General features: G+C 62.7%; 56 protein-coding genes (2 of these 56 only partly in view). 19 read left to right on the top strand and 37 right to left on the bottom strand.

From position 1 onward, the window contains the following. Both ehuC and ehuB read right to left on the bottom strand, forming a co-directional pair. Window positions 1-420 carry the 5' portion of an ectoine/hydroxyectoine ABC transporter permease subunit EhuC gene (gene ehuC / locus NKH49_RS02520; RefSeq protein WP_352612531.1) on the bottom strand. The gene continues 309 nt to the left of window position 1, outside the view, so only the first 420 of its 729 coding nucleotides appear in the window; it begins with the start codon at window positions 418-420; the stop codon falls past the left edge of the window. Between the two features lie 54 nt (window positions 421-474). After that, window positions 475-1344, bottom strand: coding sequence for an ectoine/hydroxyectoine ABC transporter substrate-binding protein EhuB (gene ehuB, locus NKH49_RS02515; protein WP_352470567.1), 870 nt, complete (start codon window positions 1342-1344; stop codon window positions 475-477). A gap of 242 nt (window positions 1345-1586) precedes the next feature. Here ehuB and NKH49_RS02510 point away from each other — a divergent pair, with 242 nt between their 5' ends. From NKH49_RS02510 to NKH49_RS02485, 6 genes are all read left to right on the top strand, one after another. Next, the gene (locus NKH49_RS02510; RefSeq protein WP_352470568.1) at window positions 1587-2777 is read left to right on the top strand and encodes a M24 family metallopeptidase; all 1191 of its coding nucleotides are present in this window, start codon (window positions 1587-1589) and stop codon (window positions 2775-2777) included. A 74-nt stretch (window positions 2778-2851) separates the two neighbouring features. Beyond that, entirely contained in the window at window positions 2852-4000 is a 1149-nt protein-coding gene (locus tag NKH49_RS02505) for a M24 family metallopeptidase (RefSeq protein ID WP_352612529.1), read from the top strand. A 10-nt stretch (window positions 4001-4010) separates the two neighbouring features. Next, window positions 4011-5267 (top strand): sarcosine oxidase subunit beta family protein, encoded by a 1257-nt coding sequence (locus NKH49_RS02500; RefSeq protein ID WP_352470570.1) that lies wholly within the window; start codon window positions 4011-4013, stop codon window positions 5265-5267. A 13-nt stretch (window positions 5268-5280) separates the two neighbouring features. Further along, window positions 5281-5562 carry a sarcosine oxidase subunit delta gene (locus tag NKH49_RS02495; protein WP_352470571.1) on the top strand — a complete coding sequence of 94 codons (282 nt, stop codon included), beginning with the start codon at window positions 5281-5283 and terminating at the stop codon, window positions 5560-5562. Continuing rightward, entirely contained in the window at window positions 5559-8513 is a 2955-nt protein-coding gene (locus NKH49_RS02490) for a sarcosine oxidase subunit alpha family protein (RefSeq protein ID WP_352612526.1), read from the top strand. The genes NKH49_RS02495 and NKH49_RS02490 overlap by 4 nt, the downstream gene beginning before the upstream one ends. Then, complete coding sequence (locus NKH49_RS02485) at window positions 8506-9009, top strand: sarcosine oxidase subunit gamma (RefSeq protein ID WP_352612524.1); 504 nt, start codon at window positions 8506-8508, stop codon at window positions 9007-9009. Before NKH49_RS02490 ends, NKH49_RS02485 begins: the two co-directional genes overlap by 8 nt. A gap of 65 nt (window positions 9010-9074) precedes the next feature. Here NKH49_RS02485 and NKH49_RS02480 read toward each other — a convergent pair whose 3' ends face one another. From NKH49_RS02480 to NKH49_RS02380, 21 genes are all read right to left on the bottom strand, one after another. Beyond that, the gene (locus NKH49_RS02480) at window positions 9075-9539 is read right to left on the bottom strand and encodes a cupin domain-containing protein (protein ID WP_352612522.1); all 465 of its coding nucleotides are present in this window, start codon (window positions 9537-9539) and stop codon (window positions 9075-9077) included. Between the two features lie 203 nt (window positions 9540-9742). Further along, window positions 9743-10618, bottom strand: a complete 876-nt coding sequence (locus NKH49_RS02475) for an aldose 1-epimerase (RefSeq protein WP_352612520.1) — start codon at window positions 10616-10618, stop codon at window positions 9743-9745. Between the two features lie 5 nt (window positions 10619-10623). Continuing rightward, window positions 10624-11424 (bottom strand): FadR/GntR family transcriptional regulator, encoded by an 801-nt coding sequence (locus NKH49_RS02470; RefSeq protein WP_352470576.1) that lies wholly within the window; start codon window positions 11422-11424, stop codon window positions 10624-10626. Between the two features lie 2 nt (window positions 11425-11426). Continuing rightward, window positions 11427-12371, bottom strand: coding sequence for an ABC transporter permease (locus tag NKH49_RS02465; RefSeq protein WP_352612518.1), 945 nt, complete (start codon window positions 12369-12371; stop codon window positions 11427-11429). Window positions 12372-12424: 53 nt separating this feature from the next. Continuing rightward, window positions 12425-13948, bottom strand: coding sequence for a sugar ABC transporter ATP-binding protein (locus NKH49_RS02460; protein ID WP_352612516.1), 1524 nt, complete (start codon window positions 13946-13948; stop codon window positions 12425-12427). Window positions 13949-14042: 94 nt separating this feature from the next. Further along, window positions 14043-15026: a substrate-binding domain-containing protein gene (locus NKH49_RS02455; protein ID WP_352612514.1), complete on the bottom strand. Its 984-nt coding sequence runs from the start codon at window positions 15024-15026 to the stop codon at window positions 14043-14045. A gap of 30 nt (window positions 15027-15056) precedes the next feature. Beyond that, window positions 15057-15833: an SDR family oxidoreductase gene (locus NKH49_RS02450; RefSeq protein WP_352470580.1), complete on the bottom strand. Its 777-nt coding sequence runs from the start codon at window positions 15831-15833 to the stop codon at window positions 15057-15059. Between the two features lie 5 nt (window positions 15834-15838). Next, the gene (gene dgoD, locus NKH49_RS02445; RefSeq protein WP_352470581.1) at window positions 15839-17011 is read right to left on the bottom strand and encodes a galactonate dehydratase; all 1173 of its coding nucleotides are present in this window, start codon (window positions 17009-17011) and stop codon (window positions 15839-15841) included. 208 nt (window positions 17012-17219) lie between these two features. Further along, the gene (locus NKH49_RS02440) at window positions 17220-18725 is read right to left on the bottom strand and encodes an aldehyde dehydrogenase family protein (RefSeq protein WP_352612512.1); all 1506 of its coding nucleotides are present in this window, start codon (window positions 18723-18725) and stop codon (window positions 17220-17222) included. After that, entirely contained in the window at window positions 18722-19210 is a 489-nt protein-coding gene (locus NKH49_RS02435; protein WP_352612510.1) for a (2Fe-2S)-binding protein, read from the bottom strand. Before NKH49_RS02435 ends, NKH49_RS02440 begins: the two co-directional genes overlap by 4 nt. Next, entirely contained in the window at window positions 19207-22353 is a 3147-nt protein-coding gene (locus tag NKH49_RS02430) for a molybdopterin cofactor-binding domain-containing protein (protein ID WP_352870975.1), read from the bottom strand. The genes NKH49_RS02435 and NKH49_RS02430 overlap by 4 nt, the downstream gene beginning before the upstream one ends. Next, a complete protein-coding gene (locus NKH49_RS02425) occupies window positions 22350-23216 on the bottom strand; it encodes an aromatic ring-hydroxylating dioxygenase subunit alpha (RefSeq protein WP_352612505.1) in 867 nt (288 codons plus the stop codon). The genes NKH49_RS02430 and NKH49_RS02425 overlap by 4 nt, the downstream gene beginning before the upstream one ends. Before the next feature lie 14 nt (window positions 23217-23230). Then, entirely contained in the window at window positions 23231-24604 is a 1374-nt protein-coding gene (locus tag NKH49_RS02420) for an amidohydrolase family protein (RefSeq protein ID WP_352502552.1), read from the bottom strand. A gap of 39 nt (window positions 24605-24643) precedes the next feature. Next, a complete protein-coding gene (locus tag NKH49_RS02415) occupies window positions 24644-26212 on the bottom strand; it encodes a GMC family oxidoreductase (RefSeq protein ID WP_352612503.1) in 1569 nt (522 codons plus the stop codon). A 7-nt stretch (window positions 26213-26219) separates the two neighbouring features. Then, complete coding sequence (locus tag NKH49_RS02410; protein WP_352612501.1) at window positions 26220-26828, bottom strand: thiamine pyrophosphate-dependent enzyme; 609 nt, start codon at window positions 26826-26828, stop codon at window positions 26220-26222. Further along, window positions 26825-27325, bottom strand: coding sequence for a thiamine pyrophosphate-binding protein (locus NKH49_RS02405; protein WP_352612499.1), 501 nt, complete (start codon window positions 27323-27325; stop codon window positions 26825-26827). The genes NKH49_RS02410 and NKH49_RS02405 overlap by 4 nt, the downstream gene beginning before the upstream one ends. Before the next feature lie 90 nt (window positions 27326-27415). Then, the gene (locus NKH49_RS02400) at window positions 27416-28336 is read right to left on the bottom strand and encodes a LysR family transcriptional regulator (protein ID WP_352470590.1); all 921 of its coding nucleotides are present in this window, start codon (window positions 28334-28336) and stop codon (window positions 27416-27418) included. Further along, complete coding sequence (locus tag NKH49_RS02395) at window positions 28337-30139, bottom strand: adenine deaminase (RefSeq protein WP_352470591.1); 1803 nt, start codon at window positions 30137-30139, stop codon at window positions 28337-28339. It abuts the gene before it with no gap. Window positions 30140-30175: 36 nt separating this feature from the next. Then, window positions 30176-30811 carry a glutathione S-transferase family protein gene (locus NKH49_RS02390; RefSeq protein ID WP_352612496.1) on the bottom strand — a complete coding sequence of 212 codons (636 nt, stop codon included), beginning with the start codon at window positions 30809-30811 and terminating at the stop codon, window positions 30176-30178. Next, the gene (locus NKH49_RS02385) at window positions 30808-31530 is read right to left on the bottom strand and encodes a Rieske 2Fe-2S domain-containing protein (protein ID WP_352470593.1); all 723 of its coding nucleotides are present in this window, start codon (window positions 31528-31530) and stop codon (window positions 30808-30810) included. Before NKH49_RS02385 ends, NKH49_RS02390 begins: the two co-directional genes overlap by 4 nt. Further along, on the bottom strand, window positions 31527-31829 hold the full coding sequence (locus NKH49_RS02380; RefSeq protein WP_352470594.1) for a hypothetical protein: 303 nt from the start codon (window positions 31827-31829) through the stop codon (window positions 31527-31529). The genes NKH49_RS02385 and NKH49_RS02380 overlap by 4 nt, the downstream gene beginning before the upstream one ends. Window positions 31830-32052: 223 nt before the next feature. Here NKH49_RS02380 and add point away from each other — a divergent pair, with 223 nt between their 5' ends. From add to guaD, 8 genes are all read left to right on the top strand, one after another. Next, window positions 32053-33093 carry an adenosine deaminase gene (add, locus tag NKH49_RS02375; RefSeq protein WP_352612493.1) on the top strand — a complete coding sequence of 347 codons (1041 nt, stop codon included), beginning with the start codon at window positions 32053-32055 and terminating at the stop codon, window positions 33091-33093. Between the two features lie 27 nt (window positions 33094-33120). Continuing rightward, window positions 33121-34242: a BMP family ABC transporter substrate-binding protein gene (locus tag NKH49_RS02370; protein ID WP_352612491.1), complete on the top strand. Its 1122-nt coding sequence runs from the start codon at window positions 33121-33123 to the stop codon at window positions 34240-34242. A gap of 115 nt (window positions 34243-34357) precedes the next feature. Then, window positions 34358-35962 (top strand): ABC transporter ATP-binding protein, encoded by a 1605-nt coding sequence (locus NKH49_RS02365; RefSeq protein WP_352612729.1) that lies wholly within the window; start codon window positions 34358-34360, stop codon window positions 35960-35962. Between the two features lie 2 nt (window positions 35963-35964). Next, a complete protein-coding gene (locus tag NKH49_RS02360) occupies window positions 35965-37017 on the top strand; it encodes an ABC transporter permease (protein ID WP_502906610.1) in 1053 nt (350 codons plus the stop codon). A gap of 10 nt (window positions 37018-37027) precedes the next feature. Beyond that, complete coding sequence (locus NKH49_RS02355; RefSeq protein ID WP_352849850.1) at window positions 37028-37963, top strand: ABC transporter permease; 936 nt, start codon at window positions 37028-37030, stop codon at window positions 37961-37963. A gap of 7 nt (window positions 37964-37970) precedes the next feature. Continuing rightward, window positions 37971-39371, top strand: a complete 1401-nt coding sequence (locus NKH49_RS02350) for an 8-oxoguanine deaminase (protein ID WP_352870970.1) — start codon at window positions 37971-37973, stop codon at window positions 39369-39371. Between the two features lie 23 nt (window positions 39372-39394). Beyond that, the gene (locus tag NKH49_RS02345) at window positions 39395-40258 is read left to right on the top strand and encodes an aromatic ring-hydroxylating dioxygenase subunit alpha (RefSeq protein WP_352470599.1); all 864 of its coding nucleotides are present in this window, start codon (window positions 39395-39397) and stop codon (window positions 40256-40258) included. Window positions 40259-40358: 100 nt separating this feature from the next. After that, window positions 40359-41726 (top strand): guanine deaminase, encoded by a 1368-nt coding sequence (gene guaD / locus NKH49_RS02340; RefSeq protein ID WP_352612484.1) that lies wholly within the window; start codon window positions 40359-40361, stop codon window positions 41724-41726. A 78-nt stretch (window positions 41727-41804) separates the two neighbouring features. Here the strand turns inward: guaD and NKH49_RS02335 are convergent, their stop codons facing one another. From NKH49_RS02335 to NKH49_RS02325, 3 genes are all read right to left on the bottom strand, one after another. Next, window positions 41805-42860 (bottom strand): alpha/beta fold hydrolase, encoded by a 1056-nt coding sequence (locus NKH49_RS02335; RefSeq protein WP_352612482.1) that lies wholly within the window; start codon window positions 42858-42860, stop codon window positions 41805-41807. Window positions 42861-43205: 345 nt separating this feature from the next. Next, window positions 43206-43466 (bottom strand): glutathione S-transferase C-terminal domain-containing protein, encoded by a 261-nt coding sequence (locus NKH49_RS02330; protein ID WP_352612480.1) that lies wholly within the window; start codon window positions 43464-43466, stop codon window positions 43206-43208. 22 nt (window positions 43467-43488) lie between these two features. Next, window positions 43489-43782 carry a glutathione S-transferase N-terminal domain-containing protein gene (locus NKH49_RS02325; protein WP_352612478.1) on the bottom strand — a complete coding sequence of 98 codons (294 nt, stop codon included), beginning with the start codon at window positions 43780-43782 and terminating at the stop codon, window positions 43489-43491. Between the two features lie 429 nt (window positions 43783-44211). Between NKH49_RS02325 and petA the strand changes: the two genes are divergently transcribed. From petA to NKH49_RS02305, 4 genes are read left to right on the top strand one after another with little or no spacing between them, the layout of a single operon-like run. After that, window positions 44212-44721, top strand: coding sequence for a ubiquinol-cytochrome c reductase iron-sulfur subunit (gene petA / locus NKH49_RS02320; protein ID WP_352612476.1), 510 nt, complete (start codon window positions 44212-44214; stop codon window positions 44719-44721). Window positions 44722-44737: 16 nt separating this feature from the next. Next, window positions 44738-46033, top strand: coding sequence for a cytochrome b (locus NKH49_RS02315; RefSeq protein ID WP_352612474.1), 1296 nt, complete (start codon window positions 44738-44740; stop codon window positions 46031-46033). A gap of 23 nt (window positions 46034-46056) precedes the next feature. Continuing rightward, the gene (locus NKH49_RS02310) at window positions 46057-47574 is read left to right on the top strand and encodes a mechanosensitive ion channel family protein (RefSeq protein ID WP_352470603.1); all 1518 of its coding nucleotides are present in this window, start codon (window positions 46057-46059) and stop codon (window positions 47572-47574) included. A gap of 26 nt (window positions 47575-47600) precedes the next feature. Further along, on the top strand, window positions 47601-48512 hold the full coding sequence (locus tag NKH49_RS02305; protein WP_352612471.1) for a pirin family protein: 912 nt from the start codon (window positions 47601-47603) through the stop codon (window positions 48510-48512). Between the two features lie 67 nt (window positions 48513-48579). Here NKH49_RS02305 and NKH49_RS02300 read toward each other — a convergent pair whose 3' ends face one another. The 9 genes from NKH49_RS02300 to NKH49_RS02260 all read right to left on the bottom strand — a co-directional run bounded on the left by NKH49_RS02300 (window position 48580) and on the right by NKH49_RS02260 (window position 54378). Then, on the bottom strand, window positions 48580-49011 hold the full coding sequence (locus NKH49_RS02300) for a DUF1810 domain-containing protein (protein WP_352612469.1): 432 nt from the start codon (window positions 49009-49011) through the stop codon (window positions 48580-48582). Window positions 49012-49053: 42 nt separating this feature from the next. Beyond that, window positions 49054-49335 carry a GNAT family N-acetyltransferase gene (locus NKH49_RS02295; protein ID WP_352449832.1) on the bottom strand — a complete coding sequence of 94 codons (282 nt, stop codon included), beginning with the start codon at window positions 49333-49335 and terminating at the stop codon, window positions 49054-49056. Window positions 49336-49389: 54 nt separating this feature from the next. Beyond that, entirely contained in the window at window positions 49390-50124 is a 735-nt protein-coding gene (locus NKH49_RS02290) for a sensor histidine kinase (protein WP_352612467.1), read from the bottom strand. 127 nt (window positions 50125-50251) lie between these two features. Further along, window positions 50252-50689: a CBS domain-containing protein gene (locus NKH49_RS02285; protein WP_352612465.1), complete on the bottom strand. Its 438-nt coding sequence runs from the start codon at window positions 50687-50689 to the stop codon at window positions 50252-50254. Between the two features lie 137 nt (window positions 50690-50826). Beyond that, a complete protein-coding gene (locus tag NKH49_RS02280; RefSeq protein WP_352449835.1) occupies window positions 50827-51348 on the bottom strand; it encodes a carboxymuconolactone decarboxylase family protein in 522 nt (173 codons plus the stop codon). Window positions 51349-51614: 266 nt separating this feature from the next. Beyond that, window positions 51615-52262, bottom strand: coding sequence for an HD domain-containing protein (locus NKH49_RS02275; protein ID WP_352681194.1), 648 nt, complete (start codon window positions 52260-52262; stop codon window positions 51615-51617). Between the two features lie 51 nt (window positions 52263-52313). Then, on the bottom strand, window positions 52314-52715 hold the full coding sequence (locus NKH49_RS02270) for a cupin domain-containing protein (protein WP_352470610.1): 402 nt from the start codon (window positions 52713-52715) through the stop codon (window positions 52314-52316). Between the two features lie 46 nt (window positions 52716-52761). Then, window positions 52762-53520 carry an SDR family oxidoreductase gene (locus NKH49_RS02265; RefSeq protein WP_352470611.1) on the bottom strand — a complete coding sequence of 253 codons (759 nt, stop codon included), beginning with the start codon at window positions 53518-53520 and terminating at the stop codon, window positions 52762-52764. 66 nt (window positions 53521-53586) lie between these two features. After that, the gene (locus NKH49_RS02260) at window positions 53587-54378 is read right to left on the bottom strand and encodes an alpha/beta fold hydrolase (RefSeq protein ID WP_352612461.1); all 792 of its coding nucleotides are present in this window, start codon (window positions 54376-54378) and stop codon (window positions 53587-53589) included. A 370-nt stretch (window positions 54379-54748) separates the two neighbouring features. Between NKH49_RS02260 and NKH49_RS02255 the strand changes: the two genes are divergently transcribed. Further along, window positions 54749-54976 (top strand): DUF680 domain-containing protein, encoded by a 228-nt coding sequence (locus NKH49_RS02255; RefSeq protein ID WP_352612459.1) that lies wholly within the window; start codon window positions 54749-54751, stop codon window positions 54974-54976. A 266-nt stretch (window positions 54977-55242) separates the two neighbouring features. On the opposite strand, the gene NKH49_RS02250 is transcribed toward NKH49_RS02255, so the two are convergent. Next, window positions 55243-55992 carry a glucose 1-dehydrogenase gene (locus NKH49_RS02250; protein ID WP_352612457.1) on the bottom strand — a complete coding sequence of 250 codons (750 nt, stop codon included), beginning with the start codon at window positions 55990-55992 and terminating at the stop codon, window positions 55243-55245. A 372-nt stretch (window positions 55993-56364) separates the two neighbouring features. Further along, window positions 56365-56625, bottom strand: the 3' portion of a protein-coding gene (locus NKH49_RS02245) for an alpha/beta fold hydrolase (RefSeq protein ID WP_502893737.1). 720 nt of this gene lie beyond the right edge of the window; 261 of the gene's 981 nt are visible here — the last part of the coding sequence; the start codon falls outside the window, past its right edge; its stop codon occupies window positions 56365-56367.

Below are 56625 nucleotides of genomic sequence, written 5' to 3'. Positions count from 1 at the left end.
ACACGCTTCCCACTGGCCGCGGGCGACGGACTGGATCGCGCCGCGCACGCACTCCGATCCGTAAGCGCCGACATTGAGGCCGAGCGCCAGCACCGCCACAACGAATGCGTTGATCGTGACGCCGAATTGCGGGAGCACGAAAAACAGCCAGAACAATTGCACCAGCGCCGACGTTCCGCGGAAGATCTCGACGTAAACCGTGGCCAGCCATCTGAGCGGCGTCGGGCCGTACATCCTTGCAAGTGCTGCAAGCACGCCCATGATAATTGCCAGCAGGCTGCCGAGGACGGCGATCTCGACCGTCAGGACCGCGCCTTGCAGCAGGCCCGGCATGAACACTCTATAGCTGTCCTGCGTTGCCAACGCGCCGATCACGACCAGCGCGATGACCAGCATGGCAATGAGCGTACGGATTCCCATGCGATTCCCCCGGGAAAAAAGGGCGGCGCTTTCGCGCCGCCAGCAGTTGGGAACCTATTTGCCAGCGCAGAGCTCTGCGGTGGTCTTGTTGGGCAGATAATCCTTGCCGAAGCCGAGTGGCTCGACCAGCGCGATATGCTCCGGCGAACCGATGAACTTCTTCAGCTCGGCGTTGAAAGCCTGCTGCAGGTCGGTGTCTTCCTTGCGGAAGCCGAAGCCGCCATGGCCTTTCACCGACTTGCCGGCGACCTCGCCGAAGGGCTTGGTCGATTCGACACCGTCGGCCTTCTTGGCCATGTCGGCGATCGAAAGGGCGGTAAGCGCGGCAGCATCGGCGCGGCCCGACTGGACGGCGGCGACCAGGCTGGACTGGTCGGGCAAGGAGACGATCTGCCCATCGGCAACGCCCGCTTCCTTGGCGAAGCCGCCTTCGACGGCGCCGGCCATCACGGCAAGCTTGAGATCCGGATTGTCCTTGATGCTGGAAAAATCCTTGATGCCTTTCGGATTGCCTTTTGCCACCAGCATAGCCTCGCCGATGCCGTAGGACGGCTCGGAGTAGTTGATCTCGGCGCAGCGCTTCGGGGTGATGAACATGCCGGCGGCGATGATATCGAAGCGGCCGGCCTTGAGACCTGGAATGAGCGAGCCGAATTCGGTCAAAACACCGTCGACCTGCGGTATGCCCATCTTGGCGAGCACCGCCTTGGCGACTTCCGGCGCCTCGCCGGTCAGCTTGCCGTCTGGCGTGGCGTAACCGAACGGCGCCTCGTTGGCGAAACCGACGCGGATGTAGCCGTCCTTCTTGGCCCGTTCGAGGGTGGTTTCCGCGTGAGCGGACAGCGAGGTCAATGACGTCGCGGCGAGCGCGATGCAGGCAGCCGCTTTCACGACCATGCGGCGCGATATCGATGAATTGAACATGCTTTTCTCCCATTGGACAACTGTGGATGGTTCCCAGGGCGCGGCCTTCTTCGAGGTCGGCGCCTGCTTGATCAGACGTATACAACTGCCCTAGACATTTCGCAAGCAGAGATATAGAAACCATGGAAATTCGGCGATAATTCGTAGTTAGCCAACAAATTGACGTCGAGTTGTGCACAATTTGGGCCTGCTTGCCCATATTTTATCAAAGGGCAAGCGGCGTACTGGAAGGCAGGATTTCGGTGGCGACCGCGAAGGGCTTCGGGACATTCACGCAAGCGGAGTATGGGCAGCGCCTCGCCGGCGTGAAGACACGCATGCAACAAGCCGGCTTCGATCTCATCGTCTGTCAGGATCCAGCCAACATGTGCTGGCTGACCGGCTATGACGGATGGTCGTTCTACGTTCCGCAGTGCGTGCTCGTCCATCTGGAGGAGGACCGGCCGATCTGGTTCGGCAGGGCGCAGGATGCCAAGAGCGCACGCCTGACCACCGGCCTGCCCGAGACAAACATCGTGCCGTTCTCGGAACGGCTGGTGCAGCAGCCCGTCGAACACCCTTATGACGAACTCGCCCAACTGATCCGGTCGCGCGGCTGGGGAAAGGCCCGTATCGGCGTCGAGATGGACGCGCATTATTACACTGCGCGCTGCCACGCCCACCTTGTCGAGGGGCTGCCCGACGCGCATTTCGCCAACAACCACGATCTCGTTAACTGGGCGCGGCTGGTCAAATCCGAAGCCGAGCTGGTGCTGATCCGCGAGGCGGGTGCGATCTGCACGCATGCCATGAACCGCGCCATCGGGAAAATGCGGCCCGGTGTGCCTCAGAACCATGTCATTGCGGAAATCTATCACGCGCAGATCATGGGGGTGCCCGGAGCGGGCGGCGACTATGCCGCGATCTGTCCGCTGATGCCCGTCGGCGAGGGCACCAGCACGCCGCATCTGACGTGGTCCGACGCGCCGCTGCCGGACAGCGGCCCCGCCATTCTGGAGATTGCCGGCGTGAGGCGCCGCTATCACGCGGCGCTGACGCGGACCATACATTTCGGCAAGCCGCCGCTAGCCATCCTCGACATGGCCAAGGCAATCGTCGAGGGTGTCGACGCCGGCCTCGAGAAGGCGCGCCCCGGCTACACCGCCGAACAGGTGGAAGCCGCCTGGCAGGCAGTCCTGCGACGGAACGGGCTGAAGAAGGAAAGCCGGGTCGGCTATCCGGTCGGGCTCGCATACCCGCCCGATTGGGGTGAACGCACCGCAAGCCTTCGTCCCGGCGATACTACCGAGATGCAGTCCGGGATGTGCTTCCATTTCATGGCCGGCGTCTGGCTCGACGATTTCGGCATCGCCATCTCGGAGTCGTTCGTCGTCACGGAACGCGGCGGCGAACGCCTCTGCGACGTGGCGCGCGACCTCATCGTCATCGACTGACATGGCGGCCGGGAAACCGGCTGCCGAAAAGACCATGCCCGCCAGCAAGCCGGCAACAAGCACGAGGACGCCCGATGGACCGCAATCCGTTTTCCGAAGCCGAAATCGCCGGCCGCCTGGCAAAGGTCCGTACTGCACTGATCGAGCGGGAGCTCGACGCGGCGGTGTTTGCCTCGCCGGAGAACGTCTTCTATCTCACCGGGCTTGATCACTGGGGGTATTTTGCCCCTCACCTGCTGATCGTTCCACTCCAGGGAAACCCCGTCCTGGTCACCCGCTCGATGGAGAAGGTGACGATCGAGAAGCAGGTGAAGGCAGCGGAATTCCGCGGCCACTCCGACAGCGAAACGGCGGCCGACCTTGCCGCGCGGGTGCTTGCGGAGCTCGGCCTCTCGGGCAAGCGGATCGGCCTCGAATACTGGACGGCCGGCCTTAGCCATGGACTTGCCGTGGCGCTCCAGACGCAAGCCGATGCAACGTGGAGCGATGTCTCCGGTCTGATCGACGAGATGCGGCGGGTGAAGAGCGCCGAAGAACAGGCGCTGATGCGGCGTGCCGCAAAGGTGACGGACGCCGCCGCCGGTGCCGCGATCGCCGCGATCTCCGATGGCGCTTCCGAACAGGAGGTCGCCGCCCAATGTGTTTCGGCAATGATCCGCGCCGGCGGTCATGCGCCGGGCTTCGGACCGTTCATCCGCCCGGCCGCGCGCCTGGGTGAAGAGCACACGACCTGGGGCGACGGAATCTACCGCAAGGGCGAGCCGGTCTTTGTCGAACTGTCCGGGTGCATCTCGCGCTACCATGCCCCGCTCGGCCGGCTCGTTCGCATCGGCCACATCAGCGATGAAGACGCCGCAATGGCGGAGGTGACCGCCAAGGCCTTCAACGCGGTCGTCGAGGCGCTGCGGCCGGGCGCCAAGGCGCGTGATGTTTACGCCGCCTGGCAGGCCGTCGCCGACGAGGCCGGCCTTTCCCACTATCGCCGCCATCACTGCGGCTACCTTGTCGGCGCCGGCCAGCCGCCGTCATGGACCGGCGGCAATTCGGTGACCGGCTTGCGACACGGCTCCGACCTCGAGATCGAAACGGGGATGAGCTTCCACATCCTGTCATGGCTGATGGGAACGGGTCGCGGCAATGACTTCGTCTCCAACACGGTACTTTTGACCGACGCGGGCGCCGAAGTGCTCACCCGCACGCCGGCCGGCCCGATTGTTCGATAGGCCCGCACGCATGGCGCGCTACTCGGCACTCTCGATTTTCCGCAACGCGCTCGCCGGCCAGAAGAATTGGCAGCGCGCCTGGCGTGCGGCGGAGCCAAAACCGTCCTATGATGTGATCGTCATCGGCGGCGGCGGACACGGCCTCGCCACCGCCTTTTACCTCGCCGAGAACCACGGCATCCGTAACGTCGCCGTACTCGAAAAGGGCTATGTCGGCGGCGGCAATGTCGGCCGCAACACCACCGTCATCCGCTCCAACTACCTGCTCGACGGCAACACCCAGTTCTACGAATTCTCGATGAAGCTCTGGGAGGGCATGTCGCGCGCGCTGAACTTCAACGTCATGTTCTCGCAGCGCGGCCAGCTCGTCACGGCGCATTCGGCCGATCAGCTCGACGGCTTCAGCCACCGCGCCAATGTCATGCGGCTGAATGGCATTGATGCCGATATCCTCGACCGCGACGAGGTGCGCCGTCTCGTGCCCTATCTCGATTTTTCCGACACCGCCCGCTTTCCGATCCATGGTGCCATCTTCCAGGGCCGGGCGGGCACGGCGCGCCACGACGCCGTCGCCTGGGGCTATGCGCGCGCCGCCGACAGCCATGGCGTCGACATAATCCAGAACTGCGAAGTGACAGGCTTCCTCCGCGACCGCGACAGTATCGTCGGCGTCGAAACGACGAAAGGCCGGATCGGCGCCGGCAAGGTCGGCCTCGCTGTTGCCGGTCATACATCCGTGCTCGGTGCCAAGGCCGGCCTTGACCTGCCGATCGAAAGCCACGTCCTGCAAGCCTTTGTCACCGAGCCGCTGAAGCCGCTGGTAGATCACGTCGTCGCTTACGGCGCCGACCATTTCTACGTCAGCCAGTCCGACAAGGGCGGACTGGTCTTCGGCGGCAATCTCGACGGCTACAATTCATACGCCCAGCGCGGCAATCTCGGCGTCGTGCGCGAGGTGGCGGAGGCGGCGATTGCTTTGATGCCGTGCATTTCGCGCGTCCGTCTGCTGCGCCACTGGGGCGGCGTCATGGACATGACTCCCGATGCCAGCCCGATCATCTGCCCGACGCCGATCGACGGCCTCTATCTCAATGGCGGCTGGTGCTATGGCGGCTTCAAGGCGACGCCGGCTTCCGGCTGGTGCTTCGCCCACACGATCGCCACCGGCAAGCCGCATCCCCTGATCGCGGCCTACGGACTCGATCGTTTCCGCACCGGCCACACGCTCGATGAGGCCGGTGTCGGCCCTTCCGCCTGGCTGCAATAGGAGGCGGGACAAAATGCTGCGCATCGAATGCCCCTGCTGCGGCCCGCGCGACCATGACGAGTTCCGCTATGGCGGCGATGCCTCGGTCACGCGTCCAACCCATGACGATGCCGATCCGGAGGCCTGGTACCGCTACGTCTATATCAGGACAAACCCGGCCGGCCCGCACCGTGAATTCTGGCAGCACGTGACCGGCTGCCGGCAATGGCTGGTGGTCGAACGCGACACCCGCAACCACGCGATCGCATCCGTCGACTTCGCCAGGAAATCGACTGTCAGGAAACAACCGGCATGAGTTCGAACCGCAAACGCCTGCCAGCGGGTGGCCGCATCAGTCGCGAGGTGCCGGTAGATTTCACCTTCGATGGCCGCAAGCTGATTGGGTATCGCGGCGACACGCTCGCCTCCGCGCTGCTCGCCAATGGCGTCACCCTGGTCGGTCGCAGCTTCAAATATCATCGCCCGCGCGGCATTTTTTCCGCCGGGCCCGAAGAGCCGAATGCGCTGGTTACGCTCGGGAGCGCCGGCAGGCGCGAGCCGAACCTGCCGGCGGCGACGCTGGAACTCGCCGACGGCATGGTCGTGGAGAGCCAGAACCGCTGGCCGTCGCTTGCCTTCGACGTGCAAAGCGTCAACGGCCTTTTCGCGCCGTTTCTGTCCGCCGGCTTCTACTACAAGACCTTCATGGGCCCGACGCGCCGCGCCTGGATGTTTTACGAACATTTCATCCGCAAGGCGGCCGGCCTGGGCAGAGCCGCCACCGGCCCCGATCCCGACCGCTACGAGGTTCATCATGCCTTCGCCGATGTCGCCATCGTCGGCGGCGGCCCGGCGGGATTGTCGGCGGCGCGGGCGGCCGCCGCGGCCGGCGCGCGGGTCGCGCTGATCGAGCAGGATTTCCTGCTTGGCGGCCAGCTTCTGGCGGAACCGTCCGACAGCGCAGCGGCCGCATGGCTGAGGCAGGCCGCGGCCGAGTTGGAGGGCTTCGAAACCGTCGCGCTGATGAAGCGGACGACCGCTTTCGGCAGCTATGACGGCAATGTGCTTGGACTGGTCGAACAGCGCGATCCAACCGATCCGCAGCCGAATGGCGAGACACGCCAAACGGTCACCATGCTGCGCGCCCGCGCCATCGTTTTCGCCACCGGCGCCATCGAGCGGCCGATCGTGTTCTCGAACAACGACCGGCCCGGCGTCATGCTTGCCTCGGCCGCGCGGACCTACCTCAACCGTTTCGCCGTCCTGCCGGGCAAGAAAATCATCGTCGCCACCAGCAATGACGGTGCCTGGCGCACCGCCTTCGATTACGCCGCAGCCGGCGCGGAGGTGACGATTGCCGATCTGCGCGCCGTCCCGCCCGCAGCACTTGCCGCGGAAGCCGCACGGCTCGGCGTGGTGGTGAGGGCCGCAACGCGCATCGTCGACCTGCACGGCGGCCATACCGTCAGGCGCGTAACGCTCAATGGACCGGAGGGACAATCCTCGGCCGCCTGTGACCTCGTCTGCATCTCCGGCGGCTGGTCGCCAACCGTGCATCTCACCTCACACCTCGGTGTCAAACCTGTGTATCGCGACGACATTGACGGCTTCGTGCCGGGCGCGTTTCCGGCGGGCCGGTTCGGCGCCGGCGCAATGATAGGAGCTTATGCGACCGCCGCTGCCGTCGAGCACGGCCATCGCGCCGGCATCGAAGCGGCAGCCTCCTGCGGCAAGTCGGCGCCGGTGCCCGCTCCATCGAAACTCGATCTCGGTGAGACCGCCTCGACCGTGCTTCGCGAAGCCCTGCCCGCTGGACGCGGAAAGGCCTTCGTCGATTTCCAGATGGACGTGACGACCGGGGATATCGAGCTCGCCCATCGTGAGGGCTATGAATCGGTCGAGCATCTGAAGCGCTACACCACGCTCGGCATGGGCACCGATCAGGGCAAGACCAGCAATTTTCCCGCACTTGCCGCCATGGCAGCGCTGCGCGGCGCAACGATTCCCGAGACCGGCACCACGACCTTCCGCCCGCCCTATACGCCGGTGGCGATCGGCGCGCTTGCCGGACGCGCCGTCGGCCATCATTTCAAGCCGATCCGCCGCACGCCGATGCACGACTGGCACATGGCGAATGGCGCCGAGATGCTCGAGGTCGGGCTCTGGATGCGGCCCTATTTCTACCGGCAGTCGGGCCGCGACGTGAACGAAGCCTATGTTGCCGAAATGCGTACCGTGCGTCAGACCGCGGGGCTGATGGACATCTCCACGCTCGGCAAGATCGATGTCCAGGGCCCGGATGCGGCAATCTTCCTCGACCGCGTCTATGCCAACGGCTTTGCCAAACTGGCGATAGGCCGCGCCCGCTACGGCGTCATGCTGCGCGACGACGGCATCGTCTTCGACGACGGCACCACGACGCGGCTAGCGGAAAACCGGTTCTTCATGACCACGTCGACCGCCAAGGCCGCCGATGTGCTGTCGCGTCTCGAATTCCTGCTCGACACGGCCTGGCCGGATTTGCGCGTGGCCGTTACCTCGGTCAGCGATGAATGGGCGGCGATGTCGGTTGCCGGGCCTAACAGCCGCGCAATCCTCGGTGCTGCTTTTCCTGGTCTCGACGTTTCCGACGCGGCGCTTCCGCATATGGGGCTACTCGAAAGCGAGTGGCAGGGCCGTGGGCTCCGCATCCTGCGCCTCAGTTATTCCGGCGAGCGCGCTTACGAAGTCTATGTCGGCGCCACTGCCGGTGAACAGCTCTGGAGCCTCTTGCTCGAAGCCGGCACACCCTTCGACCTGAAGCCTTACGGTGTCGAGGCGCTCGGCGCGCTGCGGGTCGAAAAGGGCCATGTCGCCGGACCGGAGATCGATGGGCGCACGACGCTCGACGATCTCGGCCTCGGCCGCATGGCCGGCAAGCGCAGCGGCTTCGTCGGCGATGTACTGCGCCGCCGCCAGGCCTATCAGGCGCCTGAGCGCCAGCGGCTGGTCGGACTGGAATGCGCCGAAGACGGCAAGCGCCTCCGCGGCGGGGCGATCCTGTTCCTGCCGGACGACAAGATCGAGGGCCATGGCCGCGGCCGGGTGACCTCGATCACCTTTAGCCCAGAACTCGACCGCTATGTCGGATTGGCCCTGCTTGCCGGTGATGTCGCGGCAGAAGGAAGCGAGGTCGTGGCGGTCTATCCGATGAAGGCCGAAACGGTTCGCGCCCGCGTTGTCTCGCCGGTATTCATCGATCCGCAGGGAGAACGGCTGCATGGCTAGCTTGACCTCTTCTCGGGATTTCAGTCTGTCCGTGGCGGATTGTCCGCTTATCCAGATCGAGGGCTGGGACGCGACACTGAGACAATTCGAAAAGAGCGTCTCGGCGTCGCTCAACACGAAACTTCCCGCTTCGGTGGGAGAGACGGTTCGCCACAAGGGCCTTTTGACCATCCGCGTTGCACCTCGCCGCCTTTGGCTGGCTCTCGACGAAGGCACAGAGGCGCCAGCCCTTGTCGTCGACCCCGATCTCGGCTGTTCCGTGCCCCTCGGGGAAGGTCGTGTTCGTTTGAAAATGGCCGGCCCTGGTATCGCAAGGCTTCTGTCCGGCTGCATTGCCGTCAACTGGCACGCGCCGACCGCCGCTCCGGGCCGCGCCGTGCAAACATCCCTCCATCACGTGCCCGTGCTCTTCCTGCGCACCGGCGAGACCGCGTGCGAGCTCATCGTGCCGCGAAGTTTTTCGCGAAGCCTCTCGGATTGGATTGCCGACGGCTAGCCAATACCGGTTCCTCGGGCAAGGGCCGGCTTTAGCGGCGATCCAAGCCGCCATCACGAAGTCATCTACTCTCTTGCCGGCCAGTCCTGCAGGAGCGTAACCCCAAACTTCGGCGCGGCTACTTTGAGCCGCTCGATATCGGCAGGCGTTGGCGGCCCGACCACCTCTCCCTTGCTGCGTTCATGGCCACCTTCGGCGAGAAACTGCTCGAACACACTTGGCGTGTCTATCAGGATATAGCGAACGAGCTGATTGCCGGGATTCATAAGCTGGTGCGGGATGCCCCGCTTCAAAAACATGCTCTCGCCGGGCGAGAGCGTTCGGACCACACCGTCCACAATTGCGGTCAAGTGCCCTTCGATGACGTAGACCGTCTCGTCGTCATTCGCATGAACATGGATTGGCGTTTTGGTGTGCCCGTCGCTTCTGTTTTCGAACAGACTCAACAAGCCTCCCGTCTGTTCGCCGGAGACCAGTCGCTTCATGACGATGCCCGCGAGCACGAATTCTTTTGGTTCAACATCCGTCATTGATCCAATCCTGCCAGGCACATTTGGTGGCCCGTCAAGCAGACGAGCTGCGCAGCGACATCCGGCAAACGTCGAACTGGCTCGCGGGTTCCCGGTCGCCGGAGTTCCCTCTTCTCAAGCTCCGTTTGGACGAAAAGACGGCTTCGTTGTCACCGGACATGCAGGCCGACATCCGCCAATTCGAGGGCGCCGCAGAGGTCCGCCTAACTGACGGCAAAGCTGCAACGTGCTGCCAGGCTCTCGCCGGGCCCAAGCACCGACAGTCCATTCCATTTGTCGATCGAACCCCGATTATGAGCATCGACAACATGACTGACCGGTTCAAAACAGAAGAAGTCGCTCTCGTCCGATGGCGAATAGACCAGGTACAAATTCAAGGGCGATGAAGCTTCAATCCGCAGGCTGCAACTGTGCTCTGGCCAAGATATGGAGGCGACACCATCCCAGCCAGCGAACACATTGTTTATCCATCCGCTCGGCAAGGCGGCCGGGGCGCCGAAATTCCAATCGGGATGGGTTTTGATATCCACAAACCGTTCAGGGAGGTGGTTGGGCCGTTCGATGCAAACCTGTGATGCCGCGGCGTGAAGCGTGGTCAACGCTGTTCTCGGGAACCATGGATGGATGCCAAGCCCGAACGGCAATCTGATCGATGCCCGATTGACGATGCGAAGTTTCAGCTCGAGCCCCTGTCCGGCCAGCGCGTAGCTCACCTCGGCGCGATATCGGTATGGGCCAGGCCCGTTGCTGATGAGCGACAGCTTTGCGTTGTCCTGCGTTATGCTGTCGACGTCCCACTCGCTCGAAAATCCATTGCCGTGAATGGGAAAGGGCTCGCGTGCAACATTGGCAGGCAGTTCGTGGAATTTGCAGTCGAATGTGAACCCGCCGCCCGAGATGCGATTTGACCATGGCAAAAGCAGGTTGCAGGCAAGGTCGAACGGGTTGCTGCTCCCGCCGTTCGGCCAAGGCCTGAAGAGCGGCACGCGTCCATGGTCCAGTCTCGCAAGACCTGCCCCAAGCGATGGGACGATTTCAGCAGACAGGTCTCCGCTTCTGATCTTGATCGTCCCGACCATCCGCTTCAGACGGTATTGGCCTTGGCAGCGGCGATCGGCTGTTGATGGCGGCCTTTGCGAGCCACTGCAAGAAGGTCGTTCGACGCGATCCCGATGAGCGCCTTCATCTGATCGTGTGCATCGTCGGCCCTCCGCATCCTGATTGCCTCCAGCACGTCGCCATGCGCGCTCAGCGTCTGCTGGTAATTAGCGGTGGCCGATGTGGTCAAGCGGAAGGAGAAGCTGAGGGCGGCCGCAAGCATATTGCCGAGATTGGCGAACACCGGGTTGCGGCTGGCACGCAGGATGGCCGTATGAAACCTGACGTCGGCATCGAGACACGCAGCGAGATCATCCTGCGGAGCAATGCGCATGGCTTCATAGGCCGCTTCGATGACCGCGAGATCGCCTGACGTCGCCATCTTGGCCGCAAGTTGGGCGGCAGCGGGTTCAATGACCAGCCGCGCCTCGATCAATCCTCGGACGAAATCGAGATCGGGCTCGATATCGCGCATCCATTCCAAAACCTGTGCATCCAGCCTGTTCCATTCGCTCGACACGCGCACACGCGTCCCGGCCCGCTTGCGCGCCTCGATCAATCCTTTCGCCGAAAGCGTCAGAAGAGCATCGCGAAGCGCGGTGCGGCTCGCCCCGTAGATAACGCAAAGCTCGGCTTCCGTCGGCAGGACGGAGTGCTGGGCGTAGGAGCCGGCGAGGATGCGCTGTCCGAGATCGCGTGCGATGCGATCCTTGAGCGATGACGTGGTGCCATCTGCGGCAGGAATGTCCTGCTTGCCTTGGCCAGTCGAAGCGATCGCCGCGTCCATCGTCATGTCCTGTTCAAGTGGTACTCGGCAATTACCACAGCAAGTATCAGCAGCGAGCCCTTGGCAAGCAACTGATAGAAGGTTGGCACGGACGTCAGTATCATTCCGTTGTTGAGGACGCCAATGATGGCGACGCCCAGCAGTGCGCCGACGATCGTGCCCTTGCCGCCCTGCAAGGCGCAGCCACCAAGAACGGCCGCTGTGATGGCCTCGAGTTCCAGGCCTTGGGATCCGGATACGGGCTGCCCGGAGCCGGTACGGGCAGCCAACAGAATCCCGGCCAAGCCGGCCGCCACTCCACTCATGATGTAGATGCCGACGCGGTAGCGGTTGATGTTGATGCCGGAGAAGCGTGCGACAACGGGATTGCCGCCCAGGGCATAGATGTTGCGGCCAACGATCGAGCGGGCAAGGAAGAGATGGAACACGATCGCGGTCAGCAAGAGAATCCAGATCAGCAGAGGCAGGCCGAGGATTCGTCCGATCCCGATGAAGCGGAAAGTCTCGCTGAAAATCGCGATCGATTGCCCGTCGGACATGATGAACGCGATGCCGCGGAAGATCGCCATCGTACCGAGAGTCGCGATGACAGCGTTGACCCGCCCATAGGTGATGATGATGCCGTTCACGAGGCCGGCAAGACCGCCCAGGACCAGGCCGGCAAGAATGCCCGCGGCGGGTGATCCGGTGGCCTGGATGGCCATTGCCGTCGATACTGTGGTCAGACCGACAATTGCGCCGACGGCAATATCGAGCCCTCCGGCGACAATAACCACGGTCTGGCTCATCGCCAGAACGCCCAGGATGGTAATGCCTAGACCGATGTTCAGCAGGTTTCGGCTGGAGAAGAACACGTCGCCTCTCAGGGTGCCGAAAATGAGCACGAGAATGGCGAGAGCAACAAGAAGGCTTATGTTGTGAATGCCGATGCGCTCTGCGATGCGCAAGGAAGCGCGCCTTTTGCCGGTTTGCGTTGTTGCTGTCCTGAGCTCAAGGCTGTTCACTGAATTTGTCCTCCAAGCGATGCTGCAGATTGAGGCATGGCATGTCTCAGGATCGTGGCCTCGTCGATGTCAGGGCGGGAAAGTTCGGCCGTGATCCGGCCTCCAGCCATAACAAGCACCCTGTCGGCCAGCCCGATCAGTTCCGGCATTTCCGAGGAAATCAGGATTATGCCGATGCCGCTGGCGGCGAGTTCGTCGATCAGGCGATAGATTTCCGCCTTGGCGCCGATGTCGATGCCGCGGGTCGGCTCGTCGAGGATGAGAAGCATCGGCTGCCGCGCAAGCCAGCGCGCGAGAACGACCTTCTGTTGGTTGCCACCCGATAATTTCGAAACCTGTTCGTCGAGGTTAGGCGCCTTGATCGACATCTTTGCTGCAAGCGGTGAGACGATCTCCAGTGCCTTGCGCCGGTTGAAGAAGCCGAAGGTCGACGTTCTGTCGGGCACGCAAAGCGAGGCGTTATCAAGAATGCTTCGGAACAACAGCAGCGCCTCGTGCTTGCGGTCTTCTGGGGCAAAGCCGATGCCCGCCACGATCGCTGCATGCGGACTGTTGGGGCCAACGGGCACACCATTCATCGTTATGGTTCCGTCGAGGCGCCGATCATAGCCGACAATCGCCTTTGCCAGTTCGGATCGACCCGCACCCATAAGGCCGGCAATGCCGAGCACCTCGCCGCGGCGGACCTTGAGGCTCACATCGGTGACGTGGTCGGTGATCAGGCCCGTCACCTCCAGCAACGGTTGCCCCGATTGCCACGTCTCGCGCGTAAACAGATCGGCTATGTCGCGGCCCACCATGAGCTTGGCTATGGTCTGCTCGCTGGCACCGGCAGCGGGGGAATCATCGACCAGCCGGCCGTCCCGCAACACGACAATGCGATCCGCAAGGTCGATGACCTCGTTCAGCCTGTGAGAGATGTAGACGATCGAAGTGCCCTCGCCGCGCAGCCGGCGAATTACTGAAAACAGACGGCGCGCTTCGTCGTCGGTCAGTGACGAGGTCGGCTCATCGAATGCGATCAGCCGGCCGCCGGCACGTATGGCGCGCATGATTTCGATCATCTGGCGCTGTGCCGGACCGAGTGTGCTGCAGAGTTGACGCGGCAGCATATCCTGCTGCATGCCGAAGGTCGCAAGCACTTTATCGGTCTGGTCCTCGAGCCTGTGCCAGTCGAGCAGGACGCCTGCCAACCGCGGCAATTCGCCGACGAAAATGTTCTCGGCCACGGTCAGGTTCGGAACGATCTCCGGCTCCTGATGGATGACGCGTATTCCGGCTCTGTGGCTGTCGCGCGGTTCGCTGAAAACGATCGGCGTGGAGCCATGCAGCACGGTGCCGGTGTCCGGTGCGAACACGCCCTCGAGAATTCGCATCATTGTCGACTTGCCGGCGCCATTCTCGCCAACCAGGGCAAGCACCTCTCCTGGCCGAAAGGCAATCGAGACATTGTCGAGCGCCTGCACGACGCCGAAGCGCTTCGATATCCTGTCGAGCGAGAAGAAATCCGATTGCGTCAAAAGCTCACTCCCGAGGATCGATCCCGTGTGCCCGTCGACGAACTGCCGGCCCAAAGAGGGTCATGCGCACTGCGGCGCATGACGCATATCTGGTTCAGTGGCAGAGCTTGGCTTTGTAGTCCGACGCAAAATTGTCGGCGGTGATGTATTCCGGGTCAGTGAAGGATTGAACGGGAAGCTTGGTTCCGTCCTTGATGGAGGCCAAGAGAATCTTCACCGCCAGCGCGCCATGATTTTCCGAATTGAGCCACATCGTACCACGGAACGCCGAGGGCTTTCCGGATCCGAAGGCATCGCAGGCGCGGCTCCCGTCGATGCCGATCCCCATGCCCTGGTCTGCGGAATAGCCAGCATTCTCCAGTGCTCGCGCACCACCCAGCACGCCGTCATCGTTGCATGAATAGAATATCCAGTTCGTGACGCTGGGATTGGCCGTCAGTGTGGTGGTCATCACGTCGATGGCGTTGACCATCGTGTTGTCGTAGGGGACGCGAACGATGTTGCCCGGCTTGAAATCGGGCACCGCCTTCAGGAACGCTTCTTCCGCGCCCTTGTTGCGCTGCATGCAGGTATCGGCCTTGCGGTCCTCGATCGAGGCGATGCGCACTTCTTTGCCCGCCCAGCCTTCAGCCTTGTAGAGCTTGGCAAGCTCTTCGCCCACCCGCGCACCGATATTGTAAGCATTCATGCCGACATAGGGGACCTGGGTGCCATCCTGGTAGTAGATATCGTCGTCCACCGCCACCAAGGGAATTTTTGCGGCCTTTGCTTTCTCCGCGATGACCGGTCCCAGTGCCTTGTCGGGGACAACGATGGCGATGCCTTTCACGCCATCGCCGACCATCGTATCGAAGGTCGTGATCGTCAAATTGGCGTCGAACTGAACGTCCTGCGACACGAACGCGGCCCCTGCCGCCTCAGCCGCTTTCTTGGCGCCGCCGACTTCGGCGACGAACCATGGGTGGTCTCCCATCTTGTTGATGTAGCCGATCTTGATGTCGTCTGCGCTTGCTGTGCCACTCATCAGTCCGGCAGCCAGTACCGCAAATGTCGCCAAAGCCTTTGTTGTGGTTTTCATGAAGATCCTCCCTGAGCTCAATGGTGGTTGCTAGTCGTGGTAGAGAACCGAGCGCCCACCATCGATGGTGATCGTCTCGGCATTTATGAACGGCGCTTCGTCCGAAGCTAGGAAAACCGCCGTCATTGCAACCTCGTCCGGCCGGCCAATTCGCTTGGGCGGATGGAGGTCGTAGGCTCGCCGCTTCTCCTCGGCGGGGTTCGGGAATGTGTTCCAGTAGGCTTCCGCGATCGGCGTCTCGATATAGCCGGGTGCTATCGCGTTCACCCGGATACCGCGTGCGGCATATTCGATGGCCAGCGAACGGGTCAGGCCCAAAAGTGCATGCTTGGCGACCGGATACGGGAACGTATGGGGAATGATCTGGAAGGCGTGACAGCTCGCTATGTTGACGATGGACCCCGAGCCCTTCGCCAGCATCGTCGGCAAAACCGCCTTGGCGCAGAACCACGCGGCCTGGAGGTCGAGCTTGAGGCAGCGCTCCCATTCCTCATCCGGCATCAGCAATGGTTCGTAGAACACGTTGGCACCGGCATTGTTGACCAGAATGTCGACGCCGCCATAGGCCGTGATCGTGCCGGCGACCATGTCCGCGACCGCGGATGTGTCCGTGACATCCGTCTCGACGAACAATACGTCGGCGCCTCCGGCACGCAATTCGTCGGCGACCGCTTTGCCGCTTGCCGCATTCAGTTCGGCAATGACGGTCTTTGCCCTATGTGTTGCAAAAGCCCGGGCGGTGGCGGCACCTATGCCTTGGCCGGCGCCCGTGATGATTGCGATCTTTCCTTGCAGCCGGCCTGCCATTGCATTCACCAGTCGACCACGGTGCCGTCCGGCATGACGGCATTGCGGGCATGCAGCACTTCCTGCTTGAAGGGGTGACGCGCGATGACGTCCTCATTGACGGTGACGCCAAGGCCCGGCAGATCGGGCAGGTCCCAGCGGCCTGGTTTACGCCGAATTGGCCAGGTAACGACGTCGTCGTACCAGGCGACGGCACCGGACATCTCCTCCTGAATGACGACGTTTGGCGTCGATATGCCGAAGTGAAGAGCAGCGACGCCAGCGATCGGACCGAGCGGGTTGTGCGGCGCAAGGCCGATGCCTGCCGTTTCCGCCATGGCCGCGATCTTCTTTGTCTCCAGCAGACCGCCAGTGTGGCAAATATCAGGCTGGGCAATGTTGAAGGCACGGGCTGCGATCGAGTGCGTGAATTCGCGACGCCCGATCAGCCGCTCGCCGGAAGCGATCGGCACGGCCGATCGCGCCGTGATATGCGCCAGTCCGGCAACATCTTCGGGCGGCACGGGTTCTTCCGCGAACATGATGCGGGCCGGCTCGATTGCTCTGAGGTAGTCCATCGCAGCGTTAACGGATGCAGGGCGTCCATGGAAATCGACCATGATGTCGATGTCCGGACCTATGGCCTCGCGAAGTGAGCCAACCATGTTGGCGACAGAATCAACGGCTTTCGCAGGCGATGCGTAGTGGGTGTAGGGAATGCAGACGACCTTGACCGCATCGTAGCCTGCCTGCGTCACGATGCGTCCGCGTTCCACGATCGCGTCCGCGGATCCGGTCTCATAGACCGCCTTCATGTCTCCGAGGCCGAGATGCGTATAGGTGCGCAGATAGTCGCGAACCTGTCCGCCCAGAAGGCGCCAGACGGGGACGCCCAATGACTTGCCCAGGATGTCCCAGAGCGCGATCTCGATGCCGCTGACGGCAGACATTCCCTCGACGCCAAGACGCCAAAATCCGTGGCGCGTAAGTATCTGGTAGCACTGCTCCACGTTGCGCGGATCCTGCCCGATGAGCAGGGCCTCAAGGTCCTGAAGCGCCCCAACGACGGCTCGCGTCTTCCATTCCAGCGTTGCCTCACCCCAGCCAAACAGCCCGGGCTCGTCGGTTTCGACCCGGACGAAGACCCAGTTGCGCATTTCCGCATTGCAGACGCGCGCCTTGATGGCCGTGATTTTCATCGGTCCTCCCAGACCTGCCGCCTTTTTTCGATAGCAATATGTATGATTTATTACGGATAATATGGACGAGTCAAGTGCAACGTCGATGTGGACCAAGGCCGCCAAGGAACTGGTCCTCAGGAGGATCCGAGCAATTTTCGATCAATCCTTGTCCGCCGATGGAAGGGCTGTCAGCCTCCGATCCGCGAACATCGCGGAAAAGGCGCGGCTAAATCACCGCGCAGACCGTTTTCGTCTCGAGATAGTTCTCCAGACCCGGTGCGCCGTTCTCATAGCCCCAACCGGATTGCTTGTGGCCGCCCTTCGGCAGTTCCGGCGAGAAGTAGGAATGGCAATTGATCCAGACGGTGCCCGACCGGATACGTGCGGCAAGGCGATGCGCAGTGGATAGGTCGCGGGTCCAGACGCTTGCGGCGAGGCCGTAGGGCGAGTCGTTCGCAAGGCTTATCGCCTCCGCGACATCGTCGAACGGTGTCACGGCAACGACCGGGCCGAAGATTTCCTCGCGCATCATGCGCATGTCCGGGCGCACGCCGGTAACCACGGTCGGCTCGAAGAAGTTGTCGAAGCGCCGGCCGCCGGCGATGATCTCGGCGCCGCTGGAAGCACCATCGCCGACGTAGAAGGCGACGCGCGCAGCCTGGGTTCCGTTGACCAGCGGACCAAGGTCGGTATCCGGGCCAAGCCCGTGTCCGAGACGCAGCTTTCGCGCCTCTTCCGCCAGCCCCTCCGCCAGACGGTCGTAGATCGAGCGATGCGCATAGACACGCGAGCCGGCGACGCAGACCTGGCCGGCATTGGCGAAGATCCCCCGAGCCACTCCGGGGATTGCGAGCCCCATGTCCGCATCGGGCATGATGATGGCCGGCGACTTGCCGCCCAGCTCGAGCGTCAGCTTCTTCAGATTGCCGCGCGCTGCGGAGACGATCATCTTTCCGACTTCCGTCGAGCCGGTGAAGGCGACCTTATCGACATCGGGATCTGCAGCCAATGCTGCGCCCACGGTTTCACCGAGACCGGTCACGATATTGACGACGCCGTCAGGCAAGCCGGCTTCGATCATCAGTTCGCCGAGCCTGAGCGCGGTGAGCGACGTTTCCTCAGCTGGCTTGAGCACGATCGTACAGCCGGCGGCAAGCGCCGGGGCGAGCTTCATCGAGGCCATAAGCAGCGGCGAATTCCATGGCGTTATGGCAGCCACGACACCGATCGGCTCTCGCACCGTGTAGGCGAAAATCTTGCTGCCCACCGGTTGGTAGCTGATGGAGGTGGGGATGGTCGTGCCGAGGATTTTCGTGGCAAAACCGGCAAAATAGCGGAACTGCTCGGCCGAGGCGGGAATCTCGGCGAAGCGCGAGGTCTTCAGCGACTTTCCTTGGTCAAGCGTCTCGAGTTCTGCAAGCTCATCGGCATGGCGTTCAATCAGGTCGGCGATGCGCCATAGCAGCTTGCCGCGTGCCGACGGTGTCATGTCGCGCCAGCTCTCGCCTTCGAAAGCAGCACGCGCCGCAGCAACGGCGCGCCCGGCGTCATCGGCTGTGCCTTGCGCCAGCAGCGCGAGCGTGTCGCCATTCGCAGGATCGGTCGCGGGCAAGGTTGCGCCATCGCTGGCGTCGCACCAGCCGCCGCCGATCAGGTGCCGCATTCTGGGTTTGGCCAGGAACGCCTCGACGCCTGCGTGCCTGGCTGCACCGTTTCGAATGATGACCGTCATGTCCGTACCCCGCAAGCGAACGCCTCGACCGCCGCGAGGGCACCGCGGATGATGGAATGATAGCCGGTACAGCGGCAGATATTGCCTTCGAGCGCAGTGCGGATCTGAGACTCGTCTGGAGCCGGATTCTCCAGCAGCAGAGCGGTCAGCGCAACAGTGATGCCGGGTGCGCAGTAGCCGCACTGGAAAGCGTTTTCGGCCGCCAGAGCCTGGCGCAGGACAATGGCTTCGGGAAGGTCGTCGAAACCCTCCGGCGTGATGATGGTGGCCCCGTCGAGTTGCCACGACATGAGCAGACAGCCATTGACCGCGCGATCGTCCATCAGCACGGAACAAGCGCCGCAGCGGCCGATGCCGCAAGCCATCTTGGCGGCAGTCATGCCGAAATGATCGCGCAGCAGGTCGATCAGGCGCAACTCGGCGGGCACGGCCAGCGCCTGGCGGCAGCCGTTTAGGTTAAAGGTAATCGCGATCTCGGCACTCACGCTGCACTCCTCTGCAGCGCGTCGAGTACCCATTCAGGATCGACCGGGAGGCGCTCGGGCCAAGCCCCTGTGGCGTCCGCAATCGCGTTGACGACGGCTGGCGTCACGGCACCAATGCCAAGCTCACCAACTCCGCGCGGGCCGAACGGGTCGTCCTCGTCCAGATCCTCCAACGCGAAGGTCGCGAAGCTTTCCGGCGTGTCGGCAATGCCTGGCAGCATGTAGAAATCGAGGTTGCCGGCAAGATCCCGGCCATCCCGCATAGCCGCGTCCTCAGTGAGGGTGAAGCCCAGCCCCTGGACGCCGCCGCCTTCGATCTGGCCAAGATAGGCGGCAGCATCGAGCATCGGTCCGGCCGCGGTATGCTGATGGAGCTCGAGCACGCGTATCTGCCCAGTGATGCGGCTCACGGCAACGCGCGCCAGTGTCGCGCCGAAGGCGAAGATCAGGCGTGCATTGCCTTCCAGATAGTCCGATTTCGGAAACTCGAAGCTGACGGCAGCAGCTGGCAGCCGGTCGGGAGGCAACGCCTCGGCAAGTTCGGCGAAACTCAAGAGCAGTGACCCGCTGTTGGAATGTCGCTCGACGATACCGCCGGGTGCCAGCGCCAGCGTCCCGGCTTCGCGGCAAAGCAGCTGGCCCGCTGCTGCCAGGAGGTCGCGCGTAAAAGGTGGTGCGGCGACTGCTGCGACCCGCCAAACCACGTGAGTGCCGCGCGAGGCGGTGGAGGAGCCGGATTCGGGCGTCGCCGCCGTATCACCGGTGACCGGCCGGACATCGTCGCGGCCGCAGCCGAGCGCTCCGGCGACCGCGGCCTTCACCGAGGTGAGCAGGCCTTGTCCCATCTCGTCCAGGCCATAGAGCGCTTCGATCATGCCATCCGGAGCCAAGCGCAACGCGCCTCCGGCCGGGTCCGGCGGCAGCGTGCCTAGTCCATTGCCTTGATAGTTCATCGCCATCCCGACGCCGATAGTCTCAGAGCCGTCGAACGACGGACCACGCGGCTTGGCCCAGATCGGGTCAGCAGCGGCGGCTTGCAGCATCTCGGCCAGACGTTCGGACGGCGCGACCTGCTGGCCGAGATGGCCTCGCGTGCCAGGCTCGCGCAAATTGCGGCGCCGTATCTCGATAATGTCGATGTCGGCGGCTTCGCCCAGCCGGTCCAGCTGGCACTCTACCGCGAAGGCCATCTGGTTGGCACCGAAGCCACGAAACGCGCCGCAGACGCCGTTATTGGTATAGGCGAGCCTGCCCGAGCTGAGGACGTTGGGAACGACATATGGCCCGCAGGCGTGTTCGAGCGCCGTCTCAAGCACGCCCGGACCGAGCGACGCGTAGGCGCCGGCATCCGCGATCACATCCACCTGTTGGGCGAGCAGACGACCCTCGGCGTCGCAGGCGGTGCGCATATGGATGTGCATGGCATTGCGCTTGGTACCCGCGATGACGGATTCCGCCCGCTCGAGATGCAGCCGCACGGCGCGTCCGGTCTTCAGCGCCAGCAGGGCCAGGGCCGGCTGCACGGTCAGCTCGTCCTTGCCGCCGAAAGCGCCGCCAGTCGGGCTGGTGACCACCCGTATCCGCTCTTGCGGCATACCGAGGATGCGCGAGAGCTGCATGCGGTCGCGGCGGCCATGCTGCCCACCGGCAAAGACGTTCAGGGTACCATCCGTGCCGACGAAAGCGTAGCCGCCCTCCGTCTCCATAAAGCCGTGCATCTGGCTCGGCGTTTCGTAGACAGCCTCGACGATATGAGCTGCCTTGGCAAAAGCCGCGGCGGCATCGCCACGCGTGAACTCGAAGCTGCACTGCAGATTGCCTGAGGCGTGGACCGGCTCGGCCCCAGCGGCGAGTGCCTGTTGGGGATCGCTCACAATTGGCAGCGGCTCGTATTCGACGCTGACGAGAGCAAGCGCGCGTTCGGCCGTCCGTGTGTCAACAGCGGCAACGGCAGCAACAGCGTCGCCGAAATAGCGGACCTTGTCGAAGCACAGTGCCGGCTGATCCTGCACGACAATGCCGAAGGCATTGCTGCCGGCAATGTCGCGGTGCGTTACAACCGCCGCGACTCCTGGCAGCGCCTCGGCCGCGCTCGTATCGATGGAAACGATCCTTGCATGGGGAATGCCGGCACGCCGAATGCGCCCGACCAGCATGGCGGGCTCGCGACGGTCGGTCAGGTATTCGAGCCTGCCTGCGATTTTCGGTGCAACGTCCGGCCGCTGGTGCCAGCGTGCGCCGATCTCCGATCGCGACACGAGAATTTCGGCAGGTGGATTTCCGTACGGCACGGTCCGCCGGCGCGGCGAATGTGCTCCTTGGGACAACTTTCCGCCGAGCCCGAAGACCAGCGCATTCGCCACGACACTGCGCCGATAGCGGTCGGACCGCCATGCATCATCGATCGCCGGCGCCTCTTCGAGAATTGCGGCGTGCAGCTCGGCCCAATCGATCTCTTGGAGGCGCCGGCCGATGAGCAGCGCTTCGGCGTGACCGAGACGGGCTGCTTCCCCGCCGCCGCTGGCCGCGAGCCGCGCGATCGTGACACGATCGTCCGCCGTTTCGATCAACCCGGCGACACCGGCCACGCTTGGGGTGAAGGCGGCGCGCAGGCCGACTTTGCGATGGGTCCAGCGAGCGGCAGGCTGCGGTGGAACGATGACCGTCTCAATGAGGCCCGCTGACGGTGCGTCGGCCAACCATTGCGCGAGCGGCACGACGGCGCGCCCAGCCGGTGAGACGATCTCCAGCTTCGCATCGATCGCGAGCAGGGCCGGCAGAAGGCAACCCGTGCCCCCCGCGACGTTGCCGCCCAGCGTTGCGAGATTGCGGACGGCGGGTCCCGCCGTGGCGCGGACTGCGGCTGCGAGCAGAGGCAAAGTCTCGCCTATCGCCCGGTCACGCTCCAAGGCACCCAGGGTCGTCAGTGCGCCGATCCGAAACCCGTCGCCGGCCAGTTGGATGCCCTTCAGGCAGGCGATACGGCCGATGTCGATGAGGCGCCGCGGCTTTGGCAGGCCCTTCGCCCAGCCGAGCTGCAGCGCCGTGCCCCCGGCGACCAGTTGCGACGCGCCCTCGCCTGCCAATGACAGCGCCTCGGCAACGGAGGTCGGGCGAAGCACCTGGAGACCCGACTCGGTCATGTGGCTCTCGCGGTCGTGCCGAAACGGATGCCTTTTTCCTTCAGCCAGCGGCGGTAGGCGATGGAGGCGCTGTCGGCGCGGGTCGGGATTTCCATCCGCGGCTCGAGCGGAAGGCGCAGCGGCCGCTGGTTCTCCACGATGATCCGGTCTTGCAGGAAGATGACCTGTTCGAAGTTGAGCAACGCCGTCTGCGTCGAAGCCGAGTCGACGAGATACATGACCGGCTGGGCGCGGCAGCGGTCTTCCTCGATGGGCTGGATGAACAGCGCGATTGCGTCGAGCCGGTCCGGCGCCACGGGGCACACGCGATAGAGCATCACCACGAATGGGCTCGGCACGCGATAGGTCAGATGCACGAACGCGCCGGAGCTTTCCGTGGCGGCAATGCGCGGCTGGAAAAACGTGCAGTTGGTCGCCCAGACCTCGTCTACTTCGCGACGTATCTCGCTCAGATAGGCGGGTACTTCCGTGTGCGGCTCCGAGCCGAGAATGTCGGTATGCACGAAGGGGAAATGCGCCATGTCGAGGAAGTTCTCCACGACACGCAAACCCGACGCCCGCATCGTCACCCAGCCGCAGGGCACGTAGCGGCGGTCGGGTTCCGATGCCTCGGCGATCTCGAAGATTTCCTTCCCGGGCAGGCCCAGCGTCGTCCAGACGCAGCCGTAGCGCTGCCGGACGGGCAGCGCGGGGCCGCGGTTGCCGTCGTCCAGGACCTCCCGAACCGTGATTTCGCCCGTGATGTCACGGACCAGTTCGATGTCTTGGCCGAGCAGCCGCGTATGGCTCGGCGCGCCATCCAGGTCGGCGACCGTCTCCACCGCGTACCAATCGTCCAGTGCCGCCCTGTCCGTCGTCTTCATGACCGGGGCTCGCCTTATTGAGTCCATTGCAGGCTGCCGCCGGAATTCTGGGCAAGGAAAGCGGCGCGCCGGGCGAACAGGCCAGGCGCGACGCGATGGATTTCGGCGATGATCTCGCGCAGGTCGCCGGTGCGCAGCGCGCCGTCCTCGGCCAGGATCTCGCCATCGACCATCGTCAAAGACACGTCGCTGCCGCGCACGGCGTGGACAAGATTGTGATGGAAGTTGAAATAGGGTCCGTCGCGGAAGACCGGCGTCATGCGCGGCGTATCGGTGCGGACCGCGATGATGTCGGCGCGCTTGCCGACTTCAATCGAGCCGATCTCGTGGTCGAGACCGATCGCCCTGGCGCCGAGAATGGTGGCCATGCGCAGCACCTGCCAGCTATCCATGGCGGCGGCGTCGAGGTCCTTGAGCTTGCCCAGCAGCGAAGTCACCTTCATCTCTTCGAACATATCGAAATTGTTGTTCTCCTTCTCGCCGTCGGTGCCGATCCCGACAGGCACGCCGGCCTTCAGCATCTCAGCCACCAACGCGATGCCGCTTGCCAGCTTCATGTTGGAAACAGGATTGTGGGCCACCGAAACGCGGCGCTTGGAAATAAGCTCGATCTCTTCTCGATCGAGCCAGACGGCGTGGGCGATCATGGCGCGCGGCGTTTCGAAGAAGCCAAGGTCGTCCAGCGCGAACATCGGGCGTTTGCCGTAGCGCCGCTTAAATTCCGCGATCTCGATCTCGGCCTCGCTGCAATGCGTGTGGAAGCCGGTGTCGTGTTTCCTTGCGAGTTCGATCGCCCGGCGCTGGCCGGCCCCGTCGGCATAAAACAGATGCTCCAGCCCGACCCACACATTGATACGGCCGCCCGCCTTGCGATGCCAGCCCTCGATCATCGCCTCGTTCATGTCGAGTGTGTCGAAGTAGTTGTAGTCGGGATGCTCGCCGACGTAAGGCACGGCGACCAGGCGGTTGCCGATCGCCTCGGCCGCCCTGGCGCTGCCTTCCATGAACCGCCACATGTCGACGACGGTGGTCGTGCCGCCGAGCACGGATTCCGCGTAGCAGAGCCACGATGCCGCCTCGGCCTCGTGCGGCTGCAGCACGCGATGCATCGGATTGATATGGAGCGTCAGCCAGTCCCAAACCGGCAGGTGCTCCGCCGTGCCGCGCAAAAAACCGGAATGCGCATGGGCATTGACCAGCCCAGGCAAAAGCACCGCATTGTCGAGTTTCTTCACGGCCACGGCCGGATACGCAGCGCGCAATGCTGCGAGTGCGCTGACCGCGGCGATACGACCATCCTCGACCAGCACGGCGCCATCAGGCAACACGTGGTTATCTTCATCCATGGTGAGCAGCGTGTCGGCAGCGAGGATGAGACCTTGGGTCATCGCGGGTACTCCGTGTGCGGTCCGTCGGTCATGACATCCTCAAGCTGCCGCCGCGAGCAGGAAATCGGCGGCGCGCTCGCCGATCATCGTGGCGGGCGCGTGGGTGTTGCAGGTCGGGATCGTTGGGATCACCGAGGCATCGGCAACGTGCAGGCCGTCCAGCCCGTGCACGGCGAGACGGCTGTCGACGACGGCCATCGCGTCCTCGCCCATCTTGGCTGTTCCGCAGGTGTGGAAGAACGTCGTGCACGCCTCGCGGATGAAGGCGATTGTCTCGGTGCGGGTCAGTCGGCGGTCAGGTGCGGCAAAGTTGCGGAAGACACCGGCGTTCGCCTTTGCAGCCGCCATCTCCATCACCATCTCGACCGCAGTGACCATGGCGTCGAGATCTTCCGGTTCCGCCAGAAAGTTCGGTTGGATTTCGAGCGGTCCGCCGGGCTTGCCGTCGAGCAACTTCAAGTGCCCGACGCTCTTCGAGCGCATCAGGCCCGCACCGAAGGAAAAGACATCGCCGGATAGATCGTAGCGCGCGCGGATCGCCGGTTCGGCGCTGTTGCCCTGGACGGGGAAGGCATGCAGGTCGGGCTGCGGCAGGTCCGGCCGCGACTTCCAGTTGACCATCGAGCCACCGCCATTGCCCACTATCGGTCCGATCGGTCGTTTCGCGCGGAAGACGCAGGCCTGCGCCAGCGGATGGTCCTGAAGATTCCTGCCGACACCCGGCAGGGCGCGAACGAGCGCAATGCCAAGGCGCTGCAGTTCGATCGGATCGCCGATGCCCGACAGCATCAGCAGGCGCGGCGTGTCGATGGCCCCGGCCGCGAGCACGATGCTCTCTTGCGCGCGCGTTTCGCAGATTTCGCCGCCGACGAGGTGCTTGACCGCGACGCATCGGCTGCCTTCGACCGTCAGGCCGATGGCCGCGGATCCGGTCAGCACCGTCAGCATCGGGTGATCCAGGATCGGCACGAGATAGCCCGTCGCCGAACTCCAGCGCTTGCCGTCGCAGATGTTGAAATTCGCGGCCGCCGCCCCCTCGTTGCCGGGGCCGTTCGGATCGTCGATTACGGGGATGCCGATTTCGGCCGCGCCATCGATCAGCGCCTGCGCGACCGGGTGCAGTGCCGCCGGCCGCTCGATATGGAGCGGACCGCCCGCTCCGCGAAACTCGCTTGCACCGTCGCGCCAGTCCTCGCAGCGCCGGAAATAGGGCAGCACGTCGGCGAAGCTCCAGCCCTTGGCGCCGCCAGCCTCCCAGGCATCGTAATCTTGCGGATGGCCGCGATACCACATCATCGCGTTGATGGCGCTTGAGCCGCCAAGCAGGCGCCCGCGCGGGATGCCGATGGTACGCCCATTCACCCTCAGTGTCGGAGCATAATCATAGCCCCAGTCATAGGTGCTGCGGCCAAGCGGCACCCACTTGCCGGGGTCCTCGATCTCTTCGAACCCAAGACCCGTCGGGCCGGCCTCGATCAGGAGGACGTCGGCGCCGGCATCGACCAGTCGCCGCGTCACCGCACAGCCACCGGAACCCGAGCCGACCACCACGTAATCGTAGCTGCGTTTCAGTGCGCGTCGGGGGACGACAGGTCCGAGGGTGCCCATGATCTCGTCAGTTGTGCTCGCTCGGGCCCATGATGACGATGCCTTCGCTCGCCTCGACATGGCGGACGAAGATATACTTGTCCTCGCGGCCGTCGCTGTGTTTGCGCTTGATGTCCGGCTGGACCGTTCCCGAGACCTTGGCGACCACTATATAGGGTGCCTCCATGGCGAGCCCCCTTGCGCAATGTGCGTCGAACTCCTCCACCGTGCGCGCCGTATGGGCGTTCTCGACGCCGGCGCCGCGCGCGATCGCGGCAAGGTCGACGCGGCCCAGCGCCGTATGGGTCGGCGGGCCGCCGATCGACTGGTAGCACTCATTGTCCCAGACCACGACGAAGAGGTTCTTCGGCTGCTCGTTTCCGAGCGTGGCCAGAATGCCCAGGTTGAAGAGCAGGCCGCCATCCGTATCGAGCGAAATGACGCGGCGGTGCGGCAGGCCGGCGGCGAGCCCGAAGGCCTGCGGCGTGACGCAGCCGAGTTGCTGCTGGAACAGACTCGCCTCGCGCATATGCGGCGCGGCGTTGTACCACTCGTCGACGCTGCCGCCGAGCGAAAGGATCACCAGCTCATCCTTCAGCCGCGCGGCGAGCGCCTTCATGCAGTCGAAGCGTTTCACCGCACCACCTCGCCGCCGAGCGCCACAGCCGAATGGTAATAGGACGCATAGGACCAGGAATAGGCGTCAAGGATGGCGCGCTCGATCTTCGCCTCCTCTGTGACGATCCGGTATGGCACGCGCAGCGCGTTCAGCACCGGCTCCATGGTGATGCCATGCGGGACTGCCCACCAGTTGTTCTCGCCGAGCTCGCCGCGATAGCTCATCAGCATCACGACCGGGATGCCGGCTCCAAGGCCCATGCGGGCCAGCGGCTCGACCGAGGCGCGCAAGCCGGAATTTTCCATGACCAGCGCCGCGCGCTTGCCCGACAGGAAGACCCCGCCACATATCGCCGCGCCCTCACCCTCGTTGGTGACGCGGATCGTGCGGATATCCGGATCGGCATCAAGGGCCGGATAGAGCTCCTTGAACAACGAATCGGGCAGATAGCAGACGATGCTCACTCCCGCCCGCTTAAGCCCCCGAATGACCGCGTCGACCGCACTCTGCTTCATGACATCCCCTTCGGCCGGGAAGTCTCGCAAAGCTCAGTTGTTCGAGATAGGGACAAATTACTCTCTTTATCGATGCGCAAAATGCAACAACTAATCATGCAACGCCTCGACCATGCGGGCCAGCAGCGCCGCGAATGCGGAGGCCGCATCCGACATTTCGCGTTCAAGCCGGGCGAGCAGCATCAGCCGGTGCGGGTTCATGCGAGAATCGCGCAACGGCACGAAAACGAGCGATCCGTCAGCCACTTCCGGCTCGATGCCGAGCTTGGTGCGAAGCACCACGCCGAGGTTGAGGCGCACCATCTCGGTCATCAGTCCGATCGAGTTGGTCCGTGACCGTCGCGTGATGTCGATCATGGAGCGCCCGATCGCATCGTCGATCGAAATGCCCAAAGCAAGGCTGTTGTCCGAGACGATGACCTGTTCGCCGGCAAGATCGAACAGCTTCACTTCCTTGCGGCCGGCAAGGCGGCTGCCCGGATGAGCGACGACGCCCAGCGGCAGAGGCGTGCTCGCGATCTTGCGCACGTTGCGCGGCACGCGCACGTCGAAAGCAAGCGCCAGATCGCATTCGCCGTCGGCAACCGCATCGCAGGCGCGCTGCGACCCGGCGACATGCACATCGACCGATATCTGCGGGTGGCGCTTCCAGAATTCCTTAAGCGCGTTCGGCACCAGCCCGCGCGCCGCGCTCTCCACGATCGCCACGGACAACGAGCCGCGGTTGAGGCCACTGAGATCATTGATCTCGGACGAGGCGCGCGCCAACTCGGTGATGCTCTGACGCGCGTGGTAGAGCAGAAGCTCGCCTGCGCTGGTCAGTTTCAGTCGCTGGCGCACACGCTCGAAGAGCGGCGTGCCCAGTTCGTCCTCCAGGCCCTTGATGACGCGGCTGATGGAGGATGGCGCCACGTTGAGCGCCTGCGCGGTCTGGCGAACCGAGCCCAGCCGCGCGACCATTTGGAAATAATGGATGCGCGGTGAGACCAGCCCAAGTCGGAAGGGATCCACTCAGGCGGCCTCAAAGGCGGGGACGATCTCCATTTCCGGCACCAGCACGAGACCTTTGTCGGTGATACGGATTTCGGGGATGACCGAGAGCGGGATGAGGTTGAAGCCCATATAGGGAATGCAGCAGCCGGCCGCCTCCCATTCCCGTTTGAGGATCTTCACCTCCTCCGCGACCTCAGTGACGCGCTTGTCGGACAAAAGGCCGGCGATCGGCAGTTCAACCATGGCAGTCACTTTGCCGTCGACGACGACACAGACGCCGCCTTGCGTTTCCTCGATCGCCCGCAGCGCCACCTGCATGTCGGCCTCGTTGAGGCCGGCGATGATGATGTTGTGGCTGTCGTGACCGACAGACGATGCGACGGCGCCGCGTCGCAGCGTGAAATTGCTGAGCAGCCCGTAGGCGACGTTGCCGTCCGACTTGCCATGGCGCTCGACCACAGTGACGAAGCACAGGCCGTGGCGGTCGAAATGGTTCTGCCAATCGTTGGACGGATCGAGCGTGATCTTCTGGTGGCCGAGCGTGATCCCCGGCAGTTCGGTGCGGATGGTATGCGCCACCACCTTGCCGGTTGGCAGCTCCGGCGTCAGCTTGATCTGCTTCGGCAGCTTCACTGTGTGGTAGGCCGTGTCCGGATAGCGGTAGCGGGTCGAGAGGGCCTGGTCGAGCAGCGGCATGATCTTGCCGTCATCGACGACGAGTTCGCCGCCATACCACGTGCTAACGGGATCGAAGCCGTCGTCGAGCAGCACCAGGTCGGCACGGCGGCCACCACCGAGGCCTCCGATTTCGCCTTCCATTGCAAAGCGCGTCGCGCCATGCAGCGAGCCCATCGACCAGGCCTGCTCCGGCGTCATGCCGGCCTTCATCGCCTCGCGCGTCACCCAGTCCAGGCCGAAGAGCATCAGGTCGTCAGCATCGCGGTCGTCGGTGCAGACCGCGATGCGCTTATGCGAGGCTCCGAGTTCCGTAATCGTCTTGATCGCTGCGGGCAGGCTGTGCCACGGTGTCGTCGGCGGGCCGCCACGCAGGAACAGCCAGATGCCGGCCTCGAGCATGTCGTCGGCGATCTCGCGGTCGATCGCCTCATGGGTATCGGTGACGCCGGAGGCCGCATAGGCCGACACGAATTCGCGTCCATAGACGTGTCCCGACACCGGGCGGCCGCGTCTCAGCGCCGCAGCGAGGATGGCATGGCTGCGTTCATCGCCCATAGCCACTGGCACGAAATCCATCTTCTCGCCTAGCGCCACGGCTTCCGGCCATTTGTCGAACAATGCGCCGATCTTCTCGGCTGTCAGGTCGCCACCGGCCGTTTCCAGCAACGGCGAAGTTGCCGGGACGGTGCTCGGAACCGTCAGGAAAATGGACAACGGCGCCAGGCGCGCGTCCTCCAGCATCGCCTCGATGCCAGCAACGTCCATGACGTTGCCGATCTCGTGGCTGTCGCAGAAGAGGGTCGTGGTGCCGTTGAGCAGCGCCGCCTCGGCGTAGGCGCAGGCCGTCACCATCGAGGATTCGATGTGGATGTGCGGATCGACCAGGCCGGGGGCGACGATGCCGCCCCTGGCGTCATATATCCTGGCGCTGCCACCCTTATAAGTGCCGGCCGGCTTCACAGCGGCGATCCGCCCTCCCGACAACCAGATCTCGCGGCCTGGAAGCACGCGCTCCGAATAGGTCGACAACACGCGTGCGCCGGCAATGACCAGATCGGGATCGGCTCGCCCGGAAGCGACGCCGGCCAGCCGCCGGGTCATGGACGAGAGCGGCTGGACGGAAAAGCGCGTGAGAGAGGTCATTCTGTTGCTTGCCTCGTTCTCGTCGAATGTTGGGCGTCAATGGTAATCGGGGATGCCCGGCATGGTCGTGAAGCCCGGAAGCGCGCGGAAGCGACGCACCCAGCGGCGCAGCGCCGGATACTCGTCATGGTCGACGCCGAAATCGCGGCTCAGCGCAAACGCCGGAAAAAGCGCGATGTCGGCGATGGTCGGGCGGTCCGCAGCGAACCATTCTTTCTTGTCGAAACCCCGCGCGGTCATATGGTCGTCCATGGCGCGGAGTGCGTGCGCGGCACCGGCCCGCAGCGCAGCCTCGTCGCCGCCGGCGCCGAACATGGCATGGCGGCGCGCGGCGCCGGCAACGCCGAGATCGCCGGCCGCGAAGAAAAGCCACTGCATCACCTTGGCGAAATCCGAACCATCCGCCGGCAGCCATGCACCCGTTGAATCGTGGCTGCGCGCCAGATGGACGATGATGGACTCGGCGCCGAACATCGTCACCTCGTCGTCGCGGAGAATGGGCAGGCTGCCCGCCGGGTTCATGGCCAGGAATGGCGGCGTCTTCTGCTCCGCCCCCGGAAATGCATCGACTGCAACGGTCTGCCATTCCAGGCCGAGCATGGAAAGCGCCAGCCGCACCTTGTAGCAGTTTTCGTCCAGCTCGTAGTTGTAGAGCGTGATCCTCGCCATCATGCAGCCCGCGTCGTCGAGGTCGCGCCGGTACGCCCGGTCTCGAGATGATGACGCAGCTCGCTCGTCCAAGCGAAGAAATGCTTCTGCCCCTTGCCGGCATACTTGGCTGCCGGTCCGTCAATCACGATGTGTAGGGCCGATCGTTTGTCGGTCAGTTCCTGCAGGCCAAGAAGCAGCGTGTCTTCGCCGACCGTCAGGCTGAACAGCATCCCGCTCAGCGCCTTCAGCTCAGCGAGCCCGGATCCGCGGGAGAAGGGCCTGGGCGGCATGGCCCTCACGACATCGATCACCATTGCGGCGGGACTGTCGAGATGCAGGCTGCGGACCGGCACCACCTCCTCTGCCAAGGCAGGCAATTCGGGCAATGCTGCTGCCGGATCCAGTGCCGTCCAGACTATCCCAGCCGCCTCGGCCGATCTGTGGGCAGACACGGTAATGGACGCCGGCACCCTGAGATCGGGGTGGGCCGGAATGTATCGGCACTGGCCGGCCGCATCGTACTGCCAGCCGTGATAAAGACAGGCAATATGATCGCCGCGGACAAAACCGAAGCTCAGCTTCATACCGCGATGCGGGCAGCGATCCTCCCACACATGCGCTGCGCCACTGTTGTCGCGCCAGACCACCAGCTCGTTTCCGCCAAGGCGGATTCCGGCCGAACTGCCCGGCTCGATCGATCCCGACAGCGCCACTGGGTGCCATCCAGCCTGTATCGTCATTCTGCGTCTTTCCCTCTGGAATATTCCCAAATTTCGGCCCGTTCGCAGTCCATCACCAGACAGTCGATTGGCCCCAAGCTACATGCCATCTCGAAGGCATCGATGAGATCGGGCTGGCCCGAAACCTGGACGACAAAAAAATCGTCCGCGGCTTCGTGCACCAGCAGATCGAGATTGAGCCGAGCGGCACGCCTGTCGGCGAACTCGCCAAAGCTCGACGACACCAGTCGGCCGATGAAGCGCAGGCGCGTTGTTTGAGGCGGAGGCGCAGGGTTCTGCGCTTCCCGTAGGTGCTTCATGCCTATATTTCTCCCGGCCTGCACATTTTTTAAGCAGTTTTAGAATGTGTCTAGTTAGGCATCATTTTTTGGCTTGTGCAAGCCCCGTTTCCCTGACATCTGTTGCGTATCAGGTGATCGGACAGTTGGAAAAAGCCGCGATTATCGAACAACTCGGCAGCCGTCCGTCGCCCAAGAAAACCAGGTGCGGCTTGGGATTGCCAATCCGGGCGAGTGAGCGTCGATGTCGTTGTCAAGTTTCATTCAGCTCATGCCGAAGGTCGAGTTGCACTTGCACCTCGAGGGCGCCGTATCCACAGAGACATTCGCCGAGCTGGCGGCGCTGAACGCGGTGCCGCTGCCGGACGGCAGACCGACATCGGAGCTCTACAGCTACGGCAACCTGCTGGATTTCCTGAAGATTTACGATCTGGTTTGCGCCTCGATCAGGACTGCGGACGATTTCTCTCGCATCACCTTCGAGGCACTGGAGCGCTGCGCTAAAGCCGGTGCGCGCTACGTCGAACTGTTCTTCAGCCCGCATGCGCATCTGGCTCATGGCGTGGCCTATTCGACTATGCTCGAAGGCATCCTCGACGGCTTTCACCGCGCAAAGGAGCGCTATGGGCTTATGGCAAAGCTGATACCGGCGCATGCGAAGCCGCTCGGCGCGGCAGGTGGCGAGCGCTTCCTGGACATGGTTCTGGCCGAGCGCCCGGCTGAGGTGATCGGCATCGGCTTCGATTACGACGAACGCCCGAACCCACCGCCGATGTTTGCGCGCATCGTCGAGCGAGCGCGGGCTGCCGGGCTCAATGTCACCAACCATGCAGGCGAGGATGGCCCGGCGGACTATGTCCGCGATACCGTCGACGTCCTCGGCCTGAGACGGGTCGACCACGGCTACCATGTCGTCGACGATCCGGCGCTGATGGAGCAGTGCAAGGAGATGGGCATCGTCTTCACCTGCTGTCCGAGCACGACGCTGGCCACCACCGTCTGGCGTGACCTCGCCGCGCCCGACCACGCGATCCGCCGCATGATCGAGGCCGGGCTTACCGTGACGATCCACTCCGACGATCCGCCCATGTTCGCCACGACGCTCGACCGCGAATACGCGCTGATCGCCGAAAATTTTGCGCTCGGGCCGCCGGCACTGAAGCGGATCGCGCTGGCTGGCCTGTCCGCAGCATGGCTCGACGACGACATCAAGCAGGCATGGCTGGCCGACTGGTCGGCAGAAATCGACCGCCTCATGGAAACCGAACTGTCTCTCCCGAACTGAACACGACACGGAACAAAGGACCGAAGCATGATCGACCTGCGCAATCTCTCCCGCCGAGGCTTCCTCAACATGGGCGCCGCGGCCGGCGCCTCGCTGCTCCTGCCGAAATCCGGCCTTATCACGCCCGCCCATGCACAGACGCCGCTCGCCGCCGTCGCCGAGGAAAACGCGGTCATCGCCTTCGGCCACACCGGTCCGGTGACCGATGAAGGCTGGACCTGGAGCCACGACCAGGGCATGAAGGCCGTGCAGGAAGCGTTCCCGAAGCTGAAGACGCTGTTCGTCGAAAGCATCCCCTATTCGGCCGACGCGACCCGCACCTTCCGCCAGTTCGTCTCGGAAGGTGCCAACATGGTGTTTGCCACCTCCAACTATGGCGACTTCCTCTACGACGTGGCCAAGCGTTCGCCGGACGTCGCCTTCTATGAATGCGATGGCCGCAACCCGCTCGAAAATCTCTCGACCTACTATCTCGCCCACTGGTACCCGACCTACGTCACCGGTGTCGCCGCGGGCCTGATGAGCAAGAGCGGCAAGCTCGGCTACGTCGCCTCCTTCCCTGTTCCGTCGGTCTTTTCCGGCACCAATGCCTTCCTGATGGGCGCCCGTTCGGTCAATCCCAACGCCACGATGCAGACCATCGTCATCAACTCGTGGTTCGATCCGCAGGCTGCCACCCAGGCCGGCACCGCGCTCATCGACAACGGCGCCGACCTTCTGTTCGGCATCATGGACGAAGCAGGCTATCTACAGGTGGCCGAGCAGCGCGGCGCGAAGGCCGTGATGTGGAATACCGACATCCGCCGCTACGGGCCGAAGGCCTACGTCTCCTCGATCGCCATCGACTTCAAGAAATTCTATGTCGAGCAGGTGCGCCTGCGCCTCGAAGGCAAGTGGACGCCCTCGCAGACCATCCTGCCGATGGGCGGCGGTATCGACCGCGATGCCTGGGGCGAGACGGTGCCCACCGAGGTCGCAAAGCAGGCCGATGCCGTGCGCGACAAGATTCTCGGCGGCTGGAGCCCGTTCGAGGGCGAGATCAAGGACACCAAGGGCAACGTCAAGGTGGCTGCCGGCCATCGCATGACCGAAGAGGAACTCTACAACTGGGATTGGTCGATCGAAGGCGTCAGCGGCCTCCAAGCGTAATCCCGAAAGATTGCAGAGTTTTCGGATAGACTATGCGGCAGAAGGCAAAGAGCTAAGCGGGATGAATGATTTTGTTCCAGTTCATCATGCTTCGAGCGAGCACCGCTACGGCGGCATGGAGGTGCCGTCCACCTCCCCGGGACGTTACGAGCCTGGCTCCGGCGCGCCGCCGCTCGTGCTGCTCAAGGGCATCAGCAAATATTTCCCCGGCGTCGTTGCTAACCAGGACGTCGACCTGGACGTGATGCCGGGGGAGATCCACGCCTTGCTCGGCGAGAATGGCGCCGGCAAATCGACCTTGATGAACATCCTCACCGGCATCTATCAGCCGGATGCCGGTGAGATCGTCGTCGACGGCTATGCCAAGCGTTTCGCATCTCCCGTCGATGCAATCTCCGCCGGTATTGGCATGGTCCACCAGCATTTCAAGCTGGTGACCGCCTTCACGGTCGCCGAGAATATTCATCTCGGCTGGTCCGAAACGCCCAAGCGTGTTGGCTCGTCGGTGCTCGAGGCGCGGACTGCCGCACTGGCCGAGAAGCTGAACCTCGCGGTACGGCCATCCGCGCGCGTCGCCGATCTTTCGACCGGCGAGCAGCAGCGCGTGGAAATCCTACGCGTGCTCGCGCGCAATGCCCGTGTTCTGATCCTCGACGAGCCGACTGCAGTGCTTACTCCGGCGGAAGCGCGCGAGCTCTTCAAGGCGCTCAAGCAGTTCGTGTCCCGGGGCAATGCGGTGATCTTCATCAGCCACAAGCTCGACGAGGTCCTGGAAATATCAGACCGCATCACTGTGCTGCGCGGCGGCCGCAAGGTGGCCACCGAAAATACCGCGGACTGCGGCGAGAAGATGCTGGCGCGCCTGATGGTTGGCCGTGAGATCGTGCTCAGCAATCTGCGTGCCAGGCAGCCAGGCGCGGCCGGCATCTCCGCCGAGCCGGTGCTCAGCCTCAAATCCGTCGTCGCGCGTGACGACGTGGGCGGCATCCTTCTCGACGAGGTTTCGCTCGACATCCATGCCGGCGAGATTCTCGGCATCGCCGGTGTGGCCGGCAACGGCCAGAAGGAGCTGACCCAGGTCGTCACCGGCTTGCGGCCGATCCACTCGGGCCAGATACTGCTCGGCGGAAAGGACGTCACGACCGCCGGCGCGGTCGATTACGCCAAGTTCGGCGTCGGCCACATTCCCGAAGACCGGCTGCACAGCGGCCTGGCGCCGGCGCTTTCAATCACCGACAACGCCATAATCCGCGAATATGCGTCGGCGCCTGTTTCAAAGGGCTTCGCGTTTCGACCGCGCCTAGCGGCTGCTCTCGCGCGCACGATCGCCGAAGCGGCATCCGTTGCGGTGCCCAATTTCGGCATGCCCATGCGCAACCTTTCCGGCGGTAATCAGCAGCGCCTCGTCGCACGCCGCGAGATGCGCATCGCAAGTAAGGTTCTGATCGCCGCCTATCCGAGCCGTGGCCTCGATGTCGGCGCGATCAACACGATGATGCACTATCTCGTCGAATTGCGCGATGCCGGCGTCGGTGTGCTCTTCATTTCCGAGGAGCTGGAAGAGCTGTTCAACCTGTCGGATCGCATCGCCGTGATGTTCCATGGCAGGATCATGGGCGCGGTGGAGACTGCCTCCACCGACATCGAGGAAATCGGCCTGATGATGGGCGGGCAGATGCGGTCCAGTGCTGGCGCCCAGGCCGCTGCCGGGAAGCACTGACCTTGGCGATCAAGCTCCAGCGCGTTCCATCCGCGCAGCCCTCCGTTGCCTTTGCGGCACGTGCCCTGGCGATCGTGCTGGCGCTGGGGGTCGCCGGCCTGGTTCTGGCCGCTCGCGGCAATGCTCCCGTCGAACTCGCCTGGGAGGTGCTCAACTCGACTTTTGGCTCGAGCTTCGGGCTGGAAGACGTCGGACTTCTGGTCACTCCCCTGATCCTGACCGGCCTGTCGGTCTGGGTAGCGCTGAGAATCGGCGCCTGGAACATCGGCGCGGAGGGCCAATTCTATGCCGGCGCCTTCAGCGCCACGGCGGTCGCGCTGTTCATTCCCGGCCCGACCTGGCTGATCCTGCCTGTTATGTTCATCGCTGGCGCGCTCGGCGGGCTGCTCTGGATACTGGTGCCGACGCTGGCGCGCGCCTACGCCGATGTCAGCGAACTCATCACCACCCTGCTTCTGAATTTCGTGGCGACGCTGATGGTCTATTACGTCGCCACCGGACCATGGCTCGACCCGAGCGGCCATGCGCTCGCGACCACTGCACGTCTGCCGCATGACGTGCCTGAATTCTGGGGTATCGTACACTACGGTTTCCCGCTGGCGATCCTGCTCACCTTTGTCATCGCAGGACTGCTCAACTACACGCGCTGGGGCTACGAGGTAAGGATCGCTGGGTCGAATCCAAGCGCGGCGCTTTATGCGGGCATGCCGTTCCGCCGCCGCCTGATCGTCGTCCTGCTGATGTCGGGAGCGATCGCCGGCATCGCCGGTATGCTGGAAGTAGCTGGCACGGTGCATCGCCTGCAGGGCGGCATCTCCAACAATTTCGGCTATCTCGGCATCATGGTCGCGGTGCTGGCGCGCGGTTCCTCACTTGGCGTGCTCGCAGGCGCGGCTTTGATGGGCGTCATCCTGAATTCGGGCATCATCCTGCAGACGCAAGGCATCACCGTATCGGCCGTGCTCGCCATCACCGGACTGATCCTGTTCTTCACGGCGATCGGCAACGAACTCGCTCACTACCGCATCACGCGGACCGAACCGGTCGCGAGCTGAGGAAACACCCATGGACATGATCGCCGGACTGATCCAGACCTCCATTCTCGCCGGCGGCGTGCTGGCGCTGGCGGCGCTGGGCGAGACGCTCTCCGAGCGCGCCGGCGTCGTCAATCTCGGCGTCGAAGGGCTTATGGCGCTCGGTGCAATCACTGGCATCGCGGTCGTCGTCGCCACGCCGCACCCTATGCTCGGCTTCGTCCTTGCGCTTGTCGTCGGTTTCCTCGTTGGCTGCGTCTTCGCTCTTGGCACCGTCGTCGTCAAAGCGAACCAGGTGTTGTGCGGCCTGGCGCTGACGCTGATGGGCACAGGCATGGCCGCAACGATCGGTCGCGCCTATTCCGGCATGCCGGCGCCGGCGACCTTCGCGCCGATTGCTGTTCCCTATCTTCGCGACATCCCGCTGCTCGGTCGCGCGATCTTCACGCAGAACATCCTTGTCTACCTGATCTACATCGTCCTGCCGGTTGTGCTGCACTACATCATGTTCCGCACGCGCCACGGGCTGAACATGCGCGCGGCGGGCGAAAACCCCGCGGCAGCCGACGCCGCCGGCATTTCGGTGCAAAGCATCCGCTTCTGGTATGTCGCCGCGGGCTCGGCGCTGGCGGCCGGCGCCGGCGCTTACCTCACGCTTGCCTTCGTTCCCTCCTGGTCGGAAGGCGTCGTGGCCGGCCGCGGCTGGATTGCCGTCTCTCTCGTCATCTTCGCAGGCTACCGGCCCCTCAACGCCGTGCTGGCCGCTCTGCTGTTCGGTCTCATCACCTCTCTCGGCTTCGTCGGCCAAGCACGCAACTGGCCGATCGCGGCGCCGATCCTGTCGATGCTTCCCTATCTCGGCACGATCGCCCTGATCATCGTGCCGGTGCTTGCCTGGCAGCGCATGCGCCGGGTAATGGCCGCGCCGGCTGCTCTCGGCGAACCCTATTTCCGCGACATGCGTTGAGACCGTCATGCCCCGCCTGCTTGTCAAGAACATCGATCTGCTCGCCACCTTCGACGGTACGCGCCGCGAGATTTCCGACGGCGCCTTGTTGATCGACGACAACGTCATCGAAGCGGTCGGCACCACCGCGGAACTCAGTGCCTCCAGTGCCGACGAGGTGCTCGACCTATCGGGCCATGTCGTCATGCCGGGCATGGTGAACACGCATCATCATATGTACCAGAACCTCACCCGTGTGATGGCTCAGAACGACGAGCTGCTTGTCTGGCTGAAGACGCTCTATCCGATCTGGGCCGAGCTCGACGACGATGCGATAAGCGTCTCGGCGCGCGTAGCGATGGCCGAGCTCATCCATTCGGGCTGCACGACCAGCTCCGATCACCTCTACATCTTGCCCAACAACTGCACGCTCGACGCGACGATCGGTGCGGCCCGCGATATCGGTCTGCGTTTCCACGCTGCGCGTGGAGCCATGTCGCGCGGCGAAAGCCAGGGCGGCTTGCCGCCGGATCGCTGCGTCGAAAAGGAAGAGGATATCCTGAAGGATGCCGAACGGCTGATCGGCGGCTATCACGACGCGTCGCGGCATTCGATGAGCCGAATCATCCTGGCTCCTTGCTCGCCTTTCTCGGTGACTCCGGAGTTGATGCGCGATGCGGCATCGCTGGCGCGCAGCCACAAGGGCGTGAACCTGCATTCGCACCTTGCCGAAGAGCTTTTCGAGGAGAAGTACTGCCTCGAAATCTATGGCAAACGGCCGGTCGAGTTCGCCGAATCCGTCGGCTGGCTCGGTGACGACGTCTGGTTCGCCCACTCGATTTTCATGACCAGCGACGAGATCGACCGCTTCGCCGAAACCGGCACCGGGGTCGCCCATTGCCCGTCGGCTAACATGCGCTGCGGCCAGGGCATCGCGAAAATCCGCGAGATGCTCGACAAGGGCGTGAAGGTCGGCCTTGGCGTCGACGGCTCGGCCTCGAACGACACGTCGAACCTGTTCATGGAAGCGCGGCTGGCGCTGATGCTTCAGCGTGTCGCGCCGCACCACTACCTCTCCGAAAAGCCCGGCGGCCGCGGCGGTTTCGGCGGCACGCCGACGGCGCTGTCCGCGCGCGAGGCCCTCGAAATGGCGACGCGCGGTGGCGCTGCCCTGCTCGGCCGCAATGACATCGGCCATCTCGCGCCCGGCATGTGCGCCGACTTCATCGCGGTCAAACGCAGCCAACTCGGCCTTTCCGGCACCGAGCGCGACCCGCTCGCCGCGCTGGTGCTTTGCGGACCCTTCAAGGTCGACTATTCCTACATCAACGGCCGGCAGATTATCGCGAGAGGCGACTTCGCCTCTTTCGATGTCGAGGCGGCGATGGCCGACCACCGGGCCGTGATGGACCGCATCTATCGGCAGTGAGATAGCACAGGAAGGACGCAACAATGACCATTAAGCGAGCTGCGGAGCAGGCGGCCCTCGACCAATGGTATTGCATTGACGCGCTGAACGAGATTCCGGTCGGCACGATGCCGAACCGGCTTCTGGGCGTCGATCTGTTGGTAGCCCGCGATACGGCAGGCCCGGTCAATGTGTCGCGTGCCGGCGACGGCAGCCAAGTCCCGGCCAAGGAACGCTACGGCTATCTATGGATCACGCTCGGCATGCCGGCCGGCGATGTGCTGTCGATCCCGGAGGCCTATGAGGACGATCGCCGGCCTGTCGTTTGCGGAGCGATCGCGGTAAAGGCGTCCGGCCTGCGCATCGTCGAGAATTTCCTCGACATGGCGCATTTCCCCTTCGTCCATACCGACATATTGGGCGCCGAGCCGCACACGGAAGTGCGGCATTACACAACCGAAATCCGCCGCGACGTGGACGAGGTGTGGGCGACCAACTGCGAATTCTTCCAGCCGCAGGCAGCACTCTCGGCGACCGGCGGCATCATGACCCAATACATGTACCGGGTCGCCAATCCTTTCGCGGTGATGCTCTACAAGACCTGCCCCAACTCGGCTACCCGGTGGGACGTGATCTGTCTGTTCGTGCAGCCCCTCGATCCGGACCGCTGCCGCGCGCACCCCGTCATGTTCCTGATCGACGACGTATCGACCACGACCGAACTTGTGCAGTTCCAGCAGCTTATCTTCCTGCAGGACCGCATCATCCTGGAGAACCAGCGGCCACTTCTTTTGCCGCTCGAGCCGCGCGCGGAAATCCCGACGCGGGCCGACGGCTCGTCGATCGCCTATCGCCGCTGGCTGAAGGAGAAGGGCATCACCTACGGCACGACGGCGCAAGCCGCATGAGCGGCAGCCCTTCCGATATTGTCATCGGCATCGACGGACGGGCAATCGCGCTCTGGCGCTTCGCGACGGCAGTGCGTAGCTGTTCTTCGGCGGAGGACAGGTGAGCGACCTGAGCGGCAAGACGCTTCTGGCCAGCGGCTTTCACGCGCCGGAGCGCGGGCTCGTGGAAGAGTTGCTCCATGCCCTGATCGCAATCGATCAATCAGGCATCATCGCCTCGGTGCTGCATCCGCATGATGCCGGCTATGGCGAGGCGCTGGAGGCCGCGCGCCGGACCGGTTCGCTGGCGACCTTGCCGGCGCAGAGTTATCTGCTGCCCGGCTTCGTCGATCTTCACGTGCACGCGCCGCAATATCCGCAGCTCGGCAGGGCGCTGGACGTGCCGCTCGAGGCCTGGCTCCACAAACACACGTTTCCCCTGGAGGCGCGCTACGCCGATCTCGCCTTCGCGCGGCGCAGCTACGGCCTGCTGGTCGACGACCTGATCGCTAATGGCACGACCACAGCGCTCTACTTCGCAACCATCCACCAGGACGCGACAAGGCTGCTCGTCGACATTTGCCTCGAACGGGGGCAACGTGCGCTGGTCGGCAAAGTGGCGATGGACAATCCCGACGAGTGCCCGGCCTACTATCGCGATACCTCGGCGGACGCGGCCATCGATGGCACGCGCGCTCTGATCGACTACGTGCATGGGCATCCGGACAATGCCACGGGACGGGTAAAGCCGGTCATTACGCCGCGCTTCATCCCCTCCTGTACCGACGCCGCCCTCAAAGGGCTCGGCACGCTTGCGCAGGAATGCGGCTGCCATGTGCAGACGCATTGCTCGGAGAGCGACTGGGCGCATGGCTACGTGCTGCAGCGCCACGGGATCAGCGACACGTCTAGCCTTGATCGCTTTGGCCTGCTGCGCGCCGGCAGCGTGCTCGCGCACGCCAATTTCATTACGCTTGCCGACATGGAGACGATCCGCGTGCGCAAGGCGGCCGTGGCGCACTGCGCCGTCTCCAACGCCTACTTCGCAGGCGCCGTGTTCCCGTTGAGGGCGGCCCTCGAGAAGGGTGTCAAGGTCGGGCTCGGCACCGACATTTCCGGGGGACCGAGCGCCTCGATGTTCGATGCGATGCGCGCGACGGTCATGTCGTCGCGCATGCTGGAAACCGGCACCGACCCGGCGCTAGCGGCCGAGACGCGCGGCACGGCCGGAACAGCACGCGTCGACTTTCGCGAGTCCTTCCACCTGGCGACGGCAGGCGGTGGCGTGGCACTCGGCTTGCCTGTGGGGCGATTCTCGCCTGGCTACCATTTCGATGCGATCCTGGTCGACACCGCCGCGCCCAGAGGCACAATTCACCTGTGGGACGAACTCGACGACGGCGACGGCATCCTTCAGAAGATCGTCTACTCCGCTTCCAGGGCCAACATCGCGTCGGTCTGGGTCGGCGGGAGAGCTGTTCTCGCCTAAGCGGACCGGAGGCTGTGCCGAGAACCAGGACTCTTCCCGTTTTATTCCTTACGGTCGGGGGCACGTCATGGATTTTGATCAGTATTCGCCGACGTCGATGACAGCCTGGGCAAAGGCTTGCGGGGCTTCTTGAGGCAAGTTGTGGCCGATACCGCCGGTGATGATCCGGTGCGTGTATCTGCCCGAGAATTTCTTGGCGTAGGAACTGCTGTCGGGATGGGGTGCGCCATTGGCATCGCCCTCAAGGGTAATGGTCGGCACTGTGATCACGGGAGCTTCGGCCAGCCGGTTTTCCAGAACGTCATATTCCGGCTCGCCCTGTGCCAGGCCGAGCCTCCAGCGGTAATTGTGAATGACGATGCTGACGTGATCCGGGTTGTCCAGTGCTGCGGCGCTGCGCTGGAAGATGTCATCGTCGAAATTCCACTGCGGCGAAGCGAGTTGCCAGATGAGTTTGGCGAAATCGCGCGTGTATTTCTCGTAGCCGGCGCGGCCGCGATCCGTGGCGAAGTAATACTGATACCACCATTGAAGCTCCGCCTCCGGTGCCAGCGGCACCATGCCGACCTGCTGATTTCCGATGAGATAGCCGCTCACCGAGACGATCGCGTTGCAACGCTCAGGCCAGAGCGCGGCAACGACATTGGCCGTTCGAGCGCCCCAGTCGCAGCCGGCGATCGTGGCCTTTTCGATCCCCAGCGCATCCATCAGGGCCATCGTATCCGCGGCGAGCGCCGACTGCTGGCCGTTGCGCATCGTCTCGTCCGACAGGAAGCGCGTAGTGCCGTAGCCGCGCAGGTAGGGCACAATCACGCGGTACCCCTTTGCGGCAAGCAGGGGAGCGACATCGGCGTAGGTGTGAATGTCATAAGGCCAGCCATGAAGCAGGATCACTGGGGCACCTTCGGCGGGCCCCAGCTCCGCATATCCGACGCTCAGATTTCCGGCATTGACCTGCCCGAGCGAGCCGAATGATTTCTGCGTGGCTTGCGTAGCAGATGCCCTCGCCTCGACCGTCCAAGTGGCCGCCGGCTCGCTCAAGCCGAGTTCGGTGGCGGCGAACGTCATTGCTGCAGCACCAACAATGCGCCGGCGGCGATGATCGACCGTGTCGCGAGCCTTACTCGCATTCATGATGAAGCCTCTGTAATGACCAACAAGCAGGAACGACCGGACCGCCCGCCTCATCGGCCGACAGGAAATGTTGCCTATTTCGATGGTGACTGCGGGCGGCGGACCAACCACTGTAACACTCGGCCAGGAGGCAGTGCGGCGAACTCTGAGTGAATGCCGGTCAGGTCAAGCGTTTCCTCGATTTCCCTCCTCAGAAATTCGAGACCTAGGCCGTCCCCGCGCTTGGAAGCGGCTGGATGTAGATGTAGCATCCGCAGGAACGGCAGCATGAGAATGACTCCTGATCTTCTGTTTGGGCGAGAGGACATGTTGCATCTGGTCTTATGCTCGAAGTCGCCCTCGGCTTCAGACGAGGCCCTCACGATCCATTGCGATGCGCACGGCCGGTCGGGCAGCCATTCGGACGCGAAGGGCTTGCAAAGGCGCGGGAACAGGGACTTGGAAGCGGGCCGCCCAAAGCAGCATCACGAAAAGATAAAAATCCGCGACGCTGGGCTTGTCGCCGAACAGATAGTCGGTCTCGAGCCCGTCAGCGACGAACTCGAGTTGGCTCGTAATCGTCGCGCTCGCCCTGGCCTTTTCGGCATCGCTGCTTTGGTGCCACATCGGCTTGAAGCTTCGGTGTATTTCAGTTGAGACGTAGGTCAGCGCTTCGAGAAGGCGGGTACGGCCCCGCCACTGCCAGTGGCGGGTATTGCGACGCAATCCAGTCGAGGACGGCGATATTTTCCGTCAGCGTTTCGCCGCTATCCAGCACGAGGGCTGGAACATAGCCCTTGCGCGTGACGGTAGTGAAATCATCCCCGGAGCCTGTCCGTTTGGTCTTGAGGTTCACACTTTCGCGCTCGAAGGAAACACCGGCCTCTTCCAGAGCGATGTGGTCCGCCAGGCTGCAGGCGAGAGGGCTGTAGTAGAGTTTCACCGCTTTTCCCTTTCTGAACCCGATTGAATCCCGCAATTGGTCGTCGCCGAGCGGAAAACCTGCCCCGCGCCACGCGAGACAACCGCTCCAGAAACTCGCACTTGGCGGAGACGACGACTACGACACCGACAGCTAGACGTGCCTATGCCGAGGTATGGTCGAGTGAAGTTCGGGATCGCTGTGCGCAATGCCGGGACGTATGCCAGCTCAGCGGCCAACGGTTATCTGGAGGAATCCAGAACCTTCCATGATGGCATCATCGCCAGCCCGGCCAGTCCTTCGCTCAGGAAATCCTAAACGAAAGTATTGGACGCACGTGCCGTTGGCACGATGGCTCACACCCGGCCACGGCCGGCATATTCCGCGCGGCACGAGCAGACTGGAAACGCGAAAGCCGTGGTCTGCTTTTGCTCGATTGCCACCAACGCGATGACGCAGCTTCCGACAATAGGAGTCGCCATCATGGCCGACCTTTCCGAAACCTCCACAGCCGAGCACACATTGCGCGTCGAGGCGCCCGCCGCGATCGAGGTCGACGTCTCCTCGCTGACGCCGGGAACGTCGCTGATCATCGACTGGCACGGCAAACCGGTTGTCGTGCGCAACCGCACCGAAAAAGAGAGGAAGGACGGCCAGGCAGTCAGTCTCGCCGAGCTCAAGGATCCAATTGCCCGCAACGCCAACCTGCCGGCCGATGCGCCGGCAACCGACGCCAATCGAACTATGCCGGGCAAGGAAGCCTGGGTGGTGATGATCCAGGTCTGCACCCATCTTGGCTGCATCCCGCATGGTCAGGAAGGCGATTTCGACGGCTGGTTCTGCCCCTGCCATGGTTCGCAATACGACACCGCCGGCCGCGTCCGGAAGGGGCCGGCACCCGAGAACATGGCGGTGCCGGTGTTCCAATTCGTTTCCGACACCAAGATCCGTATCGGCTGAGGCAGGGGGCATTTCGATGAGCGGCGGCAAACACTCGACCTATACGCCCAAAACCAGAATCGAACGTTGGTTCGACGCCCGCCTGCCGCTGCCGCGGCTGGTCTATGACAGCTTCATCGTCTATCCCGTCCCGCGCAACCTGAACTATGCCTATACGTTCGGCGGTATTCTCACGATCATGCTGGTTTCACAGATCCTGACCGGCATCGTGCTTGCGATGCATTACGCCCCTGATACGGGGCTGGCCTTCAACTCGGTCGAGCAGATCATGCGCGACGTGAATTCGGGCTGGCTGCTGCGCTATCTCCATTCCAACGGCGCGTCGTTCTTCTTCATTGCCGTCTACATCCACATCTGCCGCGGGCTTTACTACGGCTCCTACAAGGCGCCGCGTGAGCTGCTGTGGGTGCTCGGTTGCACCAACCTCCTGCTGATGATGGCGACGGCCTTCATGGGCTACGTGCTGCCTTGGGGACAGATGTCGTTCTGGGGCGCTACTGTCATCACCAGCTTCTTCACCGCCGTCCCACTGATCGGCGACTGGCTCCAGCAGCTTTTGCTCGGCGGCTTCGCGGTCGATAATCCGACGCTGAACCGTTTCTTTGCGCTGCATTACCTGCTGCCATTTGTGCTTGTGGGCGTGGTGACCTTGCATATCTGGGCGCTTCACGTCGTCGGCCAGAACAATCCGACCGGCATCGAAGTCAAATCGAAAACCGATGTCGTGGACTTCACGCCTTATGCCACCGTCAAAGATGCCTTCGGCATCCTCGTGTTCCTGTTCTTCTTCGCCTATTTCGTCTTCTACCTGCCGAACTACCTCGGCCATCCCGACAACAACAGCATCGCCAATCCGCTGAAGACGCCGGCCCACATCGTGCCGGAATGGTACTTCCTGCCGTTTTACGCGATCCTGCGGGCCATCACCTTCAATATCGGGCCGATCGATTCCAAGCTCGGCGGCGTGCTCGCGATGTTCGGCTCGATCGCCGTGCTGTTCCTGGTGCCGTGGCTCGACACCTCGAAGGTGCGCTCGGCGGTCTATCGGCCCTGGTACAGGGTGCTCTTCTGGCTGTTCGTTGCCAATGCCCTCTTTCTCGGCTGGCTCGGCTCCCGGCCGGCGGAAGGCGCATACGTCGTCATGTCCCAACTGGCGACGCTTTACTATTTTGCGTTCTTCATCATCGCCATGCCGGTGCTCGGGCTGATCGAAAAGCCGCGACGGCTGCCGAATTCGATCACCGAAGCAGTTCTCGAAAAAGACAAGGCCAGCGCCAGAGGCCCGATCGCCGGGCCGGAGACCAAACGTTGAACCGGGCATCGCGGTGATCGTTCATGAACTGGTGGAACTCTCCTCTGGTCTACATCGTGTTGCTCGGCCTCGCCGGGATCGTCGTTTGGTCTCTCATCCCCAGACGCTTCGCCAATGCGAAGCTGGTCGTCCAACTCGCCTTTTTCGTCGCGATGTCGGCCATGGTTCTCCACCTGCGCGTCGTGCCGTACGAGGCCGCAGGGGACAACGAGACAACCGGAGGAGCGATCCTCATCGGCTCGGTCAAGCTGCTCTGGTGGGTTCACCTTGCCTGGGCGCTGATCGGATTTGTCCGTATCTATCTCGTCTTCGAGCGAAAGCCGCGCGAGGCACGTCTCCTGCAGGACGTCGTGGTCGGTGTCGTCTACGCTGGAATGTTCCTGTCGATCCTGGCGTTTGTCTTTGCAGTGCCGGTCGGAACGCTCATTGCCACGTCGGGCGTGTTTGCCGTCATCCTGGGACTGGCGCTCCAGAATACGCTTGGTGACGTATTTTCGGCGATCGCGCTTAACCTCGGCCGCCCTTACGTGCTTGGAAACTGGATCATTCTGGGCGACGGAACCGAAGGCCGCGTTATCGAGACCAATTGGCGGTCGACCCAACTTCTGACCCCGACACACAATGTCGTGGCGCTGCCAAACAGCCTTCTCGCCAAGATCGGGGTAACAAATCTAAGCGGTCCGGACGAGAGCCATGGACTTGCCGTAACCGTCAAGGTGGCGCCAACGAAGACGCCGGCGATCATCGTAGACCTCATGCGCACTGTCTTGCTGAGCTGCAATTCGATCCTCCAGGACCCTTCGCCTTCGGTCACCATCAGAAGCCTGGATGCCACAGCTATCGAGATCGAGTTGTTTTTTCGCGTCGCAAGTATCGACCAGCGAAGTGCCGCTCGGAACGAAATCTTCGATCTCATTTATCGCCATTCAAAGTCGACCGGCATGCTGCTGGCGGAGCCATTTTCAGGCTCGATTGCCATGACCAACCGGCCGGGCCACGAGACGGCGGCCTCCCAAGGCTTCACCCCGATCGAACTCATCAATTCCATACCGGTATTCTCGGCGCTAACGGATACCGAGCAGGGTTCGCTCGCCAAAGCGGCCTCGGTTCGCACCTACCATAAGGGCGAAATCATCGCACGACAGGGAGAGATGCTGCCGTCGCTCATGATCGTTCGGACGGGCGTCATCGTCCGGCAAATTGGCGAGGACGATGATCAACTGCAGGAGATCTCCCGGCTTGCACCTGGCGATTTCTTCGGCGAGACCGGCTTGCTCGCCGGTATTGGCGAGATGTCGAGTTTGCGGGCAATGACCCCTGTCACGGTTTACGACATAGACCAGGAAAGCTTTGCGCCGCTGCTGCACGACAGGCCCGAAATGGCCGAAGATCTTGCCGCGATCCTGTCGATGAGGGTGTCGGCTTTTAATGAAAGCGGCATCGCCGGACAGCACCACGCGAGCTCCAAATTCGCGCTCCTCAAAGCCATTCAGACAGTCTTTCGAGCCGCTTCGTTCAAGCGCGTTCGAGCACCTGGCTGACAAGGCATGCAGAAGGACAGAGATCCATGACCATCCGCCAAAGCGGTATCACAGGCATCGATACACTCATCCAGCCAGCTATCCGTGATTTTGCGGACGGACTGAAGATAAGGCGCGTATTGCCGTCCTCGGATCGCCTGATGATCGGGCCCTTCATCCTGTTCGACCATTTCGGCCCCGCTATATTCGACGCAGGTCACGGTTTCGATATGGGACCGCATCCGCATATCGGCGTTGCGGCCGTGACCTACCTGATCGATGGCGAGATCGTCCATCGCGACAATTTGGGAAAAGTGCAGACCATCCGTCCTGGCGAGGTCAACTGGATGACGGCCGGGTCGGGCATCGTCCATTCCGAGCGCACGCCACCGGAAGTCCGGGCGTCGGCAAGCAATCTCTTCGGCGCTCAGGCTTGGATCGCCCTCCCCTCCCGCTATGAAGAAATTGCCGCCGACGTCGCACATTTTGGCGCTCCCGAAATACCGAGGATCTGTGCCGACGGCGTCGAGTTTACGTTGATCGCCGGCGCGTCCGACGGGTTGGTCTCGCCGGTAAGGACGTTCTCCGACATGGTCTATGCCGAAATTGTGCTCACGAGCGGTGCGCGCTACCAGGTGAAACCCGAACACCGTGAGCGTGCGATCTACATCGTCGCCGGTGAGGTTGGAATTGTCGGCCAACTCGGTACGTTTCATGAGGCCGAATTAGTAGCTCTGGCGCCCGGCGCTGAGATTGTGCTGCAGGCGCCTGCCTTCCATGCGGCGAGACTGATGTTGATAGGAGGTGAGCCCCTGGCCGAGCCACGTCGTATCTATTGGAACTTCGTCTCCTCTTCAGCCGAACGGATCGAGCAGGCAAAGGCGGATTGGCGCGAACGCCGCTTCCCCGGCGTGCCGGGAGAGCACGAGCTCATGCCTCTCCCAGATGGCAGCGTGTGAGGGATAAGGCAGCGGATGGTGACCTCAGCGCCGCGACAGCTTTACGCCGGGTGGCGCAGGCAGACCACTACGACATCAAGTAGAGATCGTTCATCGTTTCCTCATCGAGCAAACCGTCGAACCAGACGTCGAAGATTGTCTCGAGCAGGAACTCGTCGTTGCTTGCTTCGGAAAACAGCGTGAGGGACGCGTGCAACTTCTTCGCATCAACGTCACCGAAGACAGCGCGAGCGCTTAGGCCGGAGAGCCGTTGCAGGGTGCCAACGCATTCCCGATAACGGCCTCCGAGGATCGGAAACGAGAGATAGGCGCTGGCTTCGTCGAGCGATGTGATTGCATATGGCTCAGGCGCTGTACCACTTCGCCTTGTGGCCAACCTTGGGCAGATGAACTCCATGTAGGGAGTGCACATCATCCCTCGACGTAGAATGGCCAGCGCGTCGTCGTAGACCGGATCCTGTGCGCTGACGAATCTCTGCAAATCATACTCGTCAGGCATTTGGATAGATCCTTGGGAAACCCTCAACATTCGTGCCCATGACTAGCCGCCGACGACATCTGCATAGTCCGGGTGCTTGGCGAAAAAGCGGCTCATGAAGGGACATTTCAAGATCGCTTTACGGCCGGTCTTGCGGAGCAGTTCGAAGGTTCCTTGGGCCAATTGCGACGCGATCCCTTGTCCGGAAAATTCCGACGGGACTTCGGTGTGTATCAGCGCAACCTTCCCGCCCTCGAGCCGATAATAGGCCGCCGCAAACATATCGCCGGCGATCGGCAGCTCGAAACGGTGCTGTTGGACGTTTTCGACGACTTGTGCATCCATCTTTATCTCTCGATTGTATGTCACGTTTGTCACCGGAGGCAGATTGGCGGGCCGCTATCGCATCGCAGGCAACCGCAGAGTGACGGTCGTGCCTGCCCCAAGTGTGCTCTGAATATCGATGCTTCCGCCTGATTGCTCGGCAAAGTGCTTCACCATCGGCAAACCGACGCCGCCGAGGCCTTCGCTTTTGGTGGTGAAGAACGGATCGAAGGCGCAGACCATCGTCTCGCTGGTCATCCCGATACCGTTGTCCGCGACGCGGATGTCTACCTGACCGGCGGCAGAGTTTTCAGAGGCCAAGCCGGCATCGATCGAGATGAAACCGCCGTCAGGCATTGCATCGCGCGCGTTGAACAGAAGATTCAGAACCGCATTTTGCAATCCAAAGCGATCGCATCTCACCAAAGGCAGGTCGGACCCAACCCGAAGCTCAAGACCGAAATTGGCATCCAAGGCGCTCCGTACGAGGGTTTCGATCTCAGCCAGGCAAGCACCTACGTTTGTGTATTCGATTTCCGCGTGGCTCTCTCGGGCCAGGCTGATGGTTTGCCGGACAAGGCCACCAGCCCGCTCCAAAGCCGTCTTGGCGCCGGCTATTACAGGCCCGAGCGCCGGAGCCGCTTGGATGCTCGGATCGCGGGCCAGGTGGTTCAACGCCGACGAGGCGACCTGAATGAGATTGCCCAGGTCATGGACGATGCCGGCCGTCGACATTTGCACGGACATACCACTTCCAGGGCCATCGGGCGGGCCGTCGAAGACATCTTCTTTTATGTCCGGACGAAACATTTCGTTCCCCGCTGGCTAAGTCGGCACCTATTGGCTTCAACACGCTATAATTTATGGCTTTTATTTTCCATTATATCTAAGAAGACGCCGATACATACTTCCGTATATTCAATCGCGAGACGATGCTCTATTGATAGCCGATCCCGCTGATGTAGTTGGCAAGCAGCCGTTCCTGCAGTTCCTCTTGTTTGAAGAGCGCCTTCATCGCATCACGGATATCGAGGACGCCTAGCGGTTTCGAGTCGGCCCCGAGCACCGGCACATTCTGCAGGCCTTGCGCGGCCATGGTCTGCCAGACTGAATGAAGATCATCATCGGGACCACAGGACACGATGGACCTGCTCATCAAAGCCGCAATCGGCGCTTCTGTTGGCCCTGAATTCGCCAGATGGCGGACAAGGTCGGACTTGCTCAGCACGCCTGCCGCCTCCCCACTGCCGTGGCACACCACGACCAGGCCTATTGCGGGCCTGGAAAGTGAGAGTGCCGCACTGCGGAGTGGAGCGTCGACATCGACCACCATGAGACGGGCCGATATTACTGGATGCAGATTGTCAATTCGCATGACGCCCTCCTGAGAGCGCCTCGCGGCCGCGGCCGCGGGGCTGGGATCGGTTCCAGTGTTGGTTGCCGAGCTCGGCGCCTTCGTCCGGCCGGTCAGAATGGCGCGCAAACAAGCGCCATTCTGACCCATTCCAAAGATTAGCTCAGTGCTGCTTTGCTCAGGCCAAACTTCGCATCGCCCGAGCCCGGGACGGGTTTGAAGCCGATATTCAGACGGTTCCAAGAGTTGACCGCCATGACAACGAAGGTCAGATCGGAGATTTCCTTCTCGGAAAGCTGCGACCTGACTCGATCGTAGATCTCGTCGGGGACACCCTGCTCGGGCAGCTTGGTCAAGACTTCCGTCCATGCCAAGGCTGCGCGCTCGCGAGGAACGAACAAGGTCGAATCCCGCCAGGCTGCCAGGTGGTAAAGGCGCAGTTCGCGCTCGCCATGGATCTTCGCCTGTTTGACGTGCATATCGAGGCAGAAGGTGCACCCGTTCAGCTGCGCGGCTCGGACTGCAACAAGGTCGCGGATTGGCTCTTCGATCGACCCCTCTCGCGTCGCACCAAGAAATTCAATAAATTTCTTTAGAAGTTCCGGCGACTGCTCCGCATAACTCGCGCGTTGGGCGACGGCTTTTCCTTTCGGAGCGACCGGTGGCGCTGCAATATTCATTACTTATCTCCTTGAGGTGTTTGCAATCCATTGCAGCGTAAGGATGACCGATGAGAGGAACTGTTGCTATCGTGCCGATGATATGTATTGCCACTCGATTGGGCTGGGGCGCCTAAACCGAAGTATAGGAGGTGGAAATTGGCACCTGACCGCTGCCCTCGGCAATTCGCTTTGCCGCATGCATCCGACAGACGCACAGCGTTTGGGTCACTTGAAGGGCAAGGCTGAACCGACCGGTGTCGATAGAACCTGGATCGAAACTGCGTTCACTCTTCAAAGGGAGCGTTCATCACAAGATCAACTGCCGAAGTCGCCTTGTAGCCTGAAACAAAGCGCTCGCCGAAGTCCCGGGCAAAGTTGTCGTAGGTGGTTTCGGGCCTGATCTCGGCGATATGGCAAAAGCATCGCGTCATCCGCCGCTTCATCCCGAGGCGCGGAAATTCGCCAACGATCTTTGCAATCTCGGCTGACGAAACGAGGCTGTATTGCAAGCCGACGACATCGAGGCAGATGCCGGCTGTGCACAGCGCCACCTCAGCCTCCTTGTAGAGGCCAATCGACGGCGTCGAGTTGAGGGCGACGCTGTCCCAGATCAATTGGGCGCGCCGCTCGTCGAAGCCGCCCTCCCGAACGAAGGCGCGGGCGAGATCGGCGCCTTCCACTTCGAAACGGCGCGGCCCGGCGAAGTCCTCATTGAGCGTGACGTCATGCAACAGGGTTGCAACCGCAACAACCTCCGCGTCGTGCTGGATATTCTGAATCTGTCCGATCCGGGCCGCGAAAAGCCAGGATCGGACCACGTGGTTGAACAGGTAGGGTTCACATCGAGCGCGGGCATGTTCGATCGCTCGGCCAACAAGCGGAGTATCGGGGACCAAAATCCCCGCAAGTGTGCGGATGGCGATCGAATTCATGTCACTGACCGTCCCTTCGCGTACGCCCCGATGGTCCTGGGGGCTACGATTTCATTTCGCGTTCGTCGTCAGTTCCGTCTCGCTGGTGTCGACGACGAAAATAGCAAGCAGACGAGCGCCTTCCGTCTTGCTGGCGTTTTCGCTGACGGCATGACGGTCGCCAGGGAATTCCGAGAAACTCTCGCCGGCGCGATAAGTCTTCACCGGCCCGTCATTGACCTGGCTTCGGATCGCCCCCTGCAGGACCGTGGCATAGATGAACGCGGATTTGGGATGGGTATGAGCCGGCGACGTACCCCCAGGCGCGTACTCGACGAGCACGGCTTTCATGCTCTTGCCGGGCACGTTTGGCAGAGCCTGGTCGTAGACAAGCTTCACGCTGGCGGCGTCATTGGCCATTGCTGCGGTGACGGAAGCGGCGGTGAGCGCGGCGCAGAGAAGTGTTTTGATCATGTCTGGTCTCCTTGTTGTGCGAATGGCGGGCCTATCCGATGATTACTTACTTCGGTGGTGTGTATCGGCTGAGCCAATCATCGAAACGCACGGCGCCGATGCGCGCGTTCTCGCCGGGCACCAGCGTTCGATCGTCGATTGCCACTTGGCCGTAGTAGAGCGCGCCGGGATCCGGGACGACTTTGCGCGGGTCCTTGGTGGCCTTCAGGAAGCGCTCGACAAGTTCGCTCATGCGAACACGCTCCGGGCCGGCAATTTCGATCATGCCGTTCAACGGCGCGGCAAGCGCGACGTCCGCCATCGCATCGGCAACATTATCAGCCGCCATGGGTTGGAAGTAGGCCGGCGACATATGAATGGTATCCCCGACGGCGCCCGTGTTTGCGATGGCGGCGGTGAATTCGAAGAATTGAGTGGCGTGAACGATGGTGTAGGGAATTCCGGACTCCCTGATCAGCTTTTCCTGAAGCAACTTGCCGCGGAAATAGCCCATGCCCTGCAGCCGGTCGGTACCGACGACCGACAGCGCCACGTGATGACGGACGCCGGCGGCCGTTTCGGCGGCAAAAAGATTACGCCCGGATGCCGAGAAGAACTCCAGGGCAGCCTTTTCCTCGAACGACGGCGAGTTCGCGAGGTCGATGACGACCTGCGCACCGGCAAGCGCGGCCGCCAGACCCTCTCCCGTAACGGTGTTGACGCCCGAATTCGGCGACGCCGCAAGTACGTCGTGGCCTTTGTTTCGCAGTCTCTCCACGGTCTTTGAACCGATCAGCCCGGTTCCGCCGATGACGACGATCTTCATGTCTGGTCTCCTGGTGTTGCGTGTCTATTTTCGTTGCTCGATCGGATGCTGGGCGTTTCCGGCCTGCTACTGACTGACCGATGCAGCAGCATCCTCGATGAGTGACGTGACCTCGTCGGGATGCGAAACCATGAGCGCGTGGGACGCACCCTCGATGACGACGGTCTTTACCGCGTGCGCACGCTTGGCCATGAAGCTCATGACGGCTGCCGGGATGTTGCGGTCATCCGAGCCGTAGATCATGTAGGACGGCAGCGTCTTCCATGAGGCGACGCCCGAGGCTTCAGCCAGAGCCGCCTGCGCAACAGGGCGTTGAGTGGCAGCCATCAGCAAAGTCTGCTCTTGCGGAACGTCGGCGGCGAACTGCGCGCGGAACTTGGCCGGCTCGATGAAGAGGTCTTGTCCGCCGTCCGGCAACACGACTGGAGCAAGCGCGCTCCCCAAGGTGCTACCGGGAAACATGCTGGACAACGTAAGGCTCGATTCGCCCGTATCGGGCGCGAAACCCGCCACGTAGACCAACGCCTTCACATTGGGATTGCCATTGGCGGCCTCGGTGATGACGGGCCCGCCATAGGAATGCCCCACCAGCACGACCGGCCCGGAAACCGACCGGACGATGGCTGAGACTGCTTTCGCATCGCTGGCAACGCCGCGGAGCGGATTAGCTGCGGCTATCGCCACATAACCGTCTTTGCTGAGCTTGGTGATGACTGCATCCCAGCTCGACGATTCCGCGAAGGCGCCGTGCACCAGTACGATCGTCGGCTTGGGCTGAGAATTCGCGGCCTGCGCCATCCCGCCGCCCCACGCGGCAAGCGCTGCGGTGAGGGCCAGGACTCGAGTTATGTTTCGCATTTGCTTTCTCCCGTGTCGCCTGTGGTGACCAATGCTCAGGAGAATGCGCCGACGCGGCCCGCCAACCTATTGTGCGGAAGGGTCTGTCATACAATGCCAAGGTGCAGGGTAGGTCACCGGGGAGATCAGGTGCCCTGCAGCAAATTGAGGTATCTATGCCGGGTGTGCATTGTCGGCGGTCGCCGGAACAGACACTGAGGGCGCGCCGCAAAGCCTCCTCTCGTCAACGACATAGTCCCTGGCCTTCGGCCTGAATCGCCCAATGCCTTCGTATGGATCAAACAGCCGGACCGTCTGATCGTGTCGCTGCGTCACGACATTTATATTTGTATGGGTGAATACCATCCAAGACATCAATGGAGTTACTGAAATGAAAATGACAGTCCTTGCTGTCGCCGTGCTTGTTATTACAGCAGGAAGCGCCACTGCCGGAAGCGACCACTATGGATCAAACGGATCCCAGCAGCCTGCGACTGCGTCTTACAACATGTATACATCCTCGATCAAAAAAATGAACAATGATATCGGGGTGCCGAAAACCGTACGCAAGCCGACTGTTCCCAACGATGAATATGGCCAGGGCATCTGGGGTCACTGATCCCGACCTACAGAAAATTGAAGGACCGGGGCGAGACCTCGGTCCTTCCGCCGTATCGGCGAGCCGACTTCTCTCTTGCGCGTCGATCCCTGTAATGCGACTTGCTGCTTACGTGGCTCAATTTGCGGCACGTCGACAAAACGTCTCGCCTCCGACCTATTTGGCGCGACTCGTGCGGCAGCTTCCCGGAAAATCGTCTTGAGGATGACCGATTGCTCAGCCATTTATTCGGAAGTCTATTGGCGCGACGACATCGCAGTCGTGGCTCAGAGCACTGCCATCCCGCCGTCGACCCGCAGATTGATGCCCGTTACGAAACTGCTCGCGTCCGAGGCAAGGAACAGGGCGGCTTTTGCCAGCTCTTCCGGCTGCCCCATCCGGCCCAGGGGTATTGCCTCTGCCATCGCCTTTTCAAACAGCCCGCGCTGCTCAAACGGTATGCCTAACTTATCGAGAATAGCCGTATCCACCGGACCTGGGCTGAGCACGTTGACCCGGATGCCGCGAGACTTCAGTTCGATCGCCCAAGCGCGCGCAAAGGCATTTATGGCCGCCTTCGAGCCCGCGTAAACAGCATGACCGTCCAGAACCTTCTCGCTGGCCAGCGAGCCTGTGAGGATGATTGCGCCGCCATTCCGCATGATCGGAATCAGCTTCTGGACGCCGAAGAAGACGCCTCGCGTATTGACGGCAAATTGCGCATCATATTCCGCCTCGGAGACGTCGGCCGAGTGCGTGATGGTGTTTATGCCGGCGTTCGCCATATAGATGTCGAGCGCCCCGAACCTCTGACGGATCTGTTGCGCTACCTCGTCATGGTGCGACACCTCGGCCACATTTCCCTGAATGCCCAGCGCGCCTGCCCCGATCTGTGCGACCGCTTCCTCGACCGCCTGCCGCCGGCGGCCGGTAATGACGACTTGCGCGCCCTCGGCCGCAAAGATTTTTGCAGCCGATAGTCCGATCCCGCTGTTCCCGCCGGTGACCACCGCGATCTTGCCCAAGAGTACGCCCATTTCGTTCCTGCCTCCGAAAAATAGCGCCGGTGCTGCTGCGATAGTCGCAACTGCTGGCCAAGAAAATTTCACGCCTAATTGAGACCGCCAAAATGAGCGGCAATCGCAAACGGCTAGCGATTGATAAGCTCCCGGTGCTTAGCCAGTTTGACGTCTTGGAGAGCGCTTTGGCCATCAAGGCAGAACAAGCGCGCGGCGGCGACCCCCGACAGCGCGACGTAGTGTCGAACGCCGGCGATCGCCTCCGGGCTGCACAGGCGCAGTTGCCCGAGTGGCAGCCGTGGCGCAGCATATGTTTCGCGCCCCTGCCAGCGCTCCAGCTCGATGGCGCAGTGGTTCGGTTCCACAATCCGGGACATTAGCCGACAGAAGCTATCCTTTGATGAAGGCGAGCAGGTCAGCATTGACCTGATCTTGGTGCGTGGCCGTGATCCCGTGGGGCGCGCCGGGGTAATAGATATCCTTTGCGCCTTTGATCAATCGGGCCGACTTGACTGCCGAGTCCTTGACGGGGACGATCTGGTCGTCTTCGCCATGCAGGACGAGGGTTGGTACGTCGAATTTCTTGAGGTCCTCGGTAAAATCGGTCTCGGAGAACGCCTTGACGCTTTCGTACGCGTTCACGAGACCCGC

Source organism: Mesorhizobium sp. M1088 (assembly GCF_040318575.1).
GTDB lineage: Bacteria > Pseudomonadota > Alphaproteobacteria > Rhizobiales > Rhizobiaceae > Mesorhizobium.
The sequence above is the reverse complement of the archived record's forward strand: the minus strand, read 5'-3'. Positions and strand labels throughout refer to the sequence as shown.

Coding starts and splice junctions, on each gene's coding strand:
- ehuB (WP_352470567.1), bottom strand. CDS start 1,344: ATGTTCAATTCATCGATATCGCGCCGCATGGTCGTGAAAGCGGCTGCC.
- NKH49_RS02505 (WP_352612529.1), top strand. CDS start 2,852: ATGGACCGCAATCCGTTTTCCGAAGCCGAAATCGCCGGCCGCCTGGCA.
- NKH49_RS02500 (WP_352470570.1), top strand. CDS start 4,011: ATGGCGCGCTACTCGGCACTCTCGATTTTCCGCAACGCGCTCGCCGGC.
- NKH49_RS02495 (WP_352470571.1), top strand. CDS start 5,281: ATGCTGCGCATCGAATGCCCCTGCTGCGGCCCGCGCGACCATGACGAG.
- NKH49_RS02490 (WP_352612526.1), top strand. CDS start 5,559: ATGAGTTCGAACCGCAAACGCCTGCCAGCGGGTGGCCGCATCAGTCGC.
- NKH49_RS02485 (WP_352612524.1), top strand. CDS start 8,506: ATGGCTAGCTTGACCTCTTCTCGGGATTTCAGTCTGTCCGTGGCGGAT.
- NKH49_RS02480 (WP_352612522.1), bottom strand. CDS start 9,539: ATGACGGATGTTGAACCAAAAGAATTCGTGCTCGCGGGCATCGTCATG.
- NKH49_RS02475 (WP_352612520.1), bottom strand. CDS start 10,618: ATGGTCGGGACGATCAAGATCAGAAGCGGAGACCTGTCTGCTGAAATC.
- NKH49_RS02470 (WP_352470576.1), bottom strand. CDS start 11,424: ATGGACGCGGCGATCGCTTCGACTGGCCAAGGCAAGCAGGACATTCCT.
- NKH49_RS02455 (WP_352612514.1), bottom strand. CDS start 15,026: ATGAAAACCACAACAAAGGCTTTGGCGACATTTGCGGTACTGGCTGCC.
- NKH49_RS02450 (WP_352470580.1), bottom strand. CDS start 15,833: ATGGCAGGCCGGCTGCAAGGAAAGATCGCAATCATCACGGGCGCCGGC.
- dgoD (WP_352470581.1), bottom strand. CDS start 17,011: ATGAAAATCACGGCCATCAAGGCGCGCGTCTGCAATGCGGAAATGCGC.
- NKH49_RS02440 (WP_352612512.1), bottom strand. CDS start 18,725: ATGACGGTCATCATTCGAAACGGTGCAGCCAGGCACGCAGGCGTCGAG.
- NKH49_RS02430 (WP_352870975.1), bottom strand. CDS start 22,353: ATGACCGAGTCGGGTCTCCAGGTGCTTCGCCCGACCTCCGTTGCCGAG.
- NKH49_RS02425 (WP_352612505.1), bottom strand. CDS start 23,216: ATGAAGACGACGGACAGGGCGGCACTGGACGATTGGTACGCGGTGGAG.
- NKH49_RS02420 (WP_352502552.1), bottom strand. CDS start 24,604: ATGACCCAAGGTCTCATCCTCGCTGCCGACACGCTGCTCACCATGGAT.
- NKH49_RS02415 (WP_352612503.1), bottom strand. CDS start 26,212: ATGGGCACCCTCGGACCTGTCGTCCCCCGACGCGCACTGAAACGCAGC.
- NKH49_RS02405 (WP_352612499.1), bottom strand. CDS start 27,325: ATGAAGCAGAGTGCGGTCGACGCGGTCATTCGGGGGCTTAAGCGGGCG.
- NKH49_RS02395 (WP_352470591.1), bottom strand. CDS start 30,139: ATGACCTCTCTCACGCGCTTTTCCGTCCAGCCGCTCTCGTCCATGACC.
- NKH49_RS02390 (WP_352612496.1), bottom strand. CDS start 30,811: ATGATGGCGAGGATCACGCTCTACAACTACGAGCTGGACGAAAACTGC.
- NKH49_RS02385 (WP_352470593.1), bottom strand. CDS start 31,530: ATGACGATACAGGCTGGATGGCACCCAGTGGCGCTGTCGGGATCGATC.
- NKH49_RS02380 (WP_352470594.1), bottom strand. CDS start 31,829: ATGAAGCACCTACGGGAAGCGCAGAACCCTGCGCCTCCGCCTCAAACA.
- add (WP_352612493.1), top strand. CDS start 32,053: ATGTCGTTGTCAAGTTTCATTCAGCTCATGCCGAAGGTCGAGTTGCAC.
- NKH49_RS02370 (WP_352612491.1), top strand. CDS start 33,121: ATGATCGACCTGCGCAATCTCTCCCGCCGAGGCTTCCTCAACATGGGC.
- NKH49_RS02365 (WP_352612729.1), top strand. CDS start 34,358: ATGGAGGTGCCGTCCACCTCCCCGGGACGTTACGAGCCTGGCTCCGGC.
- NKH49_RS02355 (WP_352849850.1), top strand. CDS start 37,028: ATGGACATGATCGCCGGACTGATCCAGACCTCCATTCTCGCCGGCGGC.
- NKH49_RS02350 (WP_352870970.1), top strand. CDS start 37,971: ATGCCCCGCCTGCTTGTCAAGAACATCGATCTGCTCGCCACCTTCGAC.
- NKH49_RS02345 (WP_352470599.1), top strand. CDS start 39,395: ATGACCATTAAGCGAGCTGCGGAGCAGGCGGCCCTCGACCAATGGTAT.
- NKH49_RS02335 (WP_352612482.1), bottom strand. CDS start 42,860: ATGAATGCGAGTAAGGCTCGCGACACGGTCGATCATCGCCGCCGGCGC.
- NKH49_RS02330 (WP_352612480.1), bottom strand. CDS start 43,466: ATGTGGCACCAAAGCAGCGATGCCGAAAAGGCCAGGGCGAGCGCGACG.
- petA (WP_352612476.1), top strand. CDS start 44,212: ATGACGCAGCTTCCGACAATAGGAGTCGCCATCATGGCCGACCTTTCC.
- NKH49_RS02315 (WP_352612474.1), top strand. CDS start 44,738: ATGAGCGGCGGCAAACACTCGACCTATACGCCCAAAACCAGAATCGAA.
- NKH49_RS02310 (WP_352470603.1), top strand. CDS start 46,057: ATGAACTGGTGGAACTCTCCTCTGGTCTACATCGTGTTGCTCGGCCTC.
- NKH49_RS02305 (WP_352612471.1), top strand. CDS start 47,601: ATGACCATCCGCCAAAGCGGTATCACAGGCATCGATACACTCATCCAG.
- NKH49_RS02300 (WP_352612469.1), bottom strand. CDS start 49,011: ATGCCTGACGAGTATGATTTGCAGAGATTCGTCAGCGCACAGGATCCG.
- NKH49_RS02295 (WP_352449832.1), bottom strand. CDS start 49,335: ATGGATGCACAAGTCGTCGAAAACGTCCAACAGCACCGTTTCGAGCTG.
- NKH49_RS02290 (WP_352612467.1), bottom strand. CDS start 50,124: ATGTTTCGTCCGGACATAAAAGAAGATGTCTTCGACGGCCCGCCCGAT.
- NKH49_RS02285 (WP_352612465.1), bottom strand. CDS start 50,689: ATGCGAATTGACAATCTGCATCCAGTAATATCGGCCCGTCTCATGGTG.
- NKH49_RS02280 (WP_352449835.1), bottom strand. CDS start 51,348: ATGAATATTGCAGCGCCACCGGTCGCTCCGAAAGGAAAAGCCGTCGCC.
- NKH49_RS02275 (WP_352681194.1), bottom strand. CDS start 52,262: ATGAATTCGATCGCCATCCGCACACTTGCGGGGATTTTGGTCCCCGAT.
- NKH49_RS02270 (WP_352470610.1), bottom strand. CDS start 52,715: ATGATCAAAACACTTCTCTGCGCCGCGCTCACCGCCGCTTCCGTCACC.
- NKH49_RS02265 (WP_352470611.1), bottom strand. CDS start 53,520: ATGAAGATCGTCGTCATCGGCGGAACCGGGCTGATCGGTTCAAAGACC.
- NKH49_RS02260 (WP_352612461.1), bottom strand. CDS start 54,378: ATGCGAAACATAACTCGAGTCCTGGCCCTCACCGCAGCGCTTGCCGCG.
- NKH49_RS02255 (WP_352612459.1), top strand. CDS start 54,749: ATGAAAATGACAGTCCTTGCTGTCGCCGTGCTTGTTATTACAGCAGGA.
- NKH49_RS02250 (WP_352612457.1), bottom strand. CDS start 55,992: ATGGGCGTACTCTTGGGCAAGATCGCGGTGGTCACCGGCGGGAACAGC.